The sequence below is a fragment of the Spirillospora sp. CA-142024 genome, assembly GCF_050942325.1.
Lineage (GTDB): Bacteria > Actinomycetota > Actinomycetes > Streptosporangiales > Streptosporangiaceae > Spirillospora.
This window is the reverse complement of record NZ_CP192077.1, coordinates 8,789,075-8,844,219: the sequence shown is the minus strand read 5'-3', so window position 1 is coordinate 8,844,219 and position 55,145 is coordinate 8,789,075. Positions and strand designations below refer to the sequence as shown.

The following is a 55,145-nucleotide window of genomic DNA, read 5'->3' as shown; positions in this document are numbered from 1 at the left end:
CCAGAGCCTCACCGAGCAGCTGCTCCTTGCCCGTGACGTGGTGGTAGATCGCGGGCTTCGTCAGCCCCAGCTCCTTGGCCAGGTCGCCCATGCTCGCGGCGTCGTACCCCTTGCGGTTGAACAGCTCCACCGCGGCCCGCAGGACCGCCGGCTGGTCGTAACCGGGACGGCCTCTCCGGCGGCGCGGCGGAGGGTCGGCGGGCCCGGGTGACGTCACGCCTGCAGCATCTCACGGGGGCCGTGATCGCCGGTGACGCGTAGACTCCACGGGGCGCCAGCTCAGGAGCCGTTCCGGGCGGGAGGGACTCATGCCGAAGCGCGCGCCGCGGCGGGTCATGCGGGTCGTGCTCAACCGCGACCTCATCGTGCACACCGCCGTCGGCCTGGTCGAGCGCGAGGGCGCCAAGGCGCTGTCGATGCGCGCGGTCGGCGCGGAGCTGGGTGTCACGGCGATGGCGATGTACAACCACGTGCCCGACAAGGAGGCCCTCGTCCGGGGCATCGCCGAGTACGTGATGGGCAGCATGGACCTGCCCGAGGAGCGGCCCGGCGACTGGCGGGAGGGCGCCCGCGACCTGGTCCGCGCCTTCCGCAGAACGGCGCAGGAGTATCCGCGGTGCATGGCGCTGGTGGTGGCGAACAGGACCGGGATCCCGGTCGGGCTGCGTGTGATCGAGCGTGCCCTGGTCATCTGCGCCCAGGCCGGTCTGGACACCGTCACCTCGGTGCATGTCCTGCGGTCGCTGATGGCCTACGTCCTGGGCTCCCAGCTCCGGGAGGCCGGGATGAGCAGGCTCCAGCGGCAGAAGCCCGGCGACCTTGCCGACGACCTGCGGAGCCTGGACGCCGAGAGGTTCCCGCACGTCGTCGCGCTTCCCTGCGAGCTGTCCGAGCACGGGTCGGACGCCTCGTTCGAGTTCGGCCTGGAGCTGTTCCTGTCCTCGGTCGAGGTGATGGCGGCCAGGCGCTCGACGTGATGGACGGCTAACGGGCCTTCCGCGGCAGCCGGTCGAGCGCGTCCAGCAGCATCTCCAGCCCGCACTCGAAGTCCGGTTCGAGGTCCGGGCGCGTCAGCTCGTCCGCCGCCTCGACCACGTGCGGGATCTCCGCGGGGTCCACTTCGAGCCGCAGGGCGGTGAGATCGCCGGGGAGGCGTCCCGGGATCGTGAGCGCCCCGCCCTCCAGCATCTGGGCGCCGATGACGTACGACATGAGCGCGCGGAAGGCGTGCACGGAGGTGGCGCCGTCGAACCCGGCGGCGTCGAACACCGCCAGCGCCTGCTCCGTCGTCCGCCAGCCGAACGTCTGGCCGGTGCTGCTGGTCAGCACCAGATGCGTGGTCCGCGGGTAGCGCCGCGCGATGGCGCGGAAGGCGGCGACCAGGGCACGCGCGCTGCGCTTCCAGTCCAGCCCGGGACCGGCGTCGGCGTCGAGGACGTCCAGGCCGGCGAGGACGGATTCCGCCACGGCCCCAAGGAGCGCGTCCTTGTTCGGCACGTGGTTGTAGAGCGACATCACGCCCACGCCGAGTTCGGCGGCGATCCTGCGCATGGACAGCGCCTTGGCGCCGTCCCGCTCGATGAGCGTGATGGACGTCCGGACGATCAGTTCGCGCGTCAGCGGCCGCCGCTCGGCGTGCTCGGCCGTCTCCCTCGCCATCACCGTCCCTCTTCACCGATCCATGCCGTGCGGCCAGGAAGTCCCCGCTACGCCCCCATAGAGCGTATCGACAGGGCACCGGCCGGCGGGGGCGCCGGCGCCGCTGAGGCGCCCTGTTGCGTACGTCATAAATCTTGTTTACAGCGTACGTACCGTGTCATGGTGATGGTGGGCCGAGGCACCACGTCCCCCCGGAAACCTGGAGGTGTCATGACAACGGCGACCGCCGGCGTCGGCGACAAGGACTGGGTCGACAAGAAGAAGCACCTCTGGATGCTGGGGCTGGCCGTGCCGCTGTCGCCCTTCTTGTCCTGGGGGCTGGTCGTGCTCACCGGGTGGGACGTCCTGTGGTTCACCGGCGTCCTCGTCCTGGGCGGTATCGCTCCGGTCCTGGACCAGGTCCTGGGGGAGGACTCGTCCAACCCGCCCGAGAGCATCCTGGCCTGGCTGGAGACCCAGAAGTACTACCGCTGGTGCACCTATCTCTACGTCCCGCTGCAGTACGCGGGCCTGGTGCTGGCCTGCTGGATGTGGTCGCGCGGGGACGTGTCCGTCCTCGGCAGGATCGGGCTCGCGCTGACGATCGCCAATGTCGGCGGCGTCGGCATCAACACCGCCCACGAGCTGGGGCACAAGAAGGAGTCGCTGGAGCGCCGGCTGTCGAAGATCACACTGGCGCAGACCGCCTACGGGCACTTCTACATCGAGCACAACCGCGGCCACCACGTCCGCGTCGCCACGCCGGAGGACCCGGCGAGCGCCCGGCTCGGCGAGAGCTTCTACCGCTTCTGGCCCCGGACGGTCTGGGGCGGCCTCAAGTCGGCGTGGCGCCTGGAGAAGGCGCGGCTGGCGCGCCGGGGCAAGCGTCCCTGGACGCTGCGCAACGACGTGCTGAACTCCTGGGCGGTGACCGTGCTGCTGTTCGGTGTCCTGATCGGCGTCTTCGGCCCGGGCATCACCCCGTACCTGGCGGCGCAGGCGGTGCTCGGGTTCACGATGCTGGAGGTCATCAACTACCTGGAGCACTACGGGCTGCTGCGCCAGAAGACCCCGGGCGGACGGTACGAGCGGTGCGCTCCCAGGCACAGCTGGAACAGCAACAGCATCGCGTCCAACATCCTGCTCTACCACCTGCAGCGGCACAGCGACCACCACGCCAACCCCACCCGCCGCTACCAGGCGCTCCGGCATTTCGACGAGGCGCCGCAACTGCCCGGCGGCTACTCCGTGATGAGCCGCCTGGTGTTCGTCCCCCCGCTGTGGCGGCGCGTCATGGACAAGAGGGTCATCGCCCACTACGGCGGGGACGCGTCCCTGGCCAACATCCAGCCAGGGCAGCACTCTCGTTACGGGGTCGTCCCGCCGGCGGTGCGGGAGGGGGCGGCGGCGTGACCTACCGGTGCCCGGTCTGCGGCTACGAGTACAGCGAGGAGACCGGAGAGCCCCGGGAGGGCTTCCCGGCCGGAACCCTGTGGCCGGACGTCCCCGACGACTGGTGCTGTCCCGACTGCGGCGTCCGCGAAAAGATCGACTTCGAGAAGGTGTGAGTCCATGGAGTACCGGGTCTGGGAGTGCATGGTCTGCGGCTTCGTCTACGACGAGGCCGAAGGCTGGCCCGAGGAGGACATCCCGCCGGGCACCCGCTGGGACGACATCCCCGACGACTGGTCATGCCCCGAGTGCGGCGCCGCGAAGGCCGACTTCCAGATGACCGAGGTGACCCGCGCCTGACCGGTACGGCGGGGTCCAGGCGGTTAGCATCACCAGGTGTCGCATACCGCCGCCGGTGATTTCGTCGCGTACGGGCCGTCGCACTGGGCGGCGCTCGGCCTGTTCGCGGTCGGCTGCGCCGGGCTGGTGCGGCTCGGCCGGACGCAGCGGACGGAGCCGGGCGGCGGGTTCGGAGGCCGGGCGAGGGGCTTCGGCAAGGCGTACGCGCTGGCGATCGTGTACGTGGTGATCGGCACCCATGTGTACACGCTGCTGCCGGGACAGTGGCGCATCGGCGGGTCGCTTCCGCTGCAGCTGTGCGACGTGGCGTGGGTGATCACGGTCGGCGCGCTGTGGACGTTCGGCCGGCGATGGTTCGCGCTGACGTACTACTGGGGACTCACCCTGTCGGTCCAGGCCCTGCTCACCCCTGCCCTGAACGGCGCCGACTACCCCGGCATCGACTACCTGGGTTTCTTCGGGCCGCACCTGATGATCGTTTGGGCCGCCGTGTACCTGACATGGGGGCTGGGGATGCGGCCGGGCTGGGGCGAGTACCGGTTCGCGGTCGCCGCCACCGTGGTGTGGGCCGTCGCCACGTTCGTCTTCAACGTGATCGCCGGAACCAACTACGGGTATCTCAACAGGAAGCCCGGCACCGCCTCCGTGCTCGACCTGATGGGCCCATGGCCGTGGTACGTGCTGGTCGAGATCGCGATCATCCTGCTCGGCTGGGCCCTGATCACCTGGCCCTGGACCCGGATGGCCGGACCCCGTCCGGCCGCCGGCCGGGAACGCCGCTGACCCGTCCCCCGCGCACGTCGCCTCGCACGAGGTTCAGGGCCGAGATGACGCCCGCGGCCGGCGGCCGCCATCAGACCCCGACCGAGTCGTCCTCCAGCGGCGTCGCCGGGCGGAGCGCCTCCCGGGCCGCGATCGCCGCGCCGCGGGCGCCCGCCATGTCCAGGTCGGGAACGAGAGCGAAGACCGCCTTCTGCGCCTGCTCGACGCGCAGTCCCGTGTGCCGGCGCACCAGCGACAGCAGCCAGTTCCGGAACCGGGGGTGCGCCTCCACGACGCCGCCGCCCAGGAAATAGGCGTCCGGATCGGTGAAGTCCGCCGCGAGGGTGAAGAGCCTGCCCAGCGCCTTGGCCTGCTGCTCGAAGATCGCCAGTGCCAGGGGGTCGTCTCGTTCGGCGTAGGAACGCAGCAGCTTGGCGGCCTCCGCGAGCGGCACCTCCGACAACGGGTGGCCGGGGAAGCGGCCCAGCCAGTACGGCAGCAGATTCCGCCCGAGAGCGGTCAGTGAAGCGATGCTCTCCACATCCCCAGCGTTGCCGCAGTTGCACATGGGAAGCGGCTGCCCGTCCTCGACGACTCCCTCAAGGGGAATGCGCACGTGCCCCAGCTCCCCGGCCATACCGGACGCGCCCCGGACGACGCGCCCGGATTCGACCACCCCGCCGCCCAGCCCGGTGCCGACGATCGCCGCCACCGAGGAGCGTTCCATCGCCTCCGCGCCGAAATACGCGTGATGGGCGTACAAAGCCGCCGCGTTCGCGTCGTTGCTGTAGACGACCGGCAACCCGATCCGCTCCTCCAGCGCGGTGCGGATGTCGAAACCGGCCCATTCCTCGTGCCCGAAGTTCGTCGAGCCCTTCGCCGAGATGACCCCCTCGGCGGTCGCCGGGCCCGGGGTGTCCAGCCCTACGCCGGCCACGGCCGACCTGCTCACCCCCGTGGCCTTCAGCACCTCGTCCAGGGACGTGCACAGCGCCCGCAGCGCCGCCTCCGGCCCCTCGCGAACACAACTGGCGGACTCCATGAGCCCCGACACCACGAACCGGCCCCCGGCGTCCAGGAGCGTCGCGTTGTTGGAGGTTCCGCCATTGTCAAGACCCACGATGTACCAAGGGCCGACTGCCATGCCCGCTCCCGTCCATGAATGCGCCGGCGCGCCCGGCGCACCCACAGCATGGAGAACCCGCCGCCCCGACGGCAAGACCGCGATGATCGCGCCGGCCGGCCCACGAGGATCACCGGCCGCCGTCAGGACGACGTCAAGATTCCCCATGTGCGCGAAGACGCGCACGGCGGGCTCCTTCCGATGTGGATGTCCGATGGAGAGCCGGAGGCTCCGTCTCGACGGTAGGGAAGGATCAGTCCACTAAACTGGGCCATTGGATGGACGAAAGATTGGACAGCTTTCCAGCCCGGACGCCGGCGTCGGCCGTGGGGCCCGAGCTGTTCCTGGAGGTTCCGCCCAGAGGCGGGCGGCGCCGGGCGGTCGAGGAGTCGTTGCGGGCCGCCATCCGCGACGGGCGCCTCCTGTCGGGGGCGCGCCTGCCGTCGAGCCGGGACCTCGCCGCCGAACTGGGGGTGGCGCGCGGCACCGTCGCCGCCGCCTACGAGCAGCTGGTCGCCGAGGGCTGGCTCACGGCCCGGTCCGGTTCGGGGACGCGGGTCGCCGCCGGGGCGCGCGCGCCGGCGCCCGCGCCCCGGGAGCACGCCGCCTCGCGGCCGTCCGCGCCCCGCCACGATCTGCGGCCCGGCCGCCCCGACACCGGTGCCTTCCCGCGCGCCGCCTGGGCCCGCGCCATGCGGCACACGCTGCGGGAGGCGCCCGCCGACGCGTTCGACCTCGGTGATCCGAGAGGGCGGCCGGAGCTGCGGAGGACCCTGTCCGCCTATCTGGGCCGCGTGCGCGGCGTCCGCGCCGACCCGTCGCATCTGATCGTGTGCTCCGGCTTCACGCAGGCGCTCGACCTGCTCACCGGGGTCTTCGCCGAGCTCGGGGCGGGGACGGCCGGGATGGAGAACCCCGCCATCGGCGACCATGTCTCGATCGTCGCCTCCCGGCTCGCCATCGCGGACATCGCCGTGGACGCCGAGGGCATGTCCCGGGCGGAACTGGCCGCCTCCGCCGCGCGGGTCGCCGTGTGCACGCCGGCGCACCAGTTCCCGCTGGGGACGAGCATGTCCCCCGGACGCCGGGCCGGGCTCCTGTCCTGGGCGGACGAGAACCTCGGCTGGATCGTCGAAGACGACTACGACGGGGAGTTCCGCTACGACCGGCGTCCCATCGGCGCGCTCCAGTCCCGCCGGCCGTCCCGGGTGATCTACGTGGGGTCGGCCAGCAAGAGTCTCGGGCCGGCGGTGCGGCTCGGGTGGATCGCCTGCCCGCCGCGGCTGCTCGAACCGCTCGCCGAGGCCAAGCGCCGGGCCCGCCCCACCAGCCCGCTGGAACAGCTCGCACTCGCCCGCATGATCGACAGCGGTGACTACGACCGCCACCTGCGCGGGGTCCGCGTGGCCTATCGCCGCCGCCGCGACCTCCTCGCTCAGGCGGTGCGCTCACGGCTGCCGCGAGCGCGCGTCCTCGGCATCGAGGCGGGCCTGCACGCCATCATCGAACTGCCGGCCGGCTCGCCGGACGAGGCGACGGTGTCCGCCGCGCTGCGCGCCGCGTCGGTGGACGTGCACACCCTGGGCGATTACCTTCGTCCGCCCCTCGGCCACGACCGGCGGCGGCCGTCGCTGGTGGTCGGGTACGGCACGCCTCCCACGCACGCCTACCCGGGTGCCGTCAACGCGCTCGTCGGTGTGCTGCGGAGGCTGGACGCGGCCTAGCGATCCGTGCACGCCCGGCGTCCCGGGGCCTCGAACAGCCCAATGTTTCCGGCTGGGAATGGCCCAGTGTTCTGGGCCGATTCCGGCCTAGCGTGCCGTCCATGGAAAGCAGCCCGCAGTCGAACACCGTTCTGACCGTCCTCCAGGAGGAGCAGCCGTCGATTCCCGGCGGGGCCTGTGCGATGACGGTCCTCATCGAGCTGCCGCCGGGCGACCCGGGCACCCCGCCGCACCGCCACGCCGGCCCCGTCTTCGGCTACATGCTCGAAGGGGAAATGATCTTTGAGCTGGAGGGCGAGCCCGAGCGGGTGATCCGCTCCGGTGAGGCGTTCTGGGAGCCGGGCGGCGACGTCATCCACTACCAGGCGGCCAACAACCTCAAGGACCGCCCGAGCCGTTTCGTCGTCGTCATGATGTGCCTCCCAGGAGAGCCGATGCTCACCCTGGTCGGCGAGGAGGAACTGCGCCGGCGGCAGGACCGCCGCGCACCCCGCCCGTGACTGCGGCACGCGCCGCCGGCATGGGTGAGCGGCGGGCGGCCCGAGGGGCCGCCCGCCGCCGAGCCGGCGATCAGGCGGGGACGATGTTCTCCGCCTGCAGGCCCTTCTGGCCCTGGGTGATGTCGAACGACACCTTCTGGCCCTCCTGGAGCTCACGGAAGCCCTGGGCCGCGATGTTGGAGTAGTGGGCGAAGACGTCGGCGCCGCCGCCGTCCTGCTCGATGAAGCCGAAGCCCTTTTCCGCGTTGAACCACTTGACGGTGCCGGTGGCCATGATCGTCTCCTTCTGGATCGGTCCCGGCCGCACACCCTGTGCGCCCGGGGATGCCGCGATGGCCCATCCGGAAGATCCAGAACAACAAAAATGCGCCTGAGGTCAGATCCACCAGGCGCACGCACATGTCTTTGGGAACCGCAACTACGAGCGACGGTATCACATGATTTGGCGGGTCGACGGAAAACATGCGCGGGCCGCGCGCCGTGAATTTTCATCAGGCGCCGGAGACTCCCCGCATACGCTCAGGTGGCGCATAATGGGGGTAATGAAACCCACCAGACCCACCGGGCGGCGGCACCTGCCCACCAGCCCCTTCAAACCCCCGCCCGCGGCTCCGCCGACCAAGGAGTTCGAGCTGGGGGACCAGGTCACGCATGACAAGCACGGGCTCGGGCGCGTGCTGGAGGTCGAGCCCGGGCGTGCCGTCCTGGTCGACTTCGGGACGCGGAAAGTCAAGATTCTCGCTCCGTTCGCGAAGCTTTTCAAGCTCTGAAACACCGCCGGGAACCCGGCCGTGGCAGGGCCGAATCCGCGGAATCGCCGACCGACGGCCGCCGGGCCGGGGAAAGGCCCGCCCAGGCGGTTTTCAGGCCTGCCCTGGAGTCGGCAGCGGTGCCGTCTCCTCGTCCGGCCCCGTCACGTCGACCGCGGGTTCCGCCGGGGTGTCGGAGACGCGCGCTCCCGCCATCTCGATCAGCCGGGCGGCCATGTCGCAGAACAGGAGCATCTGGCGAGCGGTGGCCGGGCTGAACGGCTGAGCGCCGGGTTGTCCCACGACGGCGAGCACTCCCCGGGTGGCCTCGCCCGTTTCCAGCGGCAGGATCAGGATCGGGCCGGCCGGCAGGCCGATCAGCGTCTGGTCGGCCGCGATCCGCGCGGACAGGGCCCGGCGGGAACTGAAGGCCCGGCCGAGCATCGACCGGCCGCGTCGCACCGTCAGCCCGCGTATCCGGTCGCTGTCGGTGCCGACCGCGACCTCGATCCGCAGTGTGTTGCCCTCCTCGGCGGGGAGGGCCAGGAACGCGAGAGGAACGCGCGCCAGCGTGCGGGCGTGCGCCGTCACGAGAGGCAGCATGCCTGACGGCCGGGTCCCGTTCAGGACCTCCGTCATCAGTTCGAACGTGGCGGCGAAGCGCCGGTGGTCCGCCCCGGTCGGTGCGGCACCCACGGACCCCCACCCGCTGGATCCCAGATCGTCGCCCGTCATGTCGTCATCGCGATGTCGAGAGCTCCGACCGCGTGTCGAGAAACCAGGAGGACGCAGGCTTGGCCGTCCGCATCGGGAACCCCTCGTTCGCCATGAGTCTACGCCCTTTCGGGAAGCCCTATCTTGAGGGAGAGGGCGTGTGGGCTTCCGATCCGGGGAGATGAGGCTCATGGGCGAAGTGTGGATCTCAGCCGCTGACGGCTGCGACATGATCCGCGCCGACGCGATCGTGATACTCCGTATGGACAGGACGGGCCGCCTGACCGCGCAGCTCCGCGACGAGGCGAAGGTCAACGTGACCCTTCTGGAAGGCTCGCCGGGCGGTGCCCGTCCGCCCGCCGACTTCCACCGCCGGCTGATCCGGATGATCGCCGAGCTCGCGGACTCCGACGGCGCGCAACTGGTCCGCGCGCGGGAGGAGGGCGGCACATGGAGCTGGGCCGCCGAATCGCTCTAGCGCGTCGCCGGATGTTGGGCGAGCCGCGGGTGGGCAGACGGAATATAAGAGATGATGGGCGCGATTTGCCGCACTGAGGGGCTGGCGCATGACGGACAATCCGCGACCGGGGATCGACACGAGCGTGCCGCACTCGGCGCGCATCTGGGACTACTGGCTGGGCGGTAAGGACAACTACCCGGTCGACCGCGAGGCCGGCGACGCCGTCCTGCGGATACTGCCCGGGATCGCCGTGTCGGCCAAGCAGGACCGGGCCTTCCTCGGCCGCGCGGTGCGCTTCCTGGTCTCCCAGGGGATACGGCAGTTCCTCGACCTGGGCACGGGCCTGCCCACCGTCGACAACACCCACGAGGTCGCGCAACGTGTCGCGCCGGACTCCCGGATCGTCTACGTCGACAATGATCCGCTGGTGCTCGCCCATGCCCGGGCCCTGCTGACGAGCAGCGACCAGGGGGCGTGCGACTACATCGAGGCCGACATCCGCGACACGCGGGCGGTGCTGTCCGAGGCGGCCCGCACGCTCGACTTCGACCGTCCGATCGCCCTCATGCTGCTCGGCGTCCTGAACCATGTGCTGGACGACGACGAGGCACAGCGGCTGGTCGCCGACCTGCTGAGCGCCCTCGCCCCCGGCAGCCATCTGGTCATCTCCCACACCTGCGACGCGACCACCGAGGAACTGGACGGGGAAGCCATGCGCAGGGCCGTGCGGGAGGTGATGGAACGGGGCGGGACGCCGATCCGCGCCCGTTCCCCCGAGGAGATCGAGGCGCTGTTCGCCGGAACCCGGCTGCTGGAACCCGGGGTGGTGTCCTGCTCGCGGTGGCGGCCGGATCCGTCCCCCTGGCGGGAGCCGGAGGTCCCGCACTTCAGCGGCGTCGGAGTGGTTCCCGAGGCTCCCTGAGATCACCGGATGAGCGCTGATCACAGGATGAGCGCGATGAAGATCAGGTAGGTCACGATGTTGACCAGCCAGCTGTGGGTGTTGATCCATTCCCTGATCTGGGGCATGGCCCGCTCCGCGCGCCTGTGGAAGAGCAACAGGCCGAGCAGCGGCAGCGCCGCGATCAGGACGGTGGCGGCGATGAACGGCAGCGCGTCGGCATAGCTCGCGGAGTGCTGTTCCAGATGGGCGCCCACCGTCAGCATGACCGCGATGTCCGAGGGCATCAGCAGGATCACCAGAAGGCCGACCTTGTACGCCCTCCCTGGATCCGCCTCCATCAGCGTTCCGAGCCACTTGGGCGGCTTCACCGTCTCACGCTTCACGTAACTCTTCACCGCCGCGGCGAGCAGGAGGGCGACGAGCGTGTACTGGATGATGCTCCCCACCGACCCCGAGTCCGAAGGGTCGCCGAAGGAGACGCCGTTTCCCAGCAGCGCGAAGACGCCACGGGCGATGGCGGTTCCGACCAGCGCGGCGGTGGCCACACCCGCGAGGAAGGCCAGGGACACACGCACGGCCTGTTTGGTGGTCACCAACACGATGGCGGACATGATCTGCGGTCCCACCATCATGGTGACGGCCAGCGGGAGTATGCGGAGATCCAAGTTTCCCCCTCTCCGGCATCGGCGCCGTGATTCCCCGCCACCGATTCGCGCTCCGGGCGACCGACGCCTTCCCTGCACATGCTGAGTCGGTCGTGACGGCACGGCATCACCCGGACAAGGTGAGGTGAGCCCCGGAGACTTACCTTGTACGAGTAGAGTTCGTCGGGAGGAAGATCGATGACCCCACGGACCGACGCCGACGAGCTGACCGAGGAGCAGCCCCGCGTTCCGCTGAGCCGGAGGCGGGTGCTGCGCGCCGCAGCGGGGCTGGCCGACCGCGACGGCCTCGATTCGCTCACCATGCGCCGCCTCGCGCAGGAGGTCGGGGCCGAGGCGATGTCGCTGTACTACCACGTCGCCAACAAGGAGGCCGTCTTCGACGGCCTCGTCGAGGTGATCCTCGGGGAGATCATGGAGGCGGTGGAGCAGGTCGAGGCCCCCGCCCCGGACGAGGACTGGCAGGCCGCGCTGCGCGCGCGGATCCTCGCCGCCCGGGAGGTCTTCCTGCGCCACGGCTGGGCTCCGCAGCTGCTCGGAACCCGTACCACCACGAGCCCGGTCGTCATCGCCTACTTCGACCAGGTCGTCGCCATCCTCCGGGCGGGCGGATTCTCCTTCGATCTGGCCCATCGCGCGCTGCACGTCCTGGGCAGCCGCGCTCTCGGGTTCGCCCAGGAGCTGTTCCGGCCCGACGGCGCCCAGAGCGCGGACGCCGAGGCCGCCGCGATGATGGAGCAGATGGCCGGCCGGTTCCCGAACATCGTCGGGATGCTGGCGCACGCCGTCCACGACGATCCGGACGGCACCCTGGGCTTCTGCGACGACCAGTTCGAGTTCGAGTTCGCCCTCGACCTGATCCTGGAGGGGCTGGAGCGGCGCCGCGCCGCCGGTTCCTGACCCCTTCCGACCACGGCTGAGCGCGCAGGGCGCGCCGTCGTCTCCGGTTGCCGGCCGAGTCCCGTTCCGCCGCGGCCCTTGACCTTCTTACGGCGTACGATTACCTTACGACGTACGAACACCTTACGTCGTACGACGCGATCACGCCCCGCCCACCGAAGGGAAGACGCCATGAAAGCCTGGAGCTGGGACCGCTACGGCCCGCCCGAAGTGCTGACCCTCAAGGACGTCGACGAACCCGACATCGCCCGGGACGAAGTGCTCGTGCGGGTGCGGGCGGTGTCGGTCAACCCCTACGACTGGCGCCACGTGGGGGCCGACCCGAAGCTGGTGCGGCTCAGCATCGGCCTGCGCCGGCCGAGACCGGGCCTGATCCCTGGTGCCGACCTCGCCGGCGTCGTCGAGCGGGCAGGCGACGACGTGACCGGACTGCGTCCCGGCGACGAGGTCTTCGGGGAGGTCCGGCTGGGCTCGTTCGCCGAGACCGTGGCCGTCCCGCAGAACAGGCTGGCCGTCAAGCCCGCCCGCCTCACCTTCGAACAGGCCGCGTCGGTGTCGATGGCCGCGCACACCGCGCTGCAAGGGCTGCGGGACGTGGGACGGCTCTCCGCCGGGCAGCGGGTCCTCGTCAACGGGGCGTCCGGCGGGATCGGCACCTTCGCCGTCCAGCTCGCCAAGACGCTCGGCGCCGAGGTCACCGGCGTGTGCAGCACCCGCAACATCGAACTGGTCCGTTCGCTGGGCGCGGACGACGTCGTGGACTACACCCGCGAGGATTTCACCGAGCGGAAAGGGCGATACGACCTGCTCATGGACATCGTGGGCGACCGGTCGCTGGCGCGGCTGCGGCGCACGCTGACCTCCTCCGGCACGCTCGTGATCGTGGGCGGCATCGCCTCGCCCCGCGGCGGGTTACTGGGTCCGGCGGCACAGGTGGTCCGGGGGGCGCTGGCCTCCCCCTTCGTGAGCCAGCGCATCGTCACCGTCAGCTGGAAGCCCAACTCCACGGACCTGCGGTTCCTCGCAGAGCTCATGGACAAGAAGCAGATCGCACCCGTCATCGACAGGACCTACCCGTTCGCCGAGATCCCCGAGGCGCTCCGCTACATCGCGCGCGGCCACGCCCGAGGCAAAGTCGCCATCACCCTCTGATCTGGGCGATGAATCGCGAGCGGTCGCTCAGCGGCTCGAACGGTTACGGCCCACTCGTTCTACGAACCGTTCGACGATCGGCCCGGCGCGATCCGCTGATCCGGCCGGCGCCGGCGGTCCGGGAGGGGTCCCGTGCGGGTGGCCGATCATTGTCGCCCGTGTGGGAGAGACAACGGACGGAAGTCCGCCAGATCGCCGGTGCCATCGCGTTCGAGACCGTCATGCGGTACGGGGACGCCCTCGCCAGATCGCCGCATGCCGAGAAGACCATGGAGACGACGGCGGAGCGCGTGGCCACCGCGGTCGCCCGCGCGGTCGCCGGCGAGCGCGTGGCCCACGCCGAAGAGATCGTCCGGTCGGCCAGGTCGGCGGCGCTGGAGACGGCCACCGGCGCGGCGGAGGAGGTCGCGGAGAAGACGGCCGCGCGCCTCACGGCCGACGCGGCGGCCGCGTCGCTGAAGGCGGCGCGCGAGGCGGTGGAGGAGGAACTGAAGGACGCCTGGGAGGCGTTCGAGGAGTCGCGGGAGGGGCTGCGGCGGTCCGTCGGCCGGTTCGCGCGGGAGGAGGCGGCCCGGGTGATCGCCGAGATCGCCGCCGAGACGGTGCCGCCCGTCGTGGAGGTCAGGGTGGCGGGCGCCCCCGGCCCGGTCCGCCTCGCCGGTCACGCCCACGCCGTGCTCCCCGACGTCCTGCTCGCGCTCGGCGCCGGCTGCCACGTGCTCCTCGTCGGCCCGGCCGGCACCGGGAAGTCGATGATGGCGCAGCAGGCGGCGGAGGCGTTCGAGCAGGAGTTCCATGCCCTCTCCCTGGGGCCGACCACGCCGATGAGCAAGATCTTCGGCTACTACGACGCGCACGGCCACTACCACGCGACGCCGTTCCGCCGTGCTTTCGAGGACGGCGGGCTGATGCTGCTCGACGAGCTGGACAGCGGCCATCCCGGGCTGCTGGCCGAGCTGAACCAGGCGCTCTCCCTGCGGTCCTGCGCGTTCGCCGACGGCATGGTCACCGCGCACCCGGACTTCCGCCTGGTGGCCACCGCGAACACCTACGGCACCGGCGGCGACCGGCAGTACGTGGGCCGCCAGGCACTGGACGCGGCCACACTGGACCGGTTCACGATCATCGAGGTCCCGGTCGACGAGGACCTGGAGGAACTGATCGCGCTCGCGCACGCGCCCGCGCGGCCCGACGACACCCGGCGGGTGATCGCGGAGGTGCGGCGGCTGCGCGCCACGGCCGCAGAGAAGCGGCTGCCGGTCATGTTCTCGCCCCGCGCCGCCATCGACGCGGCCAAGCTGCTCCAGGCGGGGGCGAGCGTGGAACAGGCCGTCCGCTGGCGGGTGGTGCGGGGCATGTCGGCGGCACACCGCTCGGCCCTCGGGCTGGCGGAGGACGAGGGGTGAGCCGGGGGGACCCGGGGCACGCCGACACCGTGCACGCGCTGCGCCCGATCTGGTCCTGGCAGGAGTTCGTGGACCGGGCCTGCGCGCCCGACAGCATCGCCGACGGCAGCGGACGCCACAGCACCGCCGAGTGGGCCGGCGCGTCGTGGGACGAGACGATGCTGCTGGCCAGAGACGGCTGGACCACCGTGCTGCCCGAGGTGGACGCCGAGGTCGCCGAGCTGCGCGAGCGGGTCAAGGACGAGGTGCTGACCACGGCACTCGTCCCCGCCTGGGACGTGACCGGCAGCGAGGTGGACATCGGCGCCTATCTGTCCGGCGAGCCGGAGTGCATGGTGGACGCGGTGCCGCAGCGGATCTCGGCGCGCGGCCGCGTCGTGACGTTCCTGGTCCCCGCGGGACTCGTCACCGACACCCCGCACTCGGCCGTGCACAACCGGGGGACGGCGCTGGCCGCGCTCTGCTCGTCGATCATCGCGTCCGGGCACAGCGTCGAGATCTGGTCGGGTTTCTGCCCCTACGTGAGCGAGACGGAGCGGTACGCGTCGGTGGCACGGGTGATCTCGGCGGCGGAACCGCTTGACATGGGACGGCTGATGTTCGTGCTGGCGCATCCGGCGATGCTGCGCCGGCTGTGGCTCGCGGTCTGGGACAGCGCGGAGCAGCCGGTGGCGTTCCGCATGTGGAAGGAGTTCTACGGGTGGCCGCCGTACGACTGCCATCCGGAGGATCTTCCAGAAGGCATCGAGGATCCGTACATCCTGCCGTTCCTGGCGCCGCACGACCCCCAGTGGGAGACGATGGACACCGCGCTGGCGTGGTGCCGGGAGATGTTCACCGGCCTCGGACTGCTGCGGGCCCTCGCGGGATGAGACCGGGCCGCCGGGTCAGGAGGTCCCGTGGCTTTCGCCGGTGGTGTTCCCGCTCGCCGACCCCCACCCGTTCATGATCCTGTCCACGACGACGCGGTAGCTGACCTGGCCTTCCTTGTGGCGGTACTTGATGCGCCACTTCGCGGACCCCGGGTCGGCGGGAATGTCGATGGCGGTCCGCCACGGCAGCTTGACGTTCTTCAGCGTCGTGCTCTTTCCGTTGACCGTGTACGTCAACGACGTCAGCCTGACGTTGCCGGTCACGTAGAACTCGAGTACCCGGGTCCGCGCGGTGGGGGACGGGGCGGCGGATGCCGAGGACGCGGGCGCGGCCGGGGACGAACGGGACGCTCGCCCCGGCCCGGCCTCACCCGAGGACGACCCCGGGCCGCCCAGTACCAGGACGCCGGCGGCCAGGCCGCCCGCGATCAGGACCCCCGCCCCGGAGAGCACCACCGGGCGGCGCCTCCGGACCTTCGCCGGACGCGGCCGGGCCGCCGGCGGGTTCTCCATCTCGGCGACCTGCCGGTGGATCTCGCCGGCGATCTGCGGCGGCCACGCCGTCCGGTCCCCGCCCGTGACCGGCGGGGCCGCCCGTGCCGCCAGTTCGGCGGGGTCCGGACGGGCGGCGGGGTCGGGGCGCAGGCAGTCGGCGATCGCCGTCCGCAGGTCGTCGCCGATGACGTCCTCGGGGGAGCCCTCGCCGGGCGGGCCGCCGGTGCACGCGAAGGTCAGCGTGCAGCCCAGGGAGTAGACGTCGCTCGGGGGCCCGGCGGGCGTGCCGGCCTCCTGCTCGGGCGACATGTAGCCGCGCGACCCGGCGGGGGTGCCCGGGACCGTCCCGTCCGGGCCGCGCTCGCCCACGATGCCGAAGTCGATCACCCGGGGGCCGTCGGCGGTGAGCAGCACGTTCGCCGGTTTGAGGTCGAGGTGGACGTACCCGGCGCGGTGGATCAGGGCGAGCGCCTCGGCGAGACCGGCCGCCAGGGACCGGACGGCGTCCGCGGGCAGCGGGCCGTACCGCCGGACCGCGTCCCGCAGCGAGATCGCCGGGAGGAACTCGGTCGCCATCCACGGCCTCGGCGCGTCCGGGTCCGAGTCCAGCACCCCCGGGCCGTACAGGCCGCCGACGGCGCGGGTGGCGGCGACCTCGCGGCGGAAACGGGCCCGGTGCTCCTGATCGCCGGCGAGGTCGGCGTGCATCATCTTCACCGCCGCGGCACGCCCGCCCGCGGACCGGCCGAGGTAGACGACGGCCATGCCCCCGGACCCGGCGCGCGCCAGCAGCCGGAAGCGGCCGGCCTCCCTGGGGTCGGTGTGCTCCAGTCCCCGCACCCGTCAGCCCCCGTCCGGTGGGGTGAGGGCCTTCACGTATCCGCCGGCGGTGCCGATGAACACCGATCCGCCGATGGCCACCGGCGCCGAGGTTCGGACCGTGACATCGGCCGGGTACGTCCACTTGATCCGTCCGTCGGCCGCGCCGAGCGCGTAGACGTTCCGGTCGGCGCAGCCCGCGTACAGCGTGTCTCCGGTGATGCCGAGCGCGTTCCACTGGTTCCTGGACGCGCCCTGACCCAGCCGGCGCGACCACACGACCTCACCGGTCGCGGCCCGGATCGCGTACACGTCCCCGGCCGCGGTTCCGAAGTGGACCAATCCGCCTCCCGACCCGAATCCGAAGCTCTCGTAGACCGTGTCGCCGATGAACCTCTTCCAGACGAGCCCGCCGGTGTCCGCGCGCAGCGCGTGCACGGTGCCGGGCCCGTCGAGGACGAAGACCAAGCCGTAGCAGACCTGCGGGTAGTGCGCCCACTCCACCTGATACGTCCAGCGGGGACGGCCGCTGCCGGCGTCCAGGGCGGCCACCCTCGTCCTGTCGGCCACGACCACCACGTCGTCGGCGACGGCGATCCCGTACTCCGCCTTCACGGGAGCGTTCCAGCGGCGCCTGCCGTTCTTCCTGCCCAGGGCGGTCACCGAGTAGTAGCCGAAACAGGCCATCTTGGTGCCGGCCACGGGATACATCGGAACGTTCTTCTCGGACGGCCATGGGCGGCTCCACCGCTCGGCACCGGAATCGGCGCGCAGCATGGTGAGACGCGAGGCGAAGTGGTCGACGAGGAACACGTCGCCGCCGTCCACGCTGACGTGGTCGACGTCGACGGAGCGATGCTTCCAGCGCGTCTTCCCCGTATCCGGGTCGAGGGCTTTCAGGATGCCGTCGCCGTGCGCCAGGAGAACACCGTCGGCGGCCAGCAAGTCCGGGTAGTAGTCGTCCACCTTCACTTTCCACCGCGACTTCGCCCGAGGGGGCGGGGCGGACGGTGACGGCGTGGCGGACGGCGTCGCCGCCCGCGCGGCCGAACGCCGGACGGGGTCCCGGTTCCTCGACAGCGTGGCCGCGCCCGCGGCGACACCGGCCGTGGCGAGCGCCGCGCCGCCGCCGATGAGCAACGCGCGTCTGCTCGGTACGCGGGTCGCGGCGGGCAGGCCGGATGCGCCGTCGCCGTCCGTGGTCGGCGGCTCGGCGGTCTCCTCCGCCGAGCCGGCCCGGTCGGCGAGCGTGGCGGAGGCGGCCGGGGGCATCGCGACCTCGGGCAGGCCCCGGGCCTGGACGGTCCGGCGGCCGATGGCTTCGGCGACGCCCGCCGGCAGCCACGCGGCGCCGTGCGCGGGGCCGGCCTCGTCCAGCCTGGCGAGCAGGTCGGCGGCGGAGGGCCGCCGCCCCCGCTCCAGCCGGAGGCAGTCCCCGATCAGGTCGCGCAACCACGGGTCGGAGATCCCGCCGAGATCGGCCTGCCCGGCCTTGATCCGTCTCAAGGCGGCCGCCGTGCCGTCGGCCGCGAAGGGCTCCGCCCCGGTCGCCGCGTAGGCCAGCACGGCGCCGAGCGAGAACACGTCGCCGGCCGGCCCGACCTTGAGGCCGGCGGCCTGCTCGGGCGACATGAACCCCGGAGTGCCGGGCGTGCCTCCCACCCTGGTGATCGTGACGGCGTCCTCCGGACGGGCGATACCGAAGTCGATCACCCGGGGACCGCCGGCGGTCAGCATGATGTTCCCCGGCTTGAGATCGCGGTGCGTCAGCCCGGCCCGGTGGATGTCGACCAGCGCCTCGGCGAGCCCGGCGGCCAGCGTGCGGACGGCGGGCGCCGGAAACGGCCCGTGCCCGGCGACCGCCTCTCGCAGCGTCAGCCCGGGAAGGTAGGCGGTGGCGAGCCAGGGCGTCCCGGCGTCGGCGTCGGCGTCCAGCATCGAGGCGGTGAAGGCGCCGCTGACGGTCCGGGCCGCGCCGATCTCCCGTTCGAACCGCGCCCTGTACTCGGCGTCGCCCGTGAATCTCGCACTGACGACCTTGACCGCGACCAGCCGGCCGCCCGGGGACCGTCCGAGGTAGACGACGCCCATGCCGCCGGCGCCCAGCCTGGCGAGCAGGCGGTATGGACCGACCCGGTCGGGATCGTCCGGCCGCAAGCGCTGCACAGACCTGCCTTTCGCACGCTCTGGAGTCTTTCCACGCCCTTTTGTAACGACTTTCCCTCATGATGTCGTGGGGTTCCACTTGATCGAGTATGAAATCTTCGGAGGCTCCCGGGAGGAAGGGCTGATGACGGTGCCGCGGTTTCAACCCAAGGTGGAGTTCCTGCCGGCGGAGATCAGGACCCTCTCCGACGGAATTCCCCCGGCCCAGCCCGGGACACTGTTCGTCCTGGGGGCGCGCGGGGGGATGAGGGTCGCGCCGGACGCCGGGTTCACCCTCGTTTTCGGGCGCCAGGAGGACTCCGTCCACGTCTGCGTGGGCCCGGGCGACACCCACGTCAGCCGGAGGCACGGCCACATCACGCGCGAGAATTCGCGCTGGATTCTGCACAACACCGGGAAACTGGCCATCCGGTTCCCCGGGTCGCGCCTGGTCCTCCGGGGCCAGGCGGCGGAACTGCCCGCCGCGGGGTACACGCCGCTGTTCATCGTCGCACCCGATCAGGACCATTTGTTCGAGGTGCGGATCGCCTCGGGCGCCGCTCCGCTGGGAGCCGGCGCCCGCAACGAGGCCCCCACCGAGGAGCGCCGGCCGTGGCGGCTGGAGCCGTCCGAGCACCTGGTCCTGGTGTGCCTCAGCCAGCGGTACCTCCGCCACGACCCGGACCCGCAGCCCCTGACCTGGGCCCAGGTCGCCGACGAGCTGGGCCGCCTCCAGCCGAAGGCGGGATGGAACCAGAAGAAGGCCGCCCGCCGCGTCGAGAAGGTGCGCCACCAGTTGAGCGGCGAGGTGCCCGGACTGCTGGAGCACGAGGTCGCCCCGCCCATCGGCAACGCCCTCAACGTCAACCTGATCCGGAACCTGCTGATCACCGGCACCATCACCCCGGACCACCTGAGCCTTCTGGACGAACCGCCGGAGCGCTAGAGCCGGCCGATGGCCGGGCAGCTCTCGTCGCCGGGCGGGAGGGTTCCGGTGGCCAGGTAGGTGTTGACCTTGGCGTCGACGCAGGGGTTGCCGTACTCGCCGTAGATTCCGTGGGCGATGGCGTCGAGGGTGAGGAGCCGGGAGCCCGTCATCAGCCGGTGCATGGCCTTGCTGCCCTGGTAGGTGGTGGCGGCGTCGCCGGTGGCGGACACGATCAGCGCCGGGGTGGGGTTGCCGATCCGCGTCGGCTGCTCGCGCGGCGGGCTCGGCCAGAAGGCGCAGGGCCAGATGTTGTTCTTGAGCGGCCCGAACAGGGGATGGCGCGACCGGCTGCGCTGGATCTCGTTCCAGTAGGTCTCGGGGTCGCGGGGGGCCGCGCGGTCGCCGCAGATGATGGCGGCCGCGGCGCTGCCGTACTGGGAGTTGGCGCTGGTCAGCAGGAACGCCAGGAGACCGTCCAGCTGTTCGTTCGGGGTCGCCGCGCGTCCGTTGGCGGCCTCGTTGAGGACGCGGACGGTGGAGGCGAACTCGGCACGGTCGGCGGGACGGTCGGTGGCGCTGCCGACATAGAGGATCTGAGGAAGCACGTGCTGGTCGACAAGGTACGGGCCGACCTGGAGGGGATGTCCGGCCGCGGCGTCAGTGATGTGGCGCACCGTGGCGAGCACCTGGCGGCGGGTCTCGCCAAGGCCGTAGAGGTCGTGGTGTTCGGCCGCCCAGCTCGCCCAGGCGCGCAGGGCGTGCTCGGCCTCGTCCTCGGTGCCCTGCATGAGTCTCGGGCCGTACGTGCGGGGGTCGCCGGCACTGTCCAGCACGACACGGTCGGTCCGGCCGGGGAACATCTGGGTGTAGACCGCGCCCAGGTAGGCGCCGTAGGAGTAGCCGAGGAACGAGATCTCGCGTTCGCCGAGGGCCCGCCGGACGAGGTCGATGTCCCGGGCGGTGTCGCGCGTCGTGACGTAGGGGAGAACGTCGCCCTGGCTGCGGCGGCACCTTTCCGCGAGGTCGCGCTGGAAGGCGACCTGGCGATCGAATCCTGCGCGGTCGGAGCCGGCGGAGCGGAGCCACAGGCCGATGGGCCAGCCGCAGTCGAGCGGTGTGGAGCGGCCGACGAATCGCGGGTCCAGCCCGATGAGGTCGAACCGGGAGGCGACCTGCTTCATGTACGTGCGGGTCTCCAGGGGCATGCCCAGTGTGGGCTCGGCCGGGCCGCCGCTGTTGAGCACCATGGTGCCGATCCGGTGGGCGCGGTCGGTCGCCTTGAGCCGGGACAGCGCGATCTTGATCGTGCGGCCGTCCGGCCGGGCATGGTCGAGCGGGACGGTGATCTGTGCGCACTGGGCGCCGGCGCGGTCGAGTTCGCCGCCCACCGAGTCGTCGGGGCTCTGGGCGCACCGTTTCCAGGCGATGTGCCGATCGGGGTGGCGGCCTGGGGTCTCGGCGTGCGCCGTCTGGACGGCCAGGGGCGGCAGGGCGGCGAGCATGAGCAGGAGGGCCGGGATCCGGCGTCGTGATCGTGTCATGGCTCAGGACGCTAGGCACGGGGGCGGGCCCGTCCGATACAGCCTGCTGCCTCAAGAAGGTGTAGCGGGCTGTAGTGCCGTCCGGCCGATCGTCCCGCAGACTGGGCCTTGTCCCTGGCATCTGCGGGAGATCGGACGGCACGTGCGGGAGCAGTGGAAGCGGGCCTTCTCCGGCAATGGTTACCTGCTGGGGGCCCTGGGCACGGCCTTGGCCTCGTTGTTCGCGCTGCCGCTGTGGCTCGTGCCGGGCCTCGCCCGCCAGTGGGCCGAATGGCACCGCGGGCGCGCCGGGCGGCTGCTCGGCGATCCGGTGACCAGTCCGGGTGCGCGGCGGGCACTCCTGTGGCCGGTCGTGCACGGCGTTGTCGGCGGGGTGTTCGGCCTCGCCGCGTTGCTCTGCCTGGGCAATCTGCTGACGGTCGTCACCGTGCCGTTCTGGTGGGCGTTTCCCGCCTACACACGCCCCGAGCTGTTCTGGAGTGTGAAGGTGAACGGCTGGGGGACGGCGCTGGTCCTGGGGCCGGCGCAGGTCGTCGTGCTCGGGGCGGTGGCGTTCTGGGTCCTTCCTGTGCTGGCGCGCGTCCACGCGCGGGTCTGCCTGGCGTTTCTGTCCCCGCCGATCACCGAGCGCCTCTCCGCGAGGATCGACGTGCTGACCAAGACCAGGGCCAGGGTCGTGGACGCCCACGGCGCCGAGCTCCAGCGGATCGAACGCGATCTGCACGACGGCACGCAGGCCCGCCTGGTGACGATCGCCATGTGCCTGGGCATGGCCCGCGAGTCGCTCACCGATGACGCCGAGACGGTGGCGGTGCTGCTCCGGCAGGCGCACGAGACCGCGGAGGAGGCGATGGTCGAGCTCCGCACGGTGCTGCAGACGATCTACCCGCCGATCCTCGCCGACCGCGGGCTCGACGGGGCGCTGGCCTCGCTGGCGGCCCGGTCACGGGTGCCGGTGCGCGCGGACGTCGGCGAGCTGGGGGCGATCCCCGCGGCCGTCGAGGCGGTGGCGTACTACGTGGTGGCCGAGGCCCTCACCAACGTCGCCAAGCACGGCGGCGCCGATCGGGCGGCCGTCCGGGTCGGGCGCGCCGGAGACCGCCTGTCGATCGAGGTCACCGACGACGGCGTCGGCGGCGCCGACGAGACCCGGGGCACCGGGATCGCGGGGATCCGGCGCCGGGTCCTCGCCCTGGACGGCACCGTCCGCCTGAGCAGCCCCGAAGGCGGGCCGACCACGCTCGCCGTCCGGCTTCCGTGTGCGTCGTGAAGGCCGAGGAGGTGCCGTGCGGGTCGTGATCGCTGAGGACAACGTCCTGCTGTCCACCGGGCTGGAACTGCTGCTGGCCACCAAGGGGTTCGAGGTCATGGCGATCGCCCGCGACGCGGAGGCCTTCGAGGACGCGGTGGCCGAGCACCGGCCCGACGTCACGATCGTCGACGTGCGGCTGCCGCCGTCGTTCCGCGACGAGGGGATCCACGCCGCGCTGCGCGCCCGGCGCTGGTACCGCGGCCTGCCCGTTCTGGTGCTCTCGCAGTACGTCGAGCGGGACTACGCCGGCGAGCTCCTGTCGGACGGGCGCGGCGGGATCGGCTACCTCCTCAAGGACCGGATCAGCCGGGTGGCCGAGTTCGTCGACGCGCTGCGTCGCGTGGCGGCCGGCGGTACCGCCATGGATCCCGAAGTCGTCGCGCAGCTCCTCGCTCGCCGCAACGGGGATCCTATCGACGACCTCACGCCGCGCGAACGGGAAGTCCTCGCCCGGATGGCGCAGGGACACGACAACACCACCATCGCCCAGCGCCTGAGCATCACCGAGAACGCCGTGCACAAGCACATCGGCAACATCTTCGCCAAGCTCGGCCTCGCACCCAGCGACAGCGGCCATCGACGCGTACTGGCGGTGCTGGCGTATCTCAACGGACGCCCTCCCGAAGCGTGACCTGCCTCCGCGTGTACCGAACGCCCGGTTCACGCGCCCGCGGCCACCGCCGCCGGATGCGGACGCAGCGCGAACCAGCTCGACAGCAACGTCACCACGACGGTCAGCGCGCTCGCCGAACCGATCACGGTGAGGTAGATCCACAGCGGCCCGCCGGGCGTGGGTGAACCGCTCAGGGCGAGGCAGAACGGCACGAGCGTCAGCGTCGACACGACACCGCCGAGGAGCACGCCGGCGAGGGCGACGGCCAGCCCCTCGACGCCCATCATCCGCAGCAGCCGGCCGCGGTCGGCCCCGATGAGCCGCTGCAGCGCGAACTCGCGCCGCCGCTCCAGCGCGGCGATGATCAGAGTGTTGACCTGCGAGATCACCGTGTAGCCGATGATCATCCCGACGAGCATGTAGTTCACCCAGGCGCCGATCTGCTCCTGCTCGGCGTGCGCGGCGGCGGCTTGGTCGCGGTCGGCGACCCGCGTCCCGGGACGGTCGGAGACCAGCCGGGTCAGCGCGGCGGTCAGCCGGGCATGGTCCACCCCGGGCGCGGCGCGGACGAGAATCTGCGTGGGGGCACCCGACGTGACGTGCCGCGCCAGCAACGCAGCGGGCAGCATCACGGTCTTCGGTCCGGTGCGCATGGTGAACAGCGCGACCACCCTCAGGTCGGCCTTCGCCCCGTCGCCGAGGCGCAGCGTCACTGTGTCGCCCACGCCCACGCCGCCGCCGATCCGGCGGGCATGCTCGTTCGTCAGGGCGACCGTGTCGCCGCGCAAGGCGGTGAGCGACCCGGCGTTGACCGAGACCGCCGACGTGGCCGCGGCGCCCTCCGGCGTGACCCCGCGCAGAGGCAGCCCGTCCTCGCTCTGGGATCCAAAGCGCGGCGCCTCGATGTACCCGGTGCTTGTCACCAGTTCCGACGCCGCCGCGACCTCGGGCATCTTGCCGGCGGCGTCGACGAGGTCGGGTGGCAGCCCGCTCGAAGACGAGGTGACCACGGCGTCCGCCCGCAGGCTCTCGCCGAAGTCGCGCCGCGCCTCGGCCGTCTGCGAGGTCTGCATGTAGATCAGGCCGGTGGCCAGTCCCGTGGCGAGCATCACCGGTGTGATCGCGGCCGCCGTCCTGATCCTGCGCGCCCGTACGTTCAGCAGCGCGAGGTGACCGGCGTGCCCCGACACCACGCGCAGCGCCGGACGCAGTACCGCGATGATGACCGGGGCGATCCGCGGGCCGAGCAGTGCGATGCCGGCCGCCCAGAGCATCGCCGAGGGCCCGGCGGTGCTGGCCGCTACCGGCCCCGACAGCACCAGCGCGGTGACCAGCGACAGCGCGACGGCGCCGGCCAGGCAGACCAGCGCGCAGACGATCCGGATCCACCCGAGCCGACGGTCCTGGAGGGACGCCTCGGTGAGGGTCTCGGAAGGCCGCGCGGTCGCCGCGGCCCGGGCCGCGATGAACGCCGCCGCCACGGCGGTGAGGAGCCCGACGCCGGCTCCGGCGGCCGCCGGAATCCATCCCTGCCGGAAGACGACCTCGGCGGGAACGACGCCGTGCGCTGTCAGCTGGTCGAACAGCATTCTTCCAGGGCGTGCCCCGGGCAGCCGCGCCAGCGCGACGGCGAGTGCGGACACCACGATCGCCTCACCGAGGACCATCCGCCGAAGCTGCCCCGGCGTCGTGCCGATGATCCGCAGCATCGCCATCTCGCGCTGCCGTTGCTGGACCGAGAGCCCCAGCGTGCTCGCCACGACGAAGACCACGACCATGATCGAGAGCCCTCCGAAGACCCCCGCCATCGGGATCAGGGTCTCCCCGGCGAGCCGGACGTCGGTGAATTCCGCCTGCCCCCGCTCGCCTCCGGTCGAGACGGTCACGTGGTGTCCCCTGAGCGCGGTCGCGATCCGTCCGCGGAGTTCGCCGGGGCGCGTTCCCTGTGCCGGGAACACCGCGATGGCGTCGATCTGCCCGGGTGCGATCCGCCGGATGTCCGCGTCGGAGAAGAACACTCCCGCGGGGAGTTCCGAGCGGCCTGCGACCAGGCCGACGATGCGGAACCGTTCGGGCGTCCCGCGCACCGTCAGCCCGACGGGGGCTCCGGCGGCCATCCCCGCCTTCGCGGCCGACCGTGCGTCGAACACGGCTTCGCCGGGACCGCTGGGCGCCCGGCCGGTGCTCAGGCTGTACGGCGCAAGCGAGGCCGACGACCAGCCATGGCCTGCGAACCGTTCGTCCACGTCGAGCGGCCGATGGTCGTCCGGGGCGAGCGGGGTGACGGGGATGGAGACGTCCGGCACCGCCTTGGCGACACCGGGCACCGCCCGTACGGCTTCCACCAGGTCAGGGGCCAGGCGGACCCGCTCCGGGAGCGTCACCCGCTCGTCGTCGCCGGACTTGGGCACCCGGTACGACTGGTCGCCGGCCACGACGACGGGTGCGCCGGCGAGCCGGCGCGGCGGGGCGTCGGTTCGGATGCCGGTCTCCATCAGCCCGCCGCAGGCCGTGACGATCACGACACCGAGGAACAGGGCGGCGAACGAGGCGGCGAAACCGCCCTTCCGGAACCGCAGGGTGCGCAGTGTCAGCCGGAACATCAGGACACCTCGCCGGCATGACGTCCGGCCGGAGCGGAGCCCCAGGCGCCGAGGTGGGTCATCCGCTCGGCGATCGCGTCGGGGGAGGCTTCGCGCAGTTCGCCGGCCAGCCGCCCATCGGCGAGGAAGACGACCCGGTCGGCATGCGCGGCGGCCACCGGATCGTGGGTGACGATCACGACGGTCTGCCCGGCGGCACGCATCGCCTGGCGGAGCAGGGCCAGGATCTCCAGGGCGGTGCGGGTGTCGAGCGCACCGGTCGGCTCGTCCCCGAAGACCACCGCGGGACGGGTGATCAGCGCCCGCGCGATCGCCACCCGCTGCTGCTGACCGCCGGACAGCTCGCCGGGCCGGCGGCGCCCGAGCGAGCCGAGCCCGACCCGTTCGATCGCCTCCTGCACGGCGTCCCGGCGCGGCCGCCCGCCCGCGAGCCGGATCGGGAGCGCGACGTTCTCGGCCACGCTCAACGCCGGCAGCAGGTTGAAGGCCTGGAAGACGAAGCCGATGCGTTCCCGCCGCAGCCGGGTGAGGGCCCGCTCGCCCATGTGCGTCAGCTCGCGGCCGTCGAGGAGGACCGATCCCGACGTCGGCCGTTCCAGCCCTGCCGCGCAGTGCAGGAACGTGCTCTTGCCCGAGCCCGACGGACCCATGATCGCCGTGAAGGTGCCCGGTGCGAAGCCGATGGTGACCCCGTCGAGCGCGACGACGCCGTTCCGCCTGCTTCCGAACTGTTTACGGACCGCCCCCAGACGAACCACTTCATCCGAGTCCGGTTTCGTTTCCGCGAGTCTCCGCATTTCCGCTCCCCATAGGCGCTGGACCGAGTCTCGTCGGCCGGGCGGGGAGCGCGGCAGATGCAGATGTAGCCAGTCGGCAGTGATGGACATCATCGATGAGGTGAGGACATCGGCATCTACCGGCGAAGGGGAGGCCAGAACCAGACTGTGCCCACGGTCGCTCAGAGGAGGCTACGTGTCCGATGGCGTCGCCTCGCTGGTAGTTCCCCGAATGGAGCACATATCCTGGCTCAATTGGGGTTCACGCGTGGAGGGCCTCCTGAAGCCGCGACTGAGAGTCAACAGTTTGGTCCCGCCGGCGACGAGTTCCATTTCGCTCATCACAATGAGCGCGGTCGCCTACAGCGTGCTGATTCCCGCGGTGGAGCTGTGGCGTTTCGCTCTCAGATCCACCGACACGACGCACACCGTCGTCGCGATGCTGGCCACACTGAGCTATCTGCCCTTGCACGTCAGGCACGTCCACCACGCCGCTCAAGGGACCCGTTCCACGGGGGCGGGCTGGACGGTCGCGGCGATGGCCGTGGTGATCGTCGGCGTCCTTCCCTACCTCGGAACCTTCTGGCTGGGGCAGTTCCACGCGCTCGCCGTCTCCGTGCTCATCGTGCTCCGGCCGCCCTGGTCGCTCGCCCTCTTCGGGGCGATCGTGGCCGCGCAGACACCGTTGACGATCGTCTTCGGCCATCCCGAGATGGCTCCCTTCTTCACGATCGCCGGAGCACTCAAAGGGATGCCGGTGTTCCTCCTGATCTGGCTCGTCGGCGCCGTGCGGCGGCTCCACGCGGCCCGGCGGGCGCTGGCGGACGAGGCGGTGGCACGCGAACGACTGCGGATCGACGAGGATCTGCGGCGGACGGTCGGCACGGCCCTGGAGTCGATCGCCGCCCAGGGAGGACGGGCCGGCGCGCTGACCTCGCTCGACAGGGCCGCGGCGGAGGCCGAACTGCGGGCGCTCGCCCAGAATTCACGACGGACGCTGGCCGAGGCCCGGCGGCTGATCCGCGGATACCAGCACACCTCGCTGTCCGCCGAGCTCGACACGGCGGCGACGCTCCTGTCCGCGGCCGGGATAGAGAGCCGCTTCGCCCTCCCCGACGGCGACCTTTCGGACACCGTCGACGAAACCCTCCGCTCCACCCTGCGGGCCGGCGTCACCCGCCTCCTCCAGGACGACACGGTGCGGCGTTGCGTCATCGCGGTCTCCCGCCACGACGGCGGCCTGCGGCTGGAGGTCAGCGCCGACACCGGCCAGGGATGCGACACCGCGGCCGGTGCCCCGTGACGGCCCCGTCCGCCGACTGGTGGGAAGGCCCCGCCTGGTCGCCGCGGCGAGCCCGCTGGTTTCTCATCGCGGCCCACCTGCCGTTCATGCTGACGTCCCCGATCTACGCGATCACGGGACTGGACGGCCCTCCGGCCCGCCATCCCGCCGTCCCGCTGCTCGCGGGCCTGGCCATCGGCGCCCTGCAGTTGCGGCACAGCTTCGCCGCCGTGCGGAGGGAACGTCCACGCGGCTGGCGGTGGACGTTCCTGCTCCTGATCGTCCTGGTGTACCTCCCGATGCCGTGGTTCACCGGGAACTGGATCGACATGCAGTTGTTCGTCGTGGTCTCGGCCATCATGCTGCTGCGCCGCCCGCTCGCGGTCGCGGTCGCCGTCCTCTCTCCGCTGGGGACTCTCGTGGGACTGGCCCTCACGGCGCCCGCCGAGTACACCGACGTCGGCGTCGTCGCGGTGGCGGCCTGGGCGGTCTTCTGGCTGTCCGCCGGATTCACGATCGGGGTGGTGGCCACCTACGGATCGGTATGGCTGGTGCGGATCGTCGACGAGTTGCGGGCCACCCGCACCGAACTGGCCGAGGTCGCCATCGGACGGGAGCGGCTGCGGGTCTCTCGCGATCTGCACGACCTGCTGGGGCAGAGCCTGTCGGCGGTGTCCCTCAAGGGCGACCTGGCGCTGCGGTTGCTGTCCAAGGACACGCCCGCGGCCCGGGCGCAGATCGAGAACCTCACCCTCGTGGCCCGCGACGCGCTGGCCGGAATGCGCGCCGTGACCAGGAACGAGCACTCGGTCTCGCTGGAGGAGGAGACCAGGGGAGTGACCGCTCTGCTCGGCGCCGCGGGCATCGACGTCCGGCTCGACGTACGCCTGCCCGGGCTCGCCCCGGCCGTCCAGGACGTCCTTGCCTGGGCGGTACGGGAGGGAGTGACCAATGTTCTGCGGCACAGCGATGCCCGCATATGTACGATCACCGCGTCGCGCCGGGGCGGTACCGTGCGGCTGGAGATCGTCAACGACGGCGTCCGCGAGCCGAAGGGTGGGGGCAGCGGCCTGGCCGGCCTGGCCGAACGCGCCCGCGCGCTGTCCGGCTCGGTGTCCGCCGACGGCGCCAAAGGCCGGTTCAGGATGCTCGTGGAGATTCCGGAGGAGCCGGCCTGATGATCAAAGTGCTGATCGCCGAAGACGTGCACATGATCCGTGGCGCCCTGGTCGCCCTCATCTCGCTGGAAGACGACATGGAGGTCGTCGCGGAACTGGACCGCGGGGACCGGATCGTGGCCGCCGCCCAGAAAACCCGGCCCGACGTGGCCGTCCTCGACATCGACCTGCCGGGTGCGGACGGCCTCACCGTCGCCGGTGAACTGCACGAGCTGCTGCCCGAATGCCGGACGCTCGTCCTCACCGGACTCAGCCAGCCCGGCAATTTGCTGCGCGCGCTGAAACTCCATGTCCGCGGCTTCATCATCAAGGACGCACCCGCCGAGACCCTCGCCGACGGCATACGCCGGGTGGCCGCCGGTGAGCGCGTGATCGACCCCGACCTGGTCGCCGCCGCGTTGGAAACCGGCAACAGCCCGCTGACCCAGCGCGAGGCCGACGTCCTCCGCGCCGCCGAAAGCGGCATCTCCACCGAAGAGATAGCCGCCGCCCTCTCGCTGTCGCGCGCGACCGTCCGCAACTACCTTTCCAACGCCATCACAAAGGTCAACGCCCGCAACCGCATAGACGCCATCCGGATCTCCCGGAACGCCGGTTGGCTGTAAGGACGCCACTGCGCGGCGTCCTCAGTGCCGCCGGCATCCCGGGAGAGCACCCGTTGGGCCGATTCCCGTCAGTCGACAGGAATCGGGGGGATCTCGGCCAGGCAGCCGGTGCCGGTCGCCCTCCCGGTGCGGAAGAACTCCGACTGCAACTCCATGACGCAGGGGTTGGCCTGCTCGTCGAACTCGGCGACGTGACCGGTGTTGGGTATCTCGATCACCCGGGCACGCGGGTACTGCCGCGCGGCCGCCCGTCCCTCCGCGGTCGGGGTGTTGGCGTCGAGTTCACCGGAGAGGACGAGGACCGGCACGTCGGGCAGTGGCCGGTCGGTGGGCTGTACGGGCCCGTTCCGGTCCGGCCAGCGCAAGCAGAAGTTGCCGCGGTCGTAGATTCCGTTCGTCCAGGCGCGTGCCGTGAACGGGGCGAGGGCGCCCGGTGCCAGCCGCTCGCGTCCCCGCTCGTACTGCCGGGTCCGCGCCGATACCGGGGCACGCCGGTCCCACAGCGTCGGGTAGTCGTTGCAGATCACCGAGGCCCATGTGGTGAGTCCGTAGAACTGCTCGTCGGCCTGCCCGCTCCGCCGGCCCACCCTCCGTTGGGGGAGCCGGTCGCTGAGCGCCGGCTGGGCCCGCGAGGCGGCCACCTCGGTCAACGGCCCGTAGTCGCCTTTCAAGGACGCTCGCACGATGCCGGGCAGCCGTCCCATGAGCTCCCGGTCTCCGGCGGCGTCGTAGGTGATGGCGGCCAGCGCCGTGTCGTCCAGCACGCGCTCGGCGCCCGCGCCCTCATAGGGGACGGGCCGCGCCCGCAGCCGACCGGCCAGCGTGCCGAGGTCGGCGAGAACCCGCTCGCCGGCGCACCTGCCCGAGCTGCGCTCGCACAGCACCTTGATCGCCCGCCTCGTCGCCTGGGCGTTGGGGCGCGCCCACATGTCGAACTCCAGCGGATAGGCGCTCGACAGCACGATGGAGCGGACGTGCCCGGGGTGGCGCTGTGCGTACACGGTCATGAGGTAGCTGCCGTAGGACTCGCCGAGCAGGTCCAGCCGGCCGATGCCCAGGTGCGCCCGGACCGCGTCGAGATCGTCGGCGGTGGCGGCCGAGGTGTAGTGGCGGGAGCGTCTCCCCAGTTCGCGTCCGCATCCTCGCACGGCGTCCAGCAGCCCGGAACGCGTCGCGGGGATGGCGTCGATGGAGAGGTCCTCGCAGTGCTGCGCGTCTGAGCCGCCGGTGCCGCGAGGGTCCATCAGCAGCATGTCGTGGGTATCGAGGATCTTGCCGAAGACGCCGAGGAGAAGCTGCGGCCGCTGCGCCAGGCCCACGATCGTGGCGTTGCCCGGTCCGCCGTCGTTGAGTGCCACCGTGCCGACGGTGGGTGCGGTGCCGCGGTGTCTGACCAGCATGTACCGCACCGTGGTCTCTCCGGACGCGGGGGCGGCGCGGTCCAGCGGCACCCGGATGGTTCCGCATGTGGTCTGCAGCCCCGGCGGTCTCGGACACGTCGTGTCCGTCCGGGCGGCCGCCGGGGCGGCCTGCGCGGCGGGCACGCCGGTCCCCGACGCGCCCGCCCATACGGCGGTCGCTGTGCCGGCCAAGGCCAGGACGGCGAGCGCCCTCGGACGGGTCGGCCGTTTCGCGGTGGTCTTGGTCAAGCCCGGCAGGGTCATTCCTCGCCCCTTCGCTCTGAGATGCTCGCCCGGGACGAGTCTGAGCGGCGGACGGGCGGCTTCGGCAGATTCCGATGTCACCGACCACAGATGATGAACGTCATGATGCCGATCCTGAGTCATCCGACTCCGGCCGGGGCGGATCGGATCACGCGGGGCGGCGGCCGATGCCGGGGAGGAACCGGCCGACGTCGGCGGCGTACCGGCCGTAGTCCTGCCCGTGGACGCGGCGCAGGTACGGTTCCTCGACGGCGCGGACCTGCAGCTGGATCGCCGCGACGGTCAGGACCAGGCCGCCGAGGGAGACGGCGTTGGGGACCATCCCGGCCAGGCCCGCCGCGGTGGCGATCATGGCGGTGAAGATGGGGTTGCGGGCGAGGGCGAACGCGCCGGTGGTGACCAGGGCGGTGCGCTCGGTCTCGTCGACGCCGATGCGCCAGGAGGCGCCCATGGACATCTGCGCCGCCAGGGTGGCGGCCACGCTGAGCGCGGCCAGCGCCAGTCCGCCGCCGCGCACGATCGGGTGGTCCAGGACGCCGAGGGGGTCGAGTCCGGCCAGGTCGGCGACGGGGCCGGCGGCGCCGACCAGCAGCGCGGCGACGAAGGCGATCCGGGCCCACCACTGCATGCCGCCCGTGCGCAGGCCCGCGCCGCGGAATCCGGTGTCGCCGGTGCGGCGCCACTGCAGCAGGCTGCGCAGCCCGAACGCCAGGGCGGCCCAGAGCACGTAGATGATCAGCGCGGCCGTCGCCATGAGGTCCTCCGAGGACTCGGTGCGGGGTGGGGGATGCGGGAGCGGGTTGCCTGAACATCTGAACAACTGCTCATACGTTGATCATAGGGCGGGGAGGCTTCGCCGTACAGGTGGCTTCGTCGCGCGTGGGTTTGATCACAGTCGGCTCTGCGGCCGGCCGTCATGGCCGATGATTTGGGCGTCAGGTTCCGGCGCCGGCTTCAGAGGTGGGCATGTGAACGTGGTAGCGGCAGTGCTGTCGTCCGTCGTCGGGGTGTTGTTCGTCGTGACGGGCGGGGTGAAGGTGCTCGGTGTCCGTCAGAGCCTGGCTGTGCGTGACCACTTCGGTATGGCGCCCGGAGTGTGGCGTGCGGTGGGGGTGCTGGAGGCCGCCGGCGGCGTGGGCGTGCTGATCGGAATCAAGGTGGATCTTCTCGGTCTGCTCGCCTTGGGCGGTCTGATGCTGTTGATGCTCGGCGCCATCGCGTCGCGACTCAGGGTGCACGACCCCGCTCGCCTGCTTCTTGCCGACGTGGGTGTGCTCGGGCTGGTCGTGGCAACGGCCGCCACTCGTCTCGCGGCCTAGGTCACGCCGAGCTCGGGGCCTTCGTCGCGCGAAGGTCTCCTGCCCTGGTGGCCATGACGGCGGCGACCGCGCACAGGACCGCGACGAGCGACAACGCCGATCGCAGCGAAGTGGCGGAGGCGACGAAGCCGAGCAGCGGGGGTCCGACCAGGAACCCGGTGTACGCCATGGTGGCGACCGCGGACAGCGCCCGGGCGGGTGGCAGGAGCGGGCCCCTGGCGGCGGCTTCGAAGGCGACCGGCGCGATGATCGACACGCCGAGACCCACGATCGCGAATCCCGCGACGGCCGCCGCCGGACGGGGCACGGAGAGCCCGCCCGCCAGTCCGGCGGCGGCGATCACGGAGCCCGTCGTGATGATCCGCCGGGGGGTGAACCGGCCGCGTAGCGCGTCGCCGGAGAAGCGGCCGATCAGCATGGTGGCGGAGAAGGCCGCGTAGCCGAGCGGCGCGACCGCCGTGGTGGAGCGCAGAGCATCGCGAAGGTAGATCGCGGTCCAGTCGGCCATGGCCCCTTCCGCCACCGCGCCGCAGAAGGCGATCGCCCCGATGCCCCACAGAGGACGAGGCGGCAGGCGGACGGCCCGCTCCCTGCGGGCTCCGGAGTCGCCTGGAGGTTCGGGAAGGTCGCGCACCATCGAGGGGCGCATCGCGGCCAGGACCGCCACCGCGACGGCGGCGACGGCGAAGAAATGGTCCGTGAGGGACACCCCGTGCCCGGCGGCGAACACGCCTGTAGCCGCACCGGCCAGTCCGCCGAGGCTGAAGAAGCCGTGCAGGGAGGACAGCACCGGGCGTCCTCGCCGCCTCTCGACCTGCAGGCCCTGCGCGTTCATGGCGACGTCCATCCCGCCGTTGCCCGCGCCGAGCAGTACCAGGGCCCCGAACAGGGCCCACAAGGATGTCGCAATTGCCGGAAGAAGGAGCGCGGCACAGAAACCGAATCCGAAGACGCTGGTGGCGAACGCGCTCCCGCGGCGAGAACTCAGCCATCCGCTGGCTTGGAACGCCACCAGCGCTCCCGCCGACATCCCCAGAAGCGCCACCCCGAGCTGCCCGTGGTGCAGTCCCGACCGCTGGGCGGCGCCGGGGATCCGCGCGAACCAGGTCGCCAGGACGAATCCGTTGACGAAGAAGACGACGGAGAGACCGGCCCGCTCGGCGACCTTGATCACGACGCTCGGGCGCGCAGTCCGGGAAGGACCTCCGCGGCCACCGCCTCCAGGACCTGCTCCGAACCCGCGAAGACACCCTCCCGCCGGGGCCACGGCGCAACCACGTCGGTGAACCCGAGCTCGGCGGCACGGCCGAGGAAGTCCCGGTAGGTCTCGACGGACGAAAGGGAGAACACCGGTGCGGCGTCGGTCTGCACGAATCTGCGGACGGACCCGCGCTCCCGCCCCTGTTCGTCCAGCGCCTCGTCGAACCGTGCGGCGGCATCGGCGACATGCCGCCACCAGGTGTCGAGGTCGTCGCTGGGCGCCCCCGTGGTGATCCACCCCTGCCCGAACCGGGCGGCGACCCGCAGCGCCTTCGGGCCGTTGGCCGCGATCACGAACGGCGGGCGAGGCGACCGCACCGGGCCGGGGGCGTTGCGCGCGTCCACGGCCGCGTAGTACTCCCCTGCCAGCGTGGTCCGCTCGCTGCTCAGCAGGGCGTCCAGGAACTCCACGAACTCCGCGAACCTACGGAACCGGCTCACCGGTCTCCCGTCCGCGCCGAGCACGGTGGAGTCGTAGTCACCGGCCCCGCCCGCCCCGACGCCGAGCGTGAACCTGCCCGCCGACACGTCGTCCAGCGCCAGGATCTCCCTCGCGAACGGCACCGGATGCCGGAAGTTCGGCGAGGCGACGAGCGTGCCCAGCTCGATCCGCCCGGTGGCCCGCGCGGCCAGCGCCAGCGTCGGCACGGCCCCGAACCACGGACCGTCGACCAGCGACTCCCAGCCCAGGTGGTCGAAGGTCCACGCGTGGTCGAAGCCGTACTCCTCGGCCCGCCGCCACTTCGGCTCGGCGTCCGGCCAGCGGTACTCCGGGAGAATGACGATTCCGGCTCTCATCGGTCGGCTCACTCCTCGTCGGGACGGGCGGCGGCCGGGATCCCGGCCGCCCTGCTCACAGATGCTGCTCGCGGGCCCGCGTCCGGTGGTACTCGTCCTGGCGCTCGTCGGTGATGTACGCGGGGACTGGGAAGTCCCACCATCCGGGCGTCCAGGGGCCCGCCGCGTCGCGGTCGGTCGGCACCTCGACCAGTGCGGGGGCGCGGGACTCGATCGCCTTGCGCAGTGTGGGCTCCAGTTCGTCCGGCCCTTCGACCCGCCAGGACCGCAGCCCGAACGCCTTGCCCAGCGCCGCGTAGTCGGGGCTGTAGGGCTCCCCGCCCGGGTGGTTGAACTCGGTGCCGATGTGCCGTGACGTCTGCTTGCGCTGGCCGCCGCGGATGGACATGTATCCGGCGTTGTTCTGCACGACGTACACCACGGGTACGTCGTTGGTGACGCTGAGCGCGATCTCCTGGGCGGTCATGAGGAAGTCGCCATCGCCGAGGACGCAGACGACATCGGCCTCGGGCCGGCCGAGCTTGGCGCCGACCGCGGCGGGCACCGCCCACCCCATGGAGGAGAACCCGCCGGAGGTGAGGTGGGTGCGGGGCTCGTACACCGGGAAGGTCTGCTTCACCGCTCCCTGGGTGTTCCCGGAGCCGACGACGATGACCGCGTCGCGCGGGAGGATCTTGCGCAGCGCGCCGAGCGGGCGCTGCGAGGTGAACGGGAAGCGGTTGCTGTCCCGGCGTCCGGCGAGCTTGCGCTCCCAGTCCTCCTTCAGGGTGGCGAGATGGGTGAGGTACTCGGCGCGGGCGGGCGTCGCCGCCGGCAGCGAGTCGGTGATGGCCGCGACCGCGCACCTGGCGTCCGCGACGATGCCGACCTCGGCCGGGTAGTTCTTGCCGATCTCGTGCGGGTCGACGTCGATGTGGATCAGTTTGGCCGGCGGAATGGAGAAGCTGACCCCCTGGGCGTAGCTGGAGGCCGACCAGTCGGTGAACCGGCAGCCGACGGCGACGACGACGTCCGCCGCCGCGGCGATCCCGTTGCCGGGGATCGTGCCGGTCTGGCCGACGCTCCCGGCGAACAACGGGTGGTCTTCGGGGAAGGCGCTCTTGCCGTTCCACGTGGTCACCACCGGGACGTTCCAGCGTTCCGCGAGGCCCAGCACCTCCTGGCCCGCGTCCCCGCTGACCGTCCCGCCACCGACGACGATCACCGGCCGCTCGGCGGCGCGCAGCACGGCGGCGGCGCGGTCGACGGCCTCCGGGTCGGGATACTGGCGGCCCACCGGCAGGCGTGCGGCGAGGTCGTGCAGCGAGACGTCGGCGCTCTCGGCCTGGACGTCCATCGGTATCTCGACGTGCACCGGCCCCGGCCGCCCGGTCAGCATGGAGTTGAAGGACCGGTGGAGGACGAAGGGGAGTTCGTCGACCCTGGTCGCCACCCAGTGGCGCTTGGAGACGGCCTCGGCCACCTTGGGGAAGTCGTTGGCGGTGTACCGGTCGAGCTCCTGGAGCAGGCCGTGGCCGCGCATGTGCGTGGGTGGGCCGCCGGTGACGACCAGCACGCTCGTGGAGTCGGCGAAGGCCGTGGCCATGCCGATCACGGTGTTGCTGGCGCCGGCGCCGATCGAGGTGACGGCGGCCATCGGACGGCCCGTCGTCCGGTAGTAGCCGTCGGCCAGGTGGACGGCGCTCTGCTCGTGGAAGACCTGGATGAACGGGATCCGGGACTCCTGGTCGAGGAGGGCGTCGGTGAGCGACCAGATGCCGTGGCCGGGGATCCCCGCCACGTAGTCGACTCCGTAGTTGCGCAGGGTGCGTGCGACGATCTGGCCGCCGGTGAGCACGGGCACGGTGCGCTCCTTTCGGTGAAGGTGAGACGTCGGTCTGTTGAGGTCAGGGCCGCTGGTCCCGCAGCCGGCGGGCGACTTCGATCGCGTCGCCCTCCTGCGCGTCCGACCGGTCCCCGGGCCGGACGGTGAGGAGGTAGGCCAGGCCGGCGCCCGCGACGATCAGGAAGCCGATGAGCGCGATCCACCGGTCGTAGAAGGGCAGGTCCGAGTCACCGGTGGGCTGGGCCAGGAGGATCATCGCGAGTATCCCGTACAGGAGCGCGGCGACCGTCACCGGGAGCCCGGCCTTGCCCATGCTCCACGCGCCGGCCGGGCGCCAGCCCTTCAGCCGCATGCGCAGCGCCGCCAGCACGACCATCTGGAAGGCGACGTACCCCGCGAGCATCTGGAACGCCGCGATGCGGAAGAGCGAGTCCGGCGCGAAGTACACGAACAGGAACAGCGCCAGCGGCGGGATGTTGACGGCTATGAGGGCGTTCACCGGGACGTGCCGCTTGGCCGAGATGCGGGAGAAGACGTGGCTGCCCGGGAACATGTCGTCGCGGGCGAAGGAGAACACGAGCCGGCTGGCCGCCGCCTGCTGCCCCATCACGCAGGCCAGGAACGAGGTGAGCGCGACGACGAGGAACGCCTTGGTGCCGACCGAGCCGAGGGAGTTCTGCAGGATGGCCGGAATCGGGTTCCCGACGTCGCCGGACACGATGGCCGGAAGGTCCGGCGCGGCCAGGACGTAGCCGGCGTAGGACAGCAGTGCCGAGCCTCCGCCGACGAGCACGGTCAGCTGCATGGCCCGGGGGATCCGGCGGGCCGGGTCGGGTACCTCCTCGGCGACCTCGCCGCAGGCCTCGAAACCATAGAACAGCAGCAGCCCGACCAGCGACGCGGCCAGGAACGGGCCGAAGTACCCCTCGCCGTGGCCGCCGGTCCCCATGGTGTCGAAGAAGACCGAGAACGGCTGGTGCCGCTGGAAGACGAGCAGGTACAGGCCGACGGCGATCACCCCGACCAGCTCCGCCGCCAGTCCGATCTTGGAGATGCGGGCCAGCGTCCGCGTGCCCGTCGCGTTGAGCACCAGCCCGATCGCCGTGACGATCACGGCGATGACCAGGCGCGACCCGGGCGAGGACTGCGCGCCGGGATCGTCGGCCGTGCCGAACAGCAGGCTGGCGACGAAGTCGGCGCTGAACAGCGCGGTGGTCGTGATGCCGATGATCACACCGCAGATGTAGATCCACGACAGCAGCCACGCGTACCGGCCGCTCCACAGCCGCCGCGCCCACTGGTAGAGCCCGCCGGCGAGCGGATACTGCGCCACGACCTCGCCGAACACCAGCGCGACGAGGAACTGGCCGGCGGCGACGATGAAGATCCAGAAGACGGCCGGGGGTCCCGCCGTCGTCAGGCCCTGCGCGAAGAGCGCGATCACCCCGACGAGCGGTGACAGGTAGAGGAAGCCGAGTGCGAAGTTGGCCCACAGCCCCATCTGGCGTTCGAACTTCTGCTCGTAGCCCAGAGCCTTGAGCTGGGCGTCGTCTGCGGAGACCTGCGGGCGGCCGTCCTGTGTCGTGGACATCGGCCTTACCTTTCGTGATCCATGGCGTGGTCGGTCCAGGCGGGTTCACGGCCGCCGGCGGCGGCCGCCCGGATGTCGCCTGACCGGGCGTGGCCTTCGAAGTCCTCGAGGCGGGAGACCCGGCCGCAGACCTCGCCGAGCAGAGCGCTCGTCGCGGGGTCGCGCACCTCTTGGTAGGTGACGGTCTTGAGGAACTTCCCCACCCACAGACCGCCCGTGTAGCGCGCCGCACCGAGCGTGGGCAGCACGTGATTGGTGCCGATCACCTTGTCGCCGAAGGACACGCACGTCCCGGCGCCGAGGAACAGGGCACCGTAGTCGCGCATGCGCTCCAGGGCCATGCGGGGATCGGCGGTCATGATCTGCACGTGTTCGGAGGCGTAGGTGTCGGCCAGCGCGTAGGCGGTGTCCAGGTCGTCGACCACCCGGACCTCACCGTGGTCGCGCCAGGCCGGACCGGCGACCGCGTTGGTCGGCAGGCCGGGGAGGAGCCGCTCGACGTGCTCGATCGTCCGCCGGCCGACCTCCGCGGAGGTCGTGATCAGCACGGCCGGCGAGTCCGGGCCGTGCTCGGCCTGACTGAGCAGGTCGACCGCGACGACGAACGGATCGGCGGTCTCGTCGGCCACGATGAGGATCTCGGTCGGGCCGGCGAACAGGTCGATGCCGACCTCACCGAACAACTGCCGCTTCGCCTCGGCGACATAGGCGTTGCCCGGGCCGGTGATCAGCGGTACCGGCGCGATCGTCTCCGTGCCGAGCGCCAGCGCCGCGATGGCCTGCACGCCTCCGAGGACATAGATGTCGTCGGCGCCTGCGAGATGCATCGCCGCGATGCTCACCGGCGGAGGCTGCCCGCCGCCGGGCGGCGTGGTGGCCGCCACCCGGTCGACGCCGGCGACCTTCGCGGTGACGACCGTCATGTGGGCCGATGCGGTCAGCGGGTACCGTCCGCCGGGCACGTACGCGCCCGAGGCCGAGACGGGGATGTTGCGGTGGCCGAGCACCACCCCGGGCAGTGTCTCCACCTCGATGTCGCCGATCGAGTCGAGTTGCGCCCGGGCGAAGCCGCGCACCTGGTCCTGGACGAACCGGAGATCGTCCAGGACCGTCTCGGGCACCGACTTCACGATGGCGGCGATCTCGTCGTCGCGCAGCCGGTAGGAGTCCGGCGCCCAGCCGTCGAACCTGCGGGAGTAGCGCCTGACCGCGTCGTCGCCTTCGGCGCGCACATCGGCGATGACCTGCGCGACCGTCTCGATGACCTGCGGATCACCGGCACGCGCCGGTGTCCGTCCCGCTGCGGCCTTCAGGCTGATGGACACTCGGACTCTCCCTTGCGAAAAGACGTGGGCTCGATGCCGGAGGCGCTCCGAACGGCTCTGTCGGCCGGGTCAGGCTGCCGGACCGATCGCGGCGATGGGGAGAAGTCTTGCGACGCATCACCGCCGCTGACAGACTCGCGATGCGAAGCGACAGGCCCGATCACTGCACAGTCCGTGCAGTGACCGAGATTCCGGTGGAGAAGGGTTCTCGATGGGGCTCACGATCGAGGCGGTTCTGGATCTTGAGATCTTCCGGCGTGCCGGCGCCAGGATCTTCGCCGGGCACCGCAACCTGCACCGGACGGTCCGCTGGGTGCACGCGGGGGAGATCCCCGACATCGCACGGTTCCTGTCCGGCGGTGAGCTGCTGCTCACCGCGGGTCTCGGCATCGGGGGCACCGACGAGGAGCAGCGCACCTACATCCGGCGGATCTGGTCGGCGAACGCCGCCGTTCTCGTCGTCGAGCTGGCCGGACGGGCGTTCGCCACGATGCCGGACGGCGTGGTCGAGGAGGCCGAGCGGCTCGGTCTCCCCGTGGTCGGCCTGAAGGAGGAGATCCCGTTCGCGGAGGTGTCCGCCCAGGTGCACGAGATGCTGGTGGAGCAGCGCGTGCAGGAGCTCACCGACGAGGAGGCCATCGGCCAGGCCTTCATGAACCTCCTGCTGGACGGCCAGGACTCCCTGGCGCTCACCGCCGAGCTGGCGCGGCGGGTCGGTCACCCGATCGTGCTGGAGGACATGTCCCACCAGGTGCTCGCCTACGCCGGGCGCACCCCCGAGGCCGACCAGATCATGGCCGAGTGGAGCACCCATTCACGGGTCCTGCACGAACTCCAGCCGCTGTCACCTCGGGGGCATCGCCCCCTGCCCTCGGTGCGGGCGCGGACCGCGGCCGACTTCGCCGAGTGCGCCCGCCGGCCCGTCGTGCTCCGGGGCGAGTGCTGGGGCTGGTTGCACGTCCTGCACGGCCCGGCCGAGCTCGCCGGGTCGGATCTGTACGCGCTGGATCGGGCCGCCGCGGCCGTGGCCATCACGCTGCTGAGCGAACGCGAGATCGGAGCGCGCTCGGCCCAGCGCCAGAGTGCCCTGGTCAACCGGCTCATGCTGGGAGACCTGTCCGGTGAGGACTTCGTGCGGAAGGCGCTGGCGCTCGGCCGCGACCTGCGCCGCCGGCGGCTCCTGGTGGTCGTCGTCGGCAAGGACGGGGCGGACGGCACCTTCGCAGAACAGGACCTGTCCGAGACCCTGCGCGGCATCGGCGCCCCCGCCGTCGTCGCCGACATGGGCGACTACACGCTGGCGGTGGCGGGGCTGCCGCCGGACACGCCGGACCGTGTGATCGTCGACGCGCTGGACGGCCACCGGGTACGCGCCGGGATCAGCCGGATCATCGAGCCCGCGAACCTGCCGGTCGCCGTCCAGCAGGCCCGCAACGCCGCCGCCGCGGCGGCCGCCCGCCCGGATCCGTCCGTGCTGCGCTTCGACGACCTCGGCGTCCTGCGGCTGCTGGTCGCCCTGGCCCAGGGCCCCGAGCTGGCCGGCTACGTGGAGGACGAACTGGGCGTCCTGCTGCGCCACGACGCGAGCAGCGCGAACCGCCTCCTGCCCACGCTCCGGGCCTACCTGGAATGCGACGGCAACAAGTCCCAGGCCGCGAGCGCGCTGTACGTCCAGCGGCGCACGCTGTACTACCGGCTCGAACGGCTCGACCGGTTGATGGGCGTCTCCCTGGACGACCCCGCCGTGCGCGAGCGTCTCCTGCTGGCGGTGCGCGGCCTCGACCTCCTGCAGCGGCCGTTCGCCGCCGGATGAGTCATGCGGGGGCCCATGCACGGTATGTGCAAGCCCGGCCGCGATCCTGCACGCGATGGCCCTCCTCGGCCCGCCCTTTCGGTGCCTAGGGTTCAACCCTCGACCCCTCGGACCAAGGAGCTTCGATGACACAGGTGTTCGGCGGGAGCAGGCCGGCGGTGATAGCCGATCCACCGGACGAACTCGAATGCGACATCGTCATCATCGGCTCCGGCATGGGCGGCGGCACCCTCGCCTACGCGCTCCGCGACTCCGGGGCCCGCGTCCTGATCGTCGAGCAGGGCGACTTCCTGCCCAAGGAGGTCGCCAACTGGTCGGCCAAGGATGTGTTCGTGGACGGCCGGTACAAGAACTCCGCCCTCTGGTACGACGAGACCGGCCGGGGCTTCGTCCCGGGCAACTACCACTACGTCGGCGGAAGCACGAAGATGTACGGCGCCACGCTGCCCCGGATGCGCGAGCACGACTTCGACGCGGTCGAGCACCCCGACGGCGTGTCACCGGCATGGCCCCTGAGCTATGACGACCTTGAGCCCCACTACGCCGAGGCCGAGCGCATGTTCTGGGTGCACGGCCGGAAAGGCGAGGACCCCACCGACCCCTGGCGCTCGACGGACTTCCCGTTCGCGCCGGTATCTCATGAACCGGCCGTGGCCGGGTTCGAGGCGAGCCTGCGCGAACAGGGTCTGCACCCCTTCCACCTCCCTCAGGCGATCGACCTGCGGGAGGGCGGCAAGTGCATCCGATGCCCGAGCTGTGACGCCTTCCCTTGCCTGGTGGACGCCAAGGGAGACGCCGACGTCGCCGCGGTGCGCCCGGCACTGAAGTCGCCGACGGTCCGGCTGCTCACCCGCACCGAGGTCAAACGGCTGGAGACCGATTCGCGCGGGCGCCAGGTCAGCAAGGCCCGGGCGCGCCGCGACGGCCGTGACATCTCCATCAGGGCGAAGCGTTTCGTGGTCTCGGCCGGCGCGGCCAACACGGCGGCACTGCTGCTCCACTCCGCCTCCGACGCGCACCCCACCGGCCTGGCCAACCGTTCCGACCAGGTGGGCCGCAACTACATGACGCACGTCACGACGTTCTTCCTGGCGGCGGACCCTCGGCGGACCAACGACGACGTCTACCAGAAGACGCTCGGTCTCAACGACTGGTACAGCGCCGGAGCGGACAACCGCTACCCCCTGGGCAACGTGCAGGGGCTCGGCAAGTTGCGCGGCCCGATGGTCAAGAACGCGCGCCGGATGGTCCCCATGCCGGTCCTCGACGCCGTGACGCGCCGCACCCTCGACCTGTTCCTCCAGACCGAGGACCTTCCGCTTCCGGAGAACCGGATCCGGCTCGGCTCCGGTGACCGCATCGTGGTCAGCCGCCGGCCCACCAACCTGTCCGCGCACCGTGAACTGGTCACCCGTATGAAGCAGGTGGCCCGCCGCGCCGGATACCCGGTGACCCTCCACCAGATGCTGGGCATCGAGGCGACGTCGCACCAGTGCGGCACCGCCCGGATGGGCGAGGACGGGGCCGGCAGCGTCGTGGACTCCCGCTGCAAGGCCCATGACGTGGACAACCTCTGGATCGTCGACAGCTCGCCCTTCCCGTCGTCCGCGGCGGTCAACCCCGCCCTCACGGTCGCGGCCCTCGCGCTCCGGGTGGCCGCCGCGGGCGAGCTCACCTCCTGACCGGCCGACACGAACGGAGAAGTCATTGAACGGCGAACAGGTGGTCCCGCGGGGCGTCCCCACCATCCGGAGCGTCGACCACGTCGCCTACACGGTCCCGGATCTGGACGCCGCCGTGTCCTTCTTCGTCGACCACTTCGGCGGCGAGCTGATCTTCCACGACGGCCCCTTCTCCGGGCAGGCCGACGAGATGACCCGCCGTCTGAACGTCGACCCCCGCGCCGTCTGCCGCCTGGCGATGGTCCGCCTCGGCCTGCACACCAACCTCGAACTGTTCGAATACGACGCTCCCGAGCAGCGGCCGTCACCCCCGAGGAACAGTGACATCGGCGGCCATCACCTGGCGTTCTACGTCGACGACATCGACGTCGCGCACGCGTATGTCAGCGCGATCCCCGGGGTCACCCTCATGGACGGACCCAACGGCGTCGCACCGGACTCCCCGGTGGCGGGCCAACGCTGGTTCTACTTCCTGACCCCCTGGGGCATGCAAATGGAACTCACCTCCTGCCCCGGAGGCCGCTTCTACGCCGACCTCCCCGGAGCGCGAATGGCTCCTCCCAGTGAACATTGGCGATAGCCCTGCCAACGGGGGGGTGAACTGTTCCACCCTCGCCTGTGATACGTCTGCATATCCACCCCGGCTCGGCACAGTCAATTTCCGTAGCGCGCCCGGCACACCAGCAGGGCGCCACGGAAATCAAAAGGAGGAAGGCTGTGCCGAACCGAATCGACGTGCCGGACAAACCTGACGTGCACCTCGACGATGTCGCGTACGACGCGATCCAAATGGCCAACGAGACCGGCGAGCCCGTGACGGTGGCCCTCGGGGAGAGGGAAACCGTCGTCGAGCCCCGTACCAAGGTTGGCCCTGCGGCAATAACCGCGCGTTTGCTCAATGCGGACGAGCGGTAGCGGGAACCCGCAACTGACGATGGTCCGGTGCAGCAGGGCCGGGCCATCGTCTCCAGAACCACCTGCCGTGGGTGATTCCGGTGCCGTCGGGGGCGAGGAGCGTTGGCCGCATCGGATGAGGATGGGCCGACGACAGGAGGACCACCATGAACGAGCTCGCGAGACCCATCGCCGCGACGGACTACCCCCTGCTGAACGTCTTCTGGACCATGCTGTGGTTCTTCCTGTGGGTCCTGTTCCTGATGGTGCTCTTCAGGATCCTCGCCGACATCTTCCGCGACGACCGGCTGAGCGGCTGGGGCAAGGCGGGATGGTCGATCTTCGTGATCGTGCTGCCCTTCCTCGGCGCCATCGTGTACCTGATCGCGCGCGGCCGGGACATGGGGGAACGCGACCTGCGCGCCGTCCAGAAGCGCGACGACCAGTTCCGGGCCTACGTCCGCGATGCGGCCGGGACGCCGGAGCACACGAAGACCGACGAGCTGGTCAAGCTCGCCGAACTCAAGAACCACGGCGACATCAGCGAGGTGGAGTACCAGCAGGCGAAGACCAAGATCCTCGCCTGAACCGTCTCAGACGCTCTGGGCGGTGACGCGGCCGCCCTCGACGGCGTCGGCCAATGCCCGGTGGTCGCGTTCGTTCTGGTCGGCGTAACTCTCCGCGAACTCCGCCAGGGCCCGGTCGAAGGCATCGCTCTTGCCGAGATAGGCGGCGATCGCGATCGGATCACCGGAGCGTGCGTGGGCCCGGGCCAGGGACGCCCCGCACAGCCTGCCGAAGAGTTCCATCGTGTCCGGCGGCATCGTCTCGGGCTGGGCGATTCCCTTCCAGTCGTGCAGTTGCCGCACGTAGAAGTCACGTTGCCGGCCGTCGATCCCGGTGACCCTGTCCCAGCCCAGGAAGATGTCGCCGGCCGCCTGCATCAGGCGTTGTCCGGCGACGACGCGCTGGCCCTGGTTGCGTTGCCGCGCGGCGGCGGCGTACGGGGCGAGGACCGACTCTCCGGCCTCCTTCGCCTGCAACAGCAGGGGGTCTTCGTCGTCCCTGCCCAGCATCAGGACGATCCAGCAGCGGGTGCCGACGCTGCCGACACCGACCACCTTGCGCGCCATGTCCACCGGATGGAACCGGCTCAGCAGATGCCTGCGCTCGGGGGAGAGGCTGCGGCGGTAGCTCTGGAGCAGGCCCCGCAGCGTCCTTTCGAGCTCGGAGCGTTCTTCGTCGGGAAGCAGGTCCGCGATGGGGGTGATCAGGGGCGGGTCGGGGTTGATGCGGCGCCTGCGGCCGTCGGCCGGACGCGTGAGCTTGTCGAACGCCTGGATGTTGTCGCGGCTGCGGGCCTTGGCCTTCGCCCGGGACGCTCTCCGGCGGGCGTTCTTGTCCAGGCGCTCCTGCAGGATCGCCTGGAGTTGGTCGGCGTCGTCCTGGGCGTACCAGACGTCGAGGGTGCGCATGGCGGCCAGGTCGTGCATTCGCGTCCGGTAGGCCTGGACGCAGGTCCGCACGATGGCCCGGCGTTCCCCGGCGGTGAAGGCGTTGGCGCGGGCGGCGATGACGAAGCTGGTGGCGAGCCGCTTGACGTCCCATTCGAACGGTCCCGGCAGGGTCTCGTCGAAGTCGTTGATGTCGAAGAGCAGATGGCGCTCGGGCGAGGCGAGGAGCCGGAAGTTCAGCAGGTGCGCGTCGCCGCACAGCTGCGTCGTGATCCCGGTGTGCGGCGCGGGCCCGAGATCCGCGGCCATGATCGCGGCCGCGCCCCGGTAGAACCGGAACGGTGACTCCAGCATTCGTCCGTACCGGATCGGCACGAGTTCCGGGACACGCTCGGCGGACTGCCGCTCGATGACGCCGATCGGATCGGGACGCCGCCCGTCCGGTTCGAACGCGGCGTGCCCGGTGCGGGGCACCCTCGCACGCGCGGCCTTGCCGTACGCGGCCCGCTCCGAAGGGCTCAGGTGATCGCTAAGAGCCGTCGTCATGGCCGGTCCTTCCGATAGACGCCTCCCGCCATTGCGTCGCCGTCGACGCGGGCGCCGCATCACCCGGATGAGGTGAATGCCCGGCGCTCGTCAGTGGGCGAGGATCGTGCTGGCCAGGACGACGTGGAGGGCGGTGCCGCCGAGGATGCTGAGCAGGGCGTTGCGGCGCCACAGGTGCAGGGCGATGGTGGCCGCCAGGGCGGCCGGCGGGGCAAGAGCCTCCGGCCGTGGCAGTGGCAGGTCGCGCAGGCAGTAGACGACCAGGATCACCATGACGCCGGCGGGCATGCGGGTGTTGAGGTACTGGACGATGCCGCTGGCGCGCAGTGGCGCCAGTGCGGCGAACGGCAGGGCCCGCAGCGCCCATGTGACGGCGGCGGCGACGATGATCGCGGCGACGGCGTAGCGGGTGTCAGGCATGGCCGGGCCTCCGGCAGATGGTGGCGTACCGGACCAGGAGCCCGCCGGTGAACAGGGCGAACGCGACCAGGAGCACCTGGCCGGGGAACAGCAGCCGGGCGGCCAGCGTGCTGAGGAGGGCGAGCACGGGGGTGGGCAGGTCGCCGCGCAGGTCGCGCAGGGCGTCGAGGGCCAGCACGGTGAACAGGGCGGTGAGGGCGAAGTCCAGGCCGGTGACGCTGCCGGGGATGACGGAGCCGAGCAGGGCGCCGGCGGTCGCGCTCGCCGTCCAGTACAGGTGCAGGAACGACTGCAGCCACAGGATGCGCCGGCCGGGCCAGGAGCGGGCCTCCTCACCGGTGGTCAGCGCGTAGACCTCGTCGCTGAGCGCGAAGGTGCCGTACGCCTTTCCAAGACGGCCGGTCACCCGGTGCAGCGGGAATGACAGCGCGTAAAAGACGTGCCGTACGTTCACCATGAAGGCGGTCACGGCGACCGACGCCAATGGGGCGACGGCGGCGACCAATCCGATCAGCAGGAACTCGAACGATCCGCCGTAGATGAGTGCGGCCGACAGGCCCGCCCACCACCAGTGGAGACCGGACTGTGCGACCAGGGCCCCGAAGGCGAGACCGAGCGGAACGAAGCCCAGCCCCACCGATGCCGAATCGCGGAGCGCCGCCCGTGCGGAAGACGTCCGGGGCGGGGCGGACCGAGGCCGGTCACCGGCAACGACGGAACTGACTCGCATGGGCGCCAGTTTATTAGAAAATGCAGGTAATTTGGTTTCGGGTCAGAGCGATATTGTGGTGCTGTGAGCAATGAATTCATCATCGATGCGGTCGATCGAGAAATTTTGTTTCAGCTGCGGCAGGACGGGCGGCTGAGCAACGTCGAACTGGCCCGGCGGGTGGGCCTGACCCCGCCGCCCTGCCTGCGCCGCCTCAGGCGGCTGGAGGAGGGCGGTGTCATCACCGGCTACCGCGCGATCATCAACCCCGAGGCGGTCGGCCGCGGCCTGGAAGTCCTGGTCAACGTCGAGGTCTCCGCCACCGACCGGGAGACCGTCGAGGCGTTCGAGGACACCGTGGCCGCCTACGAGGAGGTCGTCGAGTTCCGCCGCATGTACGGCCGCCCGGACTACTTCATCCGCGTGGCCGTCGCCGACCACGCCGCCTACGAAGCCTTTCTCACCGGCAGGCTCTACGGGCTTCCCGCGGTCCTGCGCCTGGAATCCCGCCTCACCATGAAGAAGATCAAGGCGGACGGCTGACACGAGGGTGGCACCCGGATCATCGTCCGGACGGCGGTCCTTAGCGTTCGGCCTGTGACGTGACGCGTTGAATGGCCTGAACGGCGGCATCAGGCTGCTCGACGTAGATGTAGTGTCCGCTCTTCGCGGCCGTGGTCAGCCTGCTGCGGCTGGACAGCGCGAGCCACTTGCGCTGGCCTGCGGTCCACGCCTGCTCCAGGCGCGGCCCGTACTTGGGAACGGCCGCGAGGTACGGCTTCCCATGCTTGATCACCTCGACCGGAATCCTTCCGGCCGAACGCACCTCTCCGTCGGTCATGACGAGCTTTTCCGGGTTGTTCCCCTGAAAGATCGCAAGGTTCTGTGCGCGTAGTTGAGCCGCCTGCCCGGTGGCGGACTTGGGAATGGCCTTCGTTATGTCGTCGGTAATCGTCGGTGACGTCGCGTCCATCAGGACCAGCCCCTTGACCCTGTCCTGATGGTCGGGGGCGTATCGGGCGGCGATCAGCCCGCCCATCGAGTGCCCGGCCAGGACGACCGGCCCGTCACCGGCGATCCGATCGAGTACCCCGGTGAGGATCTTCCCCGTGCTGGAGAAGCTCTGCGGACCGTCCGGTTTGTCGCTCGCGCCTGCGCCGAGCCGGTCGTAGGAGCAGACACGATTCGCCTTGCTCAGGGTCTTCTGGAAGGCGGCCATCTTGTCCAGCCCGTCACCCCCTCCGTGCAGCAGGACGACGACCGGCCTGCCCTTCGCGGGGACGCCCGAACAGGACACGTTCACCGACCTGCCCGCGACATCGATCTTCTTGGTTCCGGAGAACGGATCGGCGGTGGCCTTGGGCGTCTTGGAGGCGAACGGGTCCCAGTCCGCCGCCGTATCGTCATCACAGCCCGCGAGTACCGGGCCGGCCACGGTGCAGCAGAGCGCGACCAAAGCGGCTGCCTTGATCTTGCTGGGCATGATGTCCTCCAGGGTGAGAATGGACGCCGAGAATGATTCCGAAGCGCTACCGCTTCGCCGAAACGCTATGGAATCGACGGCCGACGGATCGTCACCACCCGGTGGACATTCGCCGGTAGCTCGCACGGGGGACAAGGGCATCGCCGCAGGCGGCTGATTCCGCATCGGCGCAGCGCACGGGCCGCCGCGACCGCTACCCTCCTCCAGTGATCGATCTCCGGCGGATCCCGGACGTATGGCGGCGGTGGGACGTCACGGTCCGGGACCTCCCGTTGGCGCTCCTGCTGGTCGTCGCGTCGTTCCTGCCCGTGCTCCGCGGCCAGGAGACCGAGGTCGGCGACATGCCGCCGCGACCCTTCGACGCGCTGGCCATTGTGGTGCTCGCCCTGGTGTGCCTCCCCCTCGCCGTGCGCCGGCGATGGCCTGCCGCCTGCCTCGCCCTGGTGTCGCTCGGCTTCACCGTCGCCGAACTCCGCAGCTACCACATGGTCGCGGGCACCGCGCTGCCGTTCGCGCTGCTGAGCGCGGGCGCCCACCTGGAACGTCACCGGCGCGCCGCCGTGGCGGTCCTGTCCGTGGTCTATGTGATGCTGGCGATCGAGCTCGACCGGTCCGGCTCGACCGAGGGCCTGGACGGATTCGTGGTCTTCTACCTGGCGCTGGCCGTCACGTGGGGCATCGGGGCCTGGTGGCGCTCCGGCCGGGCCGCCGAGGCCGAACGCCGCCGCCGCGTCGCCGAGGCCACCCGCACCGCCGAACGCACCCGCATCGCCCGCGAACTCCACGACGTCGTGACCCACCACGTGACGGCGATGGTCGTGCAGGCCGAGGCGGCACGCTACCTGACGGCCGCTCCCGACCGCCTCGACGAGGCCCTGAACGCGGTCGGCGACACCGGGCGGCGGGCCATCGGCGACCTGCGGCACCTGCTCGATCTGCTCAACCCCGACCACGACACGGTTCCCGGCGACGGCACCGGTGCCAGGAGGCCGTCCGTCGGCGAGCTCCACACGCTCGTCGAGCAGACGCGCCTGGCCGGCCAGCCGGTGGAGTTCACCGAGGAGGGCAGGCCGGCGGCGGCCGGAAGCGCAGAATTCGTGGCCTACCGGGTCGTGCAGGAGGCCCTGACGAACGCCCTCAAGTACGCCCACGGCAGCCGCACCGTGGTCCACATGCGCTACGGCGCGAGGGAGATCACCGCGGAGGTCAGCACCGACGGTTCCCGCTCGCCCTCCGGGTCTCCCGGCGGGAGCGGGCGTGGCCTCGCCGGGCTCCGCGATCGCGTCGACGCCCTCGGCGGCGAGTTCAGCGCGGACGGCCGGACGGGCGGCGGCTTCGTGGTGCGGGCGCGCATCCCCGCGGGGAGCCCGTCGTGAGCGCGCCGGTCCGGGTTCTGGTCTGCGACGATCAGGCGCTGATCCGCACCGGGTTCGCGACGATCATCGATGCCCAGCCCGACCTGGAGGTGGCGGGGGAGTGCGGGGACGGGCGCGCCGCGGTCGACCTCGCCCGCCGGCTGAAGCCGGACATGGTGGTGATGGACGTCCGGATGCCGGTCCTCGACGGCATCGAGGCGACCCGCCTGCTGGCCGGCGCCGGGGTGGCGGAACCCGTCAAGGTGCTCGTGGTGACGACGTTCAACCTGGACGAGTACGTGTACGAGGCGTTGCGCGCGGGAGCGAGCGGATTCCTGCTCAAGGACGCCCCGCCGGCGCAGCTTCTCCACGGCATCCGCACCGTCGCGAGCGGAGCCGCGCTGCTGGCGCCCGAGGTGACACGGCGGCTCGTCGGCAGATACGCGGCGCGGATCCGTCCCCCGGACGGCGCGCCGGACGACCTCGCGATAACCCCGCGCGAACTGGAGGTACTGCGCCTCATCGCCGACGGCCTGTCCAACAGCGAGATCGCCGCGACGCTGGTGATCAGCCAGGAGACCGTCAAGACGTACGTGTCGCGCATCCTCACCAAGCTCGACCTGCGGGACCGGGTGCAGGCGGTGGTCTACGCCTACCGCAACGGCCTGGTCACGTGAACCAGATGCCCCCGCGCCGCCTCGCCCTCGATCGTAAGAGAGCGGCGGGGGGTTGCCCCGCCGCTCCGCTGGAAGGACCGGTCGGACGACCGGTCCCGGGTCAGGCCTTGACGGCCTGGCGGTTCCGGATCTCAGCCTTCGTGGCACCAAGGCCGGCGGCTGTGACCAGGGTGACGCCCAGCGCGATCGGCAGCCAGTCCGACGCGCTCAGCGGTTTCTGACCCGCGATCCAGCCCCCGAAGAGGCTGAGCGTGGGCCGAGTCGGCTGGAGAAGGGCGTGGGTGTTCTCCTGCAGCCCCAGGTTCCAGGCGAGGTTGGCGATGATCGTGCCTATCCCCGAGAGGATTCCGACGATGACGCAGACCACAACGGCATTCCTGCCGAGGTCGATCGTGGCGTTCACCCCGTCCGCGCGGAAGAACAGCACGGCGAGGAACACCACGCTCGGAATCCTGCTCAGAGAGATGCAGGCGTTCACCTGGTCGTCGCCCCCGTCCTCGTACTTGCGCTTGAGTCGGGAGGTGACGGTGACGTAAACGTAGTAGTTCAGCGCCATGACGCCGATCCACGCGAGTGACGCCGGGTGGAAGGTGCCGTGCCAGCCCTTCGCCACGAGAGCCACGCCGCCGATGGCGACGGTCGGCAACACGTACCGGGTGACCCGCGAGCGACCGCGGATCAGGGCCACGAAGAACGGCCCCCCGAAGAAGAACACCGTCGTCATCAGCGCGTCGGGGATGGAGCCCAAGGCCTCCCGCGACGCGATGACGTTCGCGGCGTACATCCCGCCCAGGAGCAGGGCCCGCCACCAGAGTGACCAACTCGCCCGGAGCCGAGGCTTGGAATAGCCCCAGAAGACGAGCGACGCCACCGTGTATGTGAGAAAGCCCGTGATGACCGCGCTCTCCTTGTTGACGCCGGTCTTGATGAGCACCGTGGTGCCCACCTGGCCGAGGACGAGCGAGAAGACCACCGCGGCCGCGGCGATCTTGCTCTGACGAGCCCTGCCCTCGGGCGTCGACGCGTCAGGCAGCGCCTGGCGCATCCGCTGTATGAAGCCCCTCATTCGGGACTCCTTTCTTGGTGCACGAACGCACCAAGGAATCCCGGGGGCTCTCAGGTCCCGGCTCCTTGGTGCGTCCTGATGGACGCTCCCCAGAGCCGGGAGCTCTGGTTTGCATATTGCACAAACGACTGTACATAAACGGTCAGGATCTTGTCATGTGTTAATCTCGCCGTTGTGCAAGCCCCTCATGAAAGCGGCGGACTTCTCACCCGTCGGCAGGGGCGCATGGGAGACGGCGGACCGGTCCTTAATGGCGGGAAGTAGCTGTACGCTTCCCCTTGGTGCAGAGGGCCGTTCCGTCGTTTTCCATGTAACGGACAGCCCGAAACATGATGGTGTAGACCAATATGCCGCCGTCCCGGCTCTACCGGGACGGCGGCAACAAGTGAGGACGGGTGCGATGATCAGGCGTGACGTTGTTCGCGCATTTCAATGATGCGACCGAGACGCCTCAGGGCATGTCAGAAGTGACCAGAAGGCCCCGCTCGCGCAGTACCGGTGTCATGAGGTTCTCGAACCGCCGGCATTCCTCGAGTTTCGGATATCCGGAAAGGATGAAACCGCGGACTCCGGCCTCCTGGTACTCCGCCAGCCGGTCCGCGATCTGGTCGGGACTCCCCACCAGCGCCGTCGCCGCGCCGAATCGGCCGGTGCCCACCCCGGCCCAGAGATTGGGCGCGACGTAGAGGTCTTCGGAGGCCGCGAGCTCGTTCTGCCGGGTGCGCTGCGAGGTCGCCTCGTGGCGTTGTGCCCGGATCTTCTCGCGCACCCGGGGATCGACCCGGGACACGAGGTCATCGGCCGCACGCCGCGCCTCGTCCTCGGTCGGGCGCACGATGAGGTGCACCCGCATCGTCGCCGCGACCGCCTCGCATCCGGGGGTGGAACGCAGCCGGGCGATCTCGGCGCGGACATCGTCCGGCGGTGCGGCGAACATGAGGTATTCGCTTCCGAAGCGCGCCAGCGTACGGCGCGACTGCGGCGAAGAACCGGACATGGCGATGTGCAGCCGATCCCGCAGCGGCGACCGCAGCCGTGCCCCGTCGGCCGAGTAGAAGCGGCCGCTGTGGCGCAGCGGCTTCGTGCCGTAGAGCACAGAGGTCAGCACCTCAAGCCATTCTTCCAGCCGGGCGCTCCGCGTCGCGCGGTCCTCGTCGTTGCCTATCCAGCGGTCCTCGTCCCAGCCCCCGGTCGTCACGTTGATCCGGATCCGGCCGGGGAACAGCGTGCCGAGGCTCGCCAGCATCATCGCCGCATGGGTCGGGTGGTACTGGTGGGGCCGGATCGCCAGCAGGAGATGGGCGGAGCCGGTATGGGCGAGAACGGCGGCGGCCGTGGTGAAGTTGTCCAGCGTGTTGTGATAGCTGGTGGGGACCAGCAGCCCCTCGAAACCGGCGAGTTCGGCGGCCCGGACAATGGCGACGAGATGGTCCACGGTGGGAGCGGCGCCCTCGGGGGGCCACGTCCCGATATGCGTGACGTCTGTGTCCATCGGGAGAAACCAGGACAGAGTCGCGGCGCCGGTCATGTGCTTCTCCCGTTCAGCGGCCGGACGGGGGAATCCGGCCGGCGAGTTGATGGGCGCAATACCCCAGGTGGTACCCCAGGCCCGCATATCCGAGGATCGTCTCGTTGTAGAACGCCCTGTACGGATCGCGTTCCACCCGCCCGGTCATGTCGTCGTGATAGAAGCCGGGATTGCGGGCGCCGGCCCTCTCGAACAGCTCGATGGCCTCCGCCCATCTGCCCGCCATCTGTGCCAGCAGCCCCAGGTTGATGTGGGCGTGGACGAACTCGGGGTCCAGCCGCAGCGCCCGCCGGAACGCGTCGGCGGCGTCGTGGCGCTGGCCCAGGCTGATCATTTGCAGTCCGGCCATGTTGTGCGGCGCCGGGTCCTCGGGCGCCAGCTCGATGCCCCGCTGGTAGGCCTCCAGCGCCTCACCGTCCCGTCCCACCGACCGCAGGACGTGGCCGCGGAAGAGCTGCACGGTGGCCGAGGACGGAGCGACGGCGATCGACTGGTCGGAGTACTCCAGCGCCTCGCCGAACCGGCCGAGGGTCCGCAGGATGAGCCCCTTGTAGCCCAGCAGGACCCCGTCCTGGGGCCGCTCCGCCAGCTGCCTGTCCATGATCGACAGATAGGTGTACGCCTTCTTCGAACGGTCGGCGACGGATCGGCTGTGCCCGAAGTGGTTCATCAGGACGGGGGCGGCGGCGACCCTGCCGCCCGCCTCCGCGATGCTCGCCGCCACCGACTCGTTGATCTTCCGGCGGTACTGGACGTCCGGGCGGTTCCGGAACACCTTCAGCTCGCGCCCGGTGTAGAAGCCGCCGTCGGCGAAGAAGTTGTACCGCAGCAGGCGGAGTCCGAGGGTGTCCTCCGGCGCCTGTTCGAGCTGCTCGACGAGCCGTGCGCCCTCGGCGGGCATGAGACGTTCGTCGGCGTCCAGGAAGAGGATCCAGTCGCCGGTGGCCCGGACGAGCGCCTCGTTGCGCGCAGCGGAGAAGTCGCCGTCGAACGGCACCTCCGCGAACGTGTCCGCGAGCTTCCATGCCAGGTCCACCGTGCCGTCCGTGGACCCGGTGTCGATGATCACGACCTCGTCGACGAACGGGCGCGCGGACCGCACACACCCCTCCAGGTAGGCGGTCTCGTTCAGGACGATCAGGCACAACGAGATCATCTTTTTCCTCCCTCGCCCGGCGGGGCGGCCACGGGCGGGCCGGTGGGCCGGCCGTTCCCGCGTCCCGGCGGGCGGAGCACATGGTCCAGGAAACGTGTCCAGGCGGTGAGCAGATGCGCGCGGGCGGTGCCGCTCTCGAAAAGGTGATCGCTGTCGACTTCCACGACCTCACCGCCGTGCCCGGAGAACCAGGCGGCCTCCGCGGCGATCTTCGCGTCGTGGCGCCCGTACACCAGCATGTACGGCACGCCGGTTTCGAGCAGGAGGGTGCGGGGCCGGAGGGCCTCGCGCTCCCGGAAGAACGCCTCCGGGAGATGGAACTCGCCACCGCGTATCGCGGTGACCCCGCCGGTGCCGAACCGGATGCCCTCGATCAGGTCACTCGACATCAGCGCGACGCCGGCGACCTGGAGTTCTCCCTGGCGCCACAGCCGGTGCGCACCGAGGGCGGCGGGCACGCCGCCGATGCTGATCCCCGCGCACACCAGGGGTGTCCCGGCCGGGGCATGCCCGGCCGCCACCGCGGCGAAGTCATCGGTCATGCCGGTGAACGTGGTCTCGTGGAACTCGCCGCCCGAGTCGCCGGAGCCGCGCATGTCGAAACGCACGACCCGGACCCGCGCACGCCGGCACAGTTCCGCCGACAGCTGCGCGAGCAGTTCCGCGGGCCCCACCCGGTCGCCGGTGAGGCCGTGCGCGATGCAGACCGTGGCCGCCGCTGGCCCGTCGGCGGGCCGGTCCACGACGGTCAGGCACGCGCCGCCGGGCACCGGCGTGAACACCTGCTCCCGGAGGACGCTGTCCAGCCGCCTCATCGGGAGACCTCCGGCCCCGGGCTCGCGCCCGGGGGCTCCCGCCTCCAGGGCAGATCGACCGACATCACGCGGCCCGGCACACCTGCCATCAGCCACAGCGCCGCGCGCGGATCGGCGCAGCGCCGCAGGTCGACGGACTCCCATGCTGTC

56 protein-coding genes (2 of these 56 running past the window's edge) are annotated in these 55,145 nt (G+C 71.2%); 29 read left to right on the top strand and 27 right to left on the bottom strand.

Annotation, left to right across the window (positions count from 1 at the left end):
• Nucleotides 1-217, bottom strand: partial view of a TetR/AcrR family transcriptional regulator gene (locus ACQPZP_RS41935; protein ID WP_433475161.1) — the 5' portion only. The gene continues 416 nt to the left of window position 1, outside the view; 217 of the gene's 633 nt are visible here — the first part of the coding sequence; it begins with the start codon at nt 215-217; its stop codon lies beyond the left edge, outside the window.
• A gap of 91 nt (nt 218-308) precedes the next feature.
• Between ACQPZP_RS41935 and ACQPZP_RS41930 the strand changes: the two genes are divergently transcribed.
• Entirely contained in the window at nt 309-977 is a 669-nt protein-coding gene (locus ACQPZP_RS41930; RefSeq protein ID WP_433475160.1) for a TetR/AcrR family transcriptional regulator, read from the top strand.
• A 7-nt stretch (nt 978-984) separates the two neighbouring features.
• On the opposite strand, the gene ACQPZP_RS41925 is transcribed toward ACQPZP_RS41930, so the two are convergent.
• Nucleotides 985-1,659 (bottom strand): TetR/AcrR family transcriptional regulator, encoded by a 675-nt coding sequence (locus ACQPZP_RS41925; RefSeq protein WP_433475159.1) that lies wholly within the window; start codon nt 1,657-1,659, stop codon nt 985-987.
• A 210-nt stretch (nt 1,660-1,869) separates the two neighbouring features.
• On the opposite strand from ACQPZP_RS41925, the gene ACQPZP_RS41920 reads away from it, so the two are divergent.
• Genes ACQPZP_RS41920 through ACQPZP_RS41905 form a run of 4 tightly spaced genes read left to right on the top strand, consistent with a single transcriptional unit; the run spans nt 1,870 to nt 4,173 of the window.
• Complete coding sequence (locus ACQPZP_RS41920; RefSeq protein WP_433475158.1) at nt 1,870-3,051, top strand: alkane 1-monooxygenase; 1,182 nt, start codon at nt 1,870-1,872, stop codon at nt 3,049-3,051.
• On the top strand, nt 3,048-3,206 hold the full coding sequence (locus ACQPZP_RS41915) for a rubredoxin (RefSeq protein WP_433475157.1): 159 nt from the start codon (nt 3,048-3,050) through the stop codon (nt 3,204-3,206). The genes ACQPZP_RS41920 and ACQPZP_RS41915 overlap by 4 nt, the downstream gene beginning before the upstream one ends.
• Before the next feature lie 4 nt (nt 3,207-3,210).
• Entirely contained in the window at nt 3,211-3,390 is a 180-nt protein-coding gene (locus ACQPZP_RS41910) for a rubredoxin (RefSeq protein ID WP_433465058.1), read from the top strand.
• Between the two features lie 36 nt (nt 3,391-3,426).
• On the top strand, nt 3,427-4,173 hold the full coding sequence (locus ACQPZP_RS41905; protein WP_433475156.1) for a YwaF family protein: 747 nt from the start codon (nt 3,427-3,429) through the stop codon (nt 4,171-4,173).
• Between the two features lie 70 nt (nt 4,174-4,243).
• Here the strand turns inward: ACQPZP_RS41905 and ACQPZP_RS41900 are convergent, their stop codons facing one another.
• The gene (locus ACQPZP_RS41900) at nt 4,244-5,296 is read right to left on the bottom strand and encodes an ROK family protein (protein WP_433475155.1); all 1,053 of its coding nucleotides are present in this window, start codon (nt 5,294-5,296) and stop codon (nt 4,244-4,246) included.
• A gap of 257 nt (nt 5,297-5,553) precedes the next feature.
• On the opposite strand from ACQPZP_RS41900, the gene ACQPZP_RS41895 reads away from it, so the two are divergent.
• Nucleotides 5,554-6,999, top strand: a complete 1,446-nt coding sequence (locus ACQPZP_RS41895) for a PLP-dependent aminotransferase family protein (protein WP_433475154.1) — start codon at nt 5,554-5,556, stop codon at nt 6,997-6,999.
• A gap of 101 nt (nt 7,000-7,100) precedes the next feature.
• Entirely contained in the window at nt 7,101-7,499 is a 399-nt protein-coding gene (locus ACQPZP_RS41890) for a cupin domain-containing protein (protein ID WP_433475153.1), read from the top strand.
• A 70-nt stretch (nt 7,500-7,569) separates the two neighbouring features.
• On the opposite strand, the gene ACQPZP_RS41885 is transcribed toward ACQPZP_RS41890, so the two are convergent.
• Entirely contained in the window at nt 7,570-7,773 is a 204-nt protein-coding gene (locus ACQPZP_RS41885; RefSeq protein WP_024936225.1) for a cold-shock protein, read from the bottom strand.
• Between the two features lie 268 nt (nt 7,774-8,041).
• On the opposite strand from ACQPZP_RS41885, the gene ACQPZP_RS41880 reads away from it, so the two are divergent.
• Nucleotides 8,042-8,269: a hypothetical protein gene (locus ACQPZP_RS41880; protein WP_433465053.1), complete on the top strand. Its 228-nt coding sequence runs from the start codon at nt 8,042-8,044 to the stop codon at nt 8,267-8,269.
• Between the two features lie 93 nt (nt 8,270-8,362).
• Here ACQPZP_RS41880 and ACQPZP_RS41875 read toward each other — a convergent pair whose 3' ends face one another.
• Nucleotides 8,363-8,944, bottom strand: coding sequence for a GAF domain-containing protein (locus ACQPZP_RS41875; protein ID WP_433475152.1), 582 nt, complete (start codon nt 8,942-8,944; stop codon nt 8,363-8,365).
• Nucleotides 8,945-9,152: 208 nt separating this feature from the next.
• On the opposite strand from ACQPZP_RS41875, the gene ACQPZP_RS41870 reads away from it, so the two are divergent.
• Nucleotides 9,153-9,440: a hypothetical protein gene (locus ACQPZP_RS41870; protein WP_433475151.1), complete on the top strand. Its 288-nt coding sequence runs from the start codon at nt 9,153-9,155 to the stop codon at nt 9,438-9,440.
• 88 nt (nt 9,441-9,528) lie between these two features.
• Complete coding sequence (locus ACQPZP_RS41865; protein WP_433475150.1) at nt 9,529-10,344, top strand: SAM-dependent methyltransferase; 816 nt, start codon at nt 9,529-9,531, stop codon at nt 10,342-10,344.
• A gap of 20 nt (nt 10,345-10,364) precedes the next feature.
• Here ACQPZP_RS41865 and ACQPZP_RS41860 read toward each other — a convergent pair whose 3' ends face one another.
• Nucleotides 10,365-10,991: a GAP family protein gene (locus ACQPZP_RS41860; protein WP_433475149.1), complete on the bottom strand. Its 627-nt coding sequence runs from the start codon at nt 10,989-10,991 to the stop codon at nt 10,365-10,367.
• Between the two features lie 177 nt (nt 10,992-11,168).
• Between ACQPZP_RS41860 and ACQPZP_RS41855 the strand changes: the two genes are divergently transcribed.
• The 4 genes from ACQPZP_RS41855 to ACQPZP_RS41840 all read left to right on the top strand — a co-directional run bounded on the left by ACQPZP_RS41855 (nt 11,169) and on the right by ACQPZP_RS41840 (nt 15,318).
• A complete protein-coding gene (locus ACQPZP_RS41855; protein ID WP_433475148.1) occupies nt 11,169-11,888 on the top strand; it encodes a TetR/AcrR family transcriptional regulator C-terminal domain-containing protein in 720 nt (239 codons plus the stop codon).
• Between the two features lie 171 nt (nt 11,889-12,059).
• A complete protein-coding gene (locus ACQPZP_RS41850) occupies nt 12,060-13,040 on the top strand; it encodes an NAD(P)-dependent alcohol dehydrogenase (protein ID WP_433475147.1) in 981 nt (326 codons plus the stop codon).
• Nucleotides 13,041-13,198: 158 nt separating this feature from the next.
• A complete protein-coding gene (locus tag ACQPZP_RS41845; protein WP_433475146.1) occupies nt 13,199-14,446 on the top strand; it encodes an AAA family ATPase in 1,248 nt (415 codons plus the stop codon).
• Nucleotides 14,443-15,318 carry a DUF7192 family protein gene (locus ACQPZP_RS41840; RefSeq protein WP_433475145.1) on the top strand — a complete coding sequence of 292 codons (876 nt, stop codon included), beginning with the start codon at nt 14,443-14,445 and terminating at the stop codon, nt 15,316-15,318. The genes ACQPZP_RS41845 and ACQPZP_RS41840 overlap by 4 nt, the downstream gene beginning before the upstream one ends.
• A 15-nt stretch (nt 15,319-15,333) precedes the next feature.
• Here ACQPZP_RS41840 and ACQPZP_RS41835 read toward each other — a convergent pair whose 3' ends face one another.
• Together ACQPZP_RS41835 and ACQPZP_RS41830 are read right to left on the bottom strand one after the other, a co-directional pair.
• Nucleotides 15,334-16,653 carry a serine/threonine-protein kinase gene (locus ACQPZP_RS41835; RefSeq protein WP_433475144.1) on the bottom strand — a complete coding sequence of 440 codons (1,320 nt, stop codon included), beginning with the start codon at nt 16,651-16,653 and terminating at the stop codon, nt 15,334-15,336.
• 3 nt (nt 16,654-16,656) lie between these two features.
• On the bottom strand, nt 16,657-18,798 hold the full coding sequence (locus tag ACQPZP_RS41830) for a PQQ-binding-like beta-propeller repeat protein (RefSeq protein WP_433475143.1): 2,142 nt from the start codon (nt 18,796-18,798) through the stop codon (nt 16,657-16,659).
• A 124-nt stretch (nt 18,799-18,922) separates the two neighbouring features.
• Between ACQPZP_RS41830 and ACQPZP_RS41825 the strand changes: the two genes are divergently transcribed.
• On the top strand, nt 18,923-19,723 hold the full coding sequence (locus ACQPZP_RS41825; protein WP_433475142.1) for a hypothetical protein: 801 nt from the start codon (nt 18,923-18,925) through the stop codon (nt 19,721-19,723).
• Here the strand turns inward: ACQPZP_RS41825 and ACQPZP_RS41820 are convergent.
• Nucleotides 19,720-21,246, bottom strand: a complete 1,527-nt coding sequence (locus tag ACQPZP_RS41820; RefSeq protein ID WP_433475141.1) for an alpha/beta hydrolase — start codon at nt 21,244-21,246, stop codon at nt 19,720-19,722. The two genes, ACQPZP_RS41825 and ACQPZP_RS41820, sit on opposite strands and share 4 nt — an antisense overlap.
• 142 nt (nt 21,247-21,388) lie before the next feature.
• Here ACQPZP_RS41820 and ACQPZP_RS41815 point away from each other — a divergent pair, with 142 nt between their 5' ends.
• Nucleotides 21,389-22,516 carry a histidine kinase gene (locus ACQPZP_RS41815; RefSeq protein WP_433475140.1) on the top strand — a complete coding sequence of 376 codons (1,128 nt, stop codon included), beginning with the start codon at nt 21,389-21,391 and terminating at the stop codon, nt 22,514-22,516.
• 16 nt (nt 22,517-22,532) lie between these two features.
• Entirely contained in the window at nt 22,533-23,189 is a 657-nt protein-coding gene (locus ACQPZP_RS41810; protein WP_433475139.1) for a response regulator transcription factor, read from the top strand.
• Nucleotides 23,190-23,218: 29 nt separating this feature from the next.
• On the opposite strand, the gene ACQPZP_RS41805 is transcribed toward ACQPZP_RS41810, so the two are convergent.
• The gene (locus ACQPZP_RS41805) at nt 23,219-25,774 is read right to left on the bottom strand and encodes an FtsX-like permease family protein (protein ID WP_433475138.1); all 2,556 of its coding nucleotides are present in this window, start codon (nt 25,772-25,774) and stop codon (nt 23,219-23,221) included.
• The gene (locus tag ACQPZP_RS41800) at nt 25,774-26,532 is read right to left on the bottom strand and encodes an ABC transporter ATP-binding protein (protein ID WP_433475137.1); all 759 of its coding nucleotides are present in this window, start codon (nt 26,530-26,532) and stop codon (nt 25,774-25,776) included. Before ACQPZP_RS41800 ends, ACQPZP_RS41805 begins: the two co-directional genes overlap by 1 nt.
• Before the next feature lie 364 nt (nt 26,533-26,896).
• On the opposite strand from ACQPZP_RS41800, the gene ACQPZP_RS41795 reads away from it, so the two are divergent.
• Genes ACQPZP_RS41795 through ACQPZP_RS41785 form a run of 3 tightly spaced genes read left to right on the top strand, consistent with a single transcriptional unit; the run spans nt 26,897 to nt 29,615 of the window.
• Nucleotides 26,897-27,853: a hypothetical protein gene (locus tag ACQPZP_RS41795; protein WP_433475136.1), complete on the top strand. Its 957-nt coding sequence runs from the start codon at nt 26,897-26,899 to the stop codon at nt 27,851-27,853.
• The gene (locus ACQPZP_RS41790; protein WP_433475135.1) at nt 27,850-29,010 is read left to right on the top strand and encodes a sensor histidine kinase; all 1,161 of its coding nucleotides are present in this window, start codon (nt 27,850-27,852) and stop codon (nt 29,008-29,010) included. The genes ACQPZP_RS41795 and ACQPZP_RS41790 overlap by 4 nt, the downstream gene beginning before the upstream one ends.
• Nucleotides 29,010-29,615 carry a response regulator transcription factor gene (locus ACQPZP_RS41785; RefSeq protein WP_433475134.1) on the top strand — a complete coding sequence of 202 codons (606 nt, stop codon included), beginning with the start codon at nt 29,010-29,012 and terminating at the stop codon, nt 29,613-29,615. Before ACQPZP_RS41790 ends, ACQPZP_RS41785 begins: the two co-directional genes overlap by 1 nt.
• Nucleotides 29,616-29,683: 68 nt before the next feature.
• On the opposite strand, the gene ACQPZP_RS41780 is transcribed toward ACQPZP_RS41785, so the two are convergent.
• Both ACQPZP_RS41780 and ACQPZP_RS41775 read right to left on the bottom strand, forming a co-directional pair.
• On the bottom strand, nt 29,684-31,264 hold the full coding sequence (locus tag ACQPZP_RS41780; protein WP_433475133.1) for an alpha/beta fold hydrolase: 1,581 nt from the start codon (nt 31,262-31,264) through the stop codon (nt 29,684-29,686).
• A gap of 163 nt (nt 31,265-31,427) precedes the next feature.
• The gene (locus tag ACQPZP_RS41775) at nt 31,428-32,033 is read right to left on the bottom strand and encodes a methyltransferase family protein (RefSeq protein WP_433475132.1); all 606 of its coding nucleotides are present in this window, start codon (nt 32,031-32,033) and stop codon (nt 31,428-31,430) included.
• A 214-nt stretch (nt 32,034-32,247) separates the two neighbouring features.
• Between ACQPZP_RS41775 and ACQPZP_RS41770 the strand changes: the two genes are divergently transcribed.
• Entirely contained in the window at nt 32,248-32,598 is a 351-nt protein-coding gene (locus ACQPZP_RS41770) for a DoxX family protein (protein WP_433475131.1), read from the top strand.
• A gap of 1 nt (nt 32,599) precedes the next feature.
• On the opposite strand, the gene ACQPZP_RS41765 is transcribed toward ACQPZP_RS41770, so the two are convergent.
• The 5 genes from ACQPZP_RS41765 to hisD are packed head-to-tail and all read right to left on the bottom strand — an operon-like array spanning nt 32,600 to nt 39,397.
• Nucleotides 32,600-33,772 (bottom strand): MFS transporter, encoded by a 1,173-nt coding sequence (locus ACQPZP_RS41765; protein ID WP_433475130.1) that lies wholly within the window; start codon nt 33,770-33,772, stop codon nt 32,600-32,602.
• Complete coding sequence (locus ACQPZP_RS41760; RefSeq protein ID WP_433475129.1) at nt 33,769-34,656, bottom strand: LLM class flavin-dependent oxidoreductase; 888 nt, start codon at nt 34,654-34,656, stop codon at nt 33,769-33,771. The genes ACQPZP_RS41765 and ACQPZP_RS41760 overlap by 4 nt, the downstream gene beginning before the upstream one ends.
• Nucleotides 34,657-34,711: 55 nt before the next feature.
• Nucleotides 34,712-36,499: a thiamine pyrophosphate-binding protein gene (locus ACQPZP_RS41755; protein WP_433475128.1), complete on the bottom strand. Its 1,788-nt coding sequence runs from the start codon at nt 36,497-36,499 to the stop codon at nt 34,712-34,714.
• Nucleotides 36,500-36,542: 43 nt separating this feature from the next.
• A complete protein-coding gene (locus tag ACQPZP_RS41750; RefSeq protein ID WP_433475127.1) occupies nt 36,543-38,072 on the bottom strand; it encodes an APC family permease in 1,530 nt (509 codons plus the stop codon).
• Between the two features lie 5 nt (nt 38,073-38,077).
• Nucleotides 38,078-39,397, bottom strand: a complete 1,320-nt coding sequence (hisD, locus tag ACQPZP_RS41745) for a histidinol dehydrogenase (protein WP_433475126.1) — start codon at nt 39,395-39,397, stop codon at nt 38,078-38,080.
• 211 nt (nt 39,398-39,608) lie between these two features.
• Here hisD and ACQPZP_RS41740 point away from each other — a divergent pair, with 211 nt between their 5' ends.
• From ACQPZP_RS41740 to ACQPZP_RS41720, 5 genes are all read left to right on the top strand, one after another.
• Entirely contained in the window at nt 39,609-41,210 is a 1,602-nt protein-coding gene (locus tag ACQPZP_RS41740; RefSeq protein WP_433475125.1) for a PucR family transcriptional regulator, read from the top strand.
• A 125-nt stretch (nt 41,211-41,335) separates the two neighbouring features.
• Nucleotides 41,336-42,892, top strand: coding sequence for a GMC oxidoreductase (locus tag ACQPZP_RS41735; protein WP_433475124.1), 1,557 nt, complete (start codon nt 41,336-41,338; stop codon nt 42,890-42,892).
• 25 nt (nt 42,893-42,917) lie between these two features.
• Nucleotides 42,918-43,472, top strand: a complete 555-nt coding sequence (locus ACQPZP_RS41730; protein WP_433475123.1) for a VOC family protein — start codon at nt 42,918-42,920, stop codon at nt 43,470-43,472.
• Nucleotides 43,473-43,609: 137 nt separating this feature from the next.
• On the top strand, nt 43,610-43,807 hold the full coding sequence (locus ACQPZP_RS41725; RefSeq protein ID WP_433475122.1) for a hypothetical protein: 198 nt from the start codon (nt 43,610-43,612) through the stop codon (nt 43,805-43,807).
• A 146-nt stretch (nt 43,808-43,953) separates the two neighbouring features.
• Nucleotides 43,954-44,373: an SHOCT domain-containing protein gene (locus ACQPZP_RS41720; RefSeq protein ID WP_433475121.1), complete on the top strand. Its 420-nt coding sequence runs from the start codon at nt 43,954-43,956 to the stop codon at nt 44,371-44,373.
• 6 nt (nt 44,374-44,379) lie between these two features.
• Here ACQPZP_RS41720 and ACQPZP_RS41715 read toward each other — a convergent pair whose 3' ends face one another.
• The 3 genes from ACQPZP_RS41715 to ACQPZP_RS41705 all read right to left on the bottom strand — a co-directional run bounded on the left by ACQPZP_RS41715 (nt 44,380) and on the right by ACQPZP_RS41705 (nt 46,936).
• Nucleotides 44,380-45,786, bottom strand: a complete 1,407-nt coding sequence (locus ACQPZP_RS41715) for a DUF2252 domain-containing protein (protein WP_433475120.1) — start codon at nt 45,784-45,786, stop codon at nt 44,380-44,382.
• A gap of 90 nt (nt 45,787-45,876) precedes the next feature.
• Nucleotides 45,877-46,206, bottom strand: coding sequence for a branched-chain amino acid transporter permease (locus ACQPZP_RS41710; protein WP_433475119.1), 330 nt, complete (start codon nt 46,204-46,206; stop codon nt 45,877-45,879).
• Nucleotides 46,199-46,936, bottom strand: coding sequence for an AzlC family ABC transporter permease (locus ACQPZP_RS41705; RefSeq protein ID WP_433475118.1), 738 nt, complete (start codon nt 46,934-46,936; stop codon nt 46,199-46,201). The genes ACQPZP_RS41710 and ACQPZP_RS41705 overlap by 8 nt, the downstream gene beginning before the upstream one ends.
• A 63-nt stretch (nt 46,937-46,999) precedes the next feature.
• On the opposite strand from ACQPZP_RS41705, the gene ACQPZP_RS41700 reads away from it, so the two are divergent.
• A complete protein-coding gene (locus ACQPZP_RS41700; protein ID WP_433475117.1) occupies nt 47,000-47,458 on the top strand; it encodes an Lrp/AsnC family transcriptional regulator in 459 nt (152 codons plus the stop codon).
• Nucleotides 47,459-47,498: 40 nt separating this feature from the next.
• Here ACQPZP_RS41700 and ACQPZP_RS41695 read toward each other — a convergent pair whose 3' ends face one another.
• A complete protein-coding gene (locus ACQPZP_RS41695; protein ID WP_433475116.1) occupies nt 47,499-48,398 on the bottom strand; it encodes an alpha/beta fold hydrolase in 900 nt (299 codons plus the stop codon).
• Between the two features lie 206 nt (nt 48,399-48,604).
• Between ACQPZP_RS41695 and ACQPZP_RS41690 the strand changes: the two genes are divergently transcribed.
• Both ACQPZP_RS41690 and ACQPZP_RS41685 read left to right on the top strand, forming a co-directional pair.
• Nucleotides 48,605-49,774, top strand: coding sequence for a sensor histidine kinase (locus ACQPZP_RS41690; protein WP_433475115.1), 1,170 nt, complete (start codon nt 48,605-48,607; stop codon nt 49,772-49,774).
• Nucleotides 49,771-50,430 carry a response regulator gene (locus ACQPZP_RS41685; RefSeq protein ID WP_433475114.1) on the top strand — a complete coding sequence of 220 codons (660 nt, stop codon included), beginning with the start codon at nt 49,771-49,773 and terminating at the stop codon, nt 50,428-50,430. Before ACQPZP_RS41690 ends, ACQPZP_RS41685 begins: the two co-directional genes overlap by 4 nt.
• Before the next feature lie 100 nt (nt 50,431-50,530).
• Here ACQPZP_RS41685 and ACQPZP_RS41680 read toward each other — a convergent pair whose 3' ends face one another.
• From ACQPZP_RS41680 to ACQPZP_RS41660, 5 genes are all read right to left on the bottom strand, one after another.
• Nucleotides 50,531-51,496 (bottom strand): hypothetical protein, encoded by a 966-nt coding sequence (locus ACQPZP_RS41680; RefSeq protein WP_433475113.1) that lies wholly within the window; start codon nt 51,494-51,496, stop codon nt 50,531-50,533.
• A gap of 451 nt (nt 51,497-51,947) precedes the next feature.
• Nucleotides 51,948-52,988, bottom strand: a complete 1,041-nt coding sequence (locus tag ACQPZP_RS41675) for an LLM class flavin-dependent oxidoreductase (protein WP_433475112.1) — start codon at nt 52,986-52,988, stop codon at nt 51,948-51,950.
• Nucleotides 52,989-53,037: 49 nt separating this feature from the next.
• Nucleotides 53,038-54,180, bottom strand: coding sequence for a tetratricopeptide repeat protein (locus ACQPZP_RS41670; protein WP_433475111.1), 1,143 nt, complete (start codon nt 54,178-54,180; stop codon nt 53,038-53,040).
• Nucleotides 54,177-54,995 (bottom strand): alpha/beta fold hydrolase, encoded by an 819-nt coding sequence (locus ACQPZP_RS41665; protein ID WP_433475110.1) that lies wholly within the window; start codon nt 54,993-54,995, stop codon nt 54,177-54,179. The genes ACQPZP_RS41670 and ACQPZP_RS41665 overlap by 4 nt, the downstream gene beginning before the upstream one ends.
• Nucleotides 54,992-55,145, bottom strand: the end of a protein-coding gene (locus ACQPZP_RS41660) for a (d)CMP kinase (protein ID WP_433475109.1). It continues 1,145 nt past the right edge of the window; the window shows 154 of its 1,299 coding nt (coding positions 1,146-1,299); its start codon lies beyond the right edge, outside the window; its stop codon occupies nt 54,992-54,994. Before ACQPZP_RS41660 ends, ACQPZP_RS41665 begins: the two co-directional genes overlap by 4 nt.

Excerpts from the sequence above, each read along its gene's own strand:
- ACQPZP_RS41720 (WP_433475121.1), top strand. The coding sequence starts at position 43,954 with ATGAACGAGCTCGCGAGACCCATCGCCGCGACGGACTACCCCCTGCTG.
- ACQPZP_RS41885 (WP_024936225.1), bottom strand. The coding sequence starts at position 7,773 with ATGGCCACCGGCACCGTCAAGTGGTTCAACGCGGAAAAGGGCTTCGGC.
- ACQPZP_RS41880 (WP_433465053.1), top strand. The coding sequence starts at position 8,042 with ATGAAACCCACCAGACCCACCGGGCGGCGGCACCTGCCCACCAGCCCC.
- ACQPZP_RS41865 (WP_433475150.1), top strand. The coding sequence starts at position 9,529 with ATGACGGACAATCCGCGACCGGGGATCGACACGAGCGTGCCGCACTCG.
- ACQPZP_RS41870 (WP_433475151.1), top strand. The coding sequence starts at position 9,153 with ATGGGCGAAGTGTGGATCTCAGCCGCTGACGGCTGCGACATGATCCGC.
- ACQPZP_RS41795 (WP_433475136.1), top strand. The coding sequence starts at position 26,897 with ATGAGCGCGGTCGCCTACAGCGTGCTGATTCCCGCGGTGGAGCTGTGG.
- ACQPZP_RS41670 (WP_433475111.1), bottom strand. The coding sequence starts at position 54,180 with ATGATCTCGTTGTGCCTGATCGTCCTGAACGAGACCGCCTACCTGGAG.
- ACQPZP_RS41850 (WP_433475147.1), top strand. The coding sequence starts at position 12,060 with ATGAAAGCCTGGAGCTGGGACCGCTACGGCCCGCCCGAAGTGCTGACC.
- ACQPZP_RS41760 (WP_433475129.1), bottom strand. The coding sequence starts at position 34,656 with ATGAGAGCCGGAATCGTCATTCTCCCGGAGTACCGCTGGCCGGACGCC.
- ACQPZP_RS41925 (WP_433475159.1), bottom strand. The coding sequence starts at position 1,659 with ATGGCGAGGGAGACGGCCGAGCACGCCGAGCGGCGGCCGCTGACGCGC.
- ACQPZP_RS41735 (WP_433475124.1), top strand. The coding sequence starts at position 41,336 with ATGACACAGGTGTTCGGCGGGAGCAGGCCGGCGGTGATAGCCGATCCA.
- ACQPZP_RS41775 (WP_433475132.1), bottom strand. The coding sequence starts at position 32,033 with ATGGCGACGGCCGCGCTGATCATCTACGTGCTCTGGGCCGCCCTGGCG.
- ACQPZP_RS41695 (WP_433475116.1), bottom strand. The coding sequence starts at position 48,398 with ATGCCCAGCAAGATCAAGGCAGCCGCTTTGGTCGCGCTCTGCTGCACC.
- ACQPZP_RS41820 (WP_433475141.1), bottom strand. The coding sequence starts at position 21,246 with ATGACACGATCACGACGCCGGATCCCGGCCCTCCTGCTCATGCTCGCC.
- ACQPZP_RS41680 (WP_433475113.1), bottom strand. The coding sequence starts at position 51,496 with ATGAGGGGCTTCATACAGCGGATGCGCCAGGCGCTGCCTGACGCGTCG.
- ACQPZP_RS41750 (WP_433475127.1), bottom strand. The coding sequence starts at position 38,072 with ATGTCCACGACACAGGACGGCCGCCCGCAGGTCTCCGCAGACGACGCC.
- ACQPZP_RS41665 (WP_433475110.1), bottom strand. The coding sequence starts at position 54,995 with ATGAGGCGGCTGGACAGCGTCCTCCGGGAGCAGGTGTTCACGCCGGTG.
- ACQPZP_RS41900 (WP_433475155.1), bottom strand. The coding sequence starts at position 5,296 with ATGGCAGTCGGCCCTTGGTACATCGTGGGTCTTGACAATGGCGGAACC.
- ACQPZP_RS41895 (WP_433475154.1), top strand. The coding sequence starts at position 5,554 with ATGGACGAAAGATTGGACAGCTTTCCAGCCCGGACGCCGGCGTCGGCC.
- ACQPZP_RS41825 (WP_433475142.1), top strand. The coding sequence starts at position 18,923 with ATGACGGTGCCGCGGTTTCAACCCAAGGTGGAGTTCCTGCCGGCGGAG.
- ACQPZP_RS41785 (WP_433475134.1), top strand. The coding sequence starts at position 29,010 with ATGATCAAAGTGCTGATCGCCGAAGACGTGCACATGATCCGTGGCGCC.
- ACQPZP_RS41910 (WP_433465058.1), top strand. The coding sequence starts at position 3,211 with ATGGAGTACCGGGTCTGGGAGTGCATGGTCTGCGGCTTCGTCTACGAC.
- ACQPZP_RS41930 (WP_433475160.1), top strand. The coding sequence starts at position 309 with ATGCCGAAGCGCGCGCCGCGGCGGGTCATGCGGGTCGTGCTCAACCGC.
- ACQPZP_RS41705 (WP_433475118.1), bottom strand. The coding sequence starts at position 46,936 with ATGCGAGTCAGTTCCGTCGTTGCCGGTGACCGGCCTCGGTCCGCCCCG.
- ACQPZP_RS41805 (WP_433475138.1), bottom strand. The coding sequence starts at position 25,774 with ATGTTCCGGCTGACACTGCGCACCCTGCGGTTCCGGAAGGGCGGTTTC.
- ACQPZP_RS41710 (WP_433475119.1), bottom strand. The coding sequence starts at position 46,206 with ATGCCTGACACCCGCTACGCCGTCGCCGCGATCATCGTCGCCGCCGCC.
- ACQPZP_RS41920 (WP_433475158.1), top strand. The coding sequence starts at position 1,870 with ATGACAACGGCGACCGCCGGCGTCGGCGACAAGGACTGGGTCGACAAG.
- ACQPZP_RS41675 (WP_433475112.1), bottom strand. The coding sequence starts at position 52,988 with ATGGACACAGACGTCACGCATATCGGGACGTGGCCCCCCGAGGGCGCC.
- ACQPZP_RS41855 (WP_433475148.1), top strand. The coding sequence starts at position 11,169 with ATGACCCCACGGACCGACGCCGACGAGCTGACCGAGGAGCAGCCCCGC.
- ACQPZP_RS41715 (WP_433475120.1), bottom strand. The coding sequence starts at position 45,786 with ATGACGACGGCTCTTAGCGATCACCTGAGCCCTTCGGAGCGGGCCGCG.
- ACQPZP_RS41890 (WP_433475153.1), top strand. The coding sequence starts at position 7,101 with ATGGAAAGCAGCCCGCAGTCGAACACCGTTCTGACCGTCCTCCAGGAG.
- ACQPZP_RS41740 (WP_433475125.1), top strand. The coding sequence starts at position 39,609 with ATGGGGCTCACGATCGAGGCGGTTCTGGATCTTGAGATCTTCCGGCGT.